Raw genomic sequence first — 41,034 nt, 5'->3', positions numbered from 1 at the left:
CAGCGAGGGCCGAACGTCAGGGCACAGACCTTTTGGTTACTTTTGGGGCGTTTGCCAAAAGTGACCCGCCGTAAGGGCGGAACCGTAATCAGCCATCACCCCAAAAACGGATATGCCCCAAAAAACCATCAAAACCCCAAACTAGCCTGCACAAAGAACGTACGCGGCGCCCCCACATACATCCCCGAATTGTTGTCGCTGGAGCGGGTGAAATACTGCTTGTCGAAGACATTCTTCACCCCGGCGCCCAGCTTCAGGTTCGACACTTGCGGCCCGAAATCATAACCGCCGCGCACGTTCCAGGTCACATAACCCGGAATATCACCGTACTGCCCATCCGCCGTGCCGTCAGTGATGTAGTTACCGTTAAAACTACCATCGGCGTTCACACCAGTACCCGGCGAACGCTGTTTCGACTGGGCAAAACCGTCGAGATTGTAGGTCCAGCGATTAACCTCATAGCGCAAACCAACCGTTGCCACCTGACGCGAATAGAACGGGAGATCACGCCCCTTGAACCCCGGAATCTCACCTTCATAAGTTGCACGGGTATACGTAAAACCGGCATTCGCGGACAGACCATCAAGGCGCGGATCCAGCGCCGCCATGTCGTAATGCACCGACGCTTCAATGCCCTGATGCTTGGTCGCGCCGAGGTTGGTCCAGCCGACATCGTTGCTGATGTATTGCAGTTCGTCGTCGAAGTCGATGTAGAACAGCGTCACTTCCCCGCCCCACACGTCATCGTTGTAGCGCGTGCCGATCTCGTAGGTCTTGGCCTTTTCCGGTTGCAAACCGTTGGCGGTGCTATCGCCCGAGCCGCCCTGACCGAGCTGGAAATATTGCAGGCTGCCAAACGAGGTTTCGTAGTTGGCGAACAGCTTCCACGCGTCTGACAGGTGATACATCACGCTCAGCGCCGGCAGCGGTTCGTTGCTTTCGATGCTGCGATTTTTCTCCGGCACCGGCCTGCCGGCAGTGTCGAGCACCGCGCGATCGTGCCAGTCAGTGCTGATGTGTTCGAAGCGAATGCCCGGGGTGATCGTCCAGTTGCCGACGTCGATTTTGTTGTCGACGTAAACCGAGTTGGCCTCGGTGCCGCCGGTGCGATCCTGGAACACGTGGCCATCGGAAGTCGGCGTGACGACAGGCTGGTTGTTGACCAGCGCCAGTCGGCTCGACTCCTCGTGCATTGCCTCTTTCAGGTAGCGATAACCGACGCTGACTTCCTGGGTGGTCGGGCCGACGTCGAACACCCGAGACACTCGCGGCTCGATGCCCAAGGTGTAATAAGAGCGCGGATATGAGCTGAGGGTTTTCTGGTCGCGAGCAGCGATGGTGCTACCCCGGAAACTGTCGGTGTAATAGGTCAGCACTTCAGCCTGAGTGCGCTCGTCGATCTGGCGAATCCACTTGAACGACACGTCCTTGCGCCGACCGCTGAAGCTGTCGTAATCGCGCACCGAGTCGTACGGATTGTTGTCGTATTGCTTCTGCGTGAGGCCACCGGGCATGTCGGCGCTGGCGTCGTAGTAATGAAAATTGAGGCTGAAATCATCCTGATCGGTCGGCGCCCAGTGCGTCTTGAGGATCACATCGTCAATATCGTTACCGTTATTGCGCTCGCGATAGCCGTGGCCGTTGACGCCCGAGTACAACAGCGCCACACCCATGCCGTTGTCGGCAGTACCGCCGAGGAACGCCGTGTCGATATGCTTCCAGCCACCGTACTGAGTGGTTTCCAGTGTGGTGCCGATTTCGCCGGTGGTTTTCTCCGGGATCGCGCGGGTGACGAAGTTGATCACGCCGCCGACGTTTTGCGGCCCATAGCGCACGGAACCCGCGCCACGTACCACATCGATGCTGTCGAGGTTGCCCGACGAGATCGGCGCCATCGACAGCTGCGGCTGACCGTACGGCGCGAATGCAGCCGGCACGCCGTCGATGAGCACGGTGGAGCGTGGCGACAGACGCGACGTCAGACCGCGCACGCCGACGTTCAGGGCAATGTCGCTGCCGCCGGTGCCGTTGGAGTCTTGCACCTGTACGCCGGGTACGCGCTTGAGCACGTCGCTGACGTTCATTGCGCCCTGCTCGACCATCGCTTCGCGGCGAATCACCGTGCGCGCGCCGGGGTGGTTTTGCACCACGGCCGCATTCGCGTCGCCGAGCCAGTCGCCGACCACTTTGATGTCGGTCACGCCCAGTTCCAGCGGGCCGTTGGTGGCAGCAGAGGTCGCGGCGGGCGACAGCGTCACCGAGCCTTCGTTGATCTGATAATCCAGACCGCTGCCTTGCAGCAATTGACGCAGCGCTTGCTCTGGCGAGATATCACCCTCGACTGCCGGGGCTTGTTTGCCGGCGACCAGGTCCGGGCTGAAAAACACCTGCAACGAGGTTTGCTGGCCCAGTTCACTCAAGGCCTGACCCAGCGGCTGCGCGCGAATATGAATGGCTTCGGCAGCGAATGCCAAAGGCACGGCAGCGTTGACCGCCAGCGCGAGGGCCAGTGGCAACCAAGGGGATTTTTTGTTATTGGCAGTGGTGGTTTTCACGTCGAACGTAGTCCTGTGGATCGCAAGAGTGTGCGGCTGTTAATGCAAACCAGTTGCAGTTGAACAGGAAGACGATGAACTCGAAAAAAACCTGAATGCTATTTTGAAATTATTTCCTGGCTGCCATCCGCGAGGGTGCGAATGGCCACCGGCAGAATGCTCGGCAAGGCCTTGAGCAAGGCGTCGGTGTTGTCAGATTTGAACACGCTGGTGAGGCGCAGATTGGCCACGCCGGGGTTGCTGACGGTCAGCGGCTTCTCGCGATAACGCGACACTTCGGCGGCCACTTCGGCGAGGCTGGCGTTGTTGAACACCAGTTTGCCGCCGCGCCACGCCGTCAGCTCCGCCGGATTGACCGCATAGGCTGCCGCCACTTTACCTTGCGCATCGACATGGGTGCCGAGGCCGGCGGTCAGGTTTATAAATTCGTTGTCCGGCGCATTGTGCCCCTGCACTTTCACTGTGCCCTGCTCCACCGCCACCCGTGTCTGCGTCACGTCGCGACGCACGTCGAAGCGCGTACCGGTGACCGTCACCTTGCCGCTGCCCGCCTCGACCAAAAACGGTCGTGAATTGTCGTGCTCGACGCTGAACATCGCCTCGCCTTCAATCAGCTCGATGAGTCGGTGATCCTTTTCATAGCGCACCTGCAAGCGGCTACGGCTGTTGAGGTCGATCACCGAGCCGTCCGGCAATGCCACATGTTTGCGCTCGCCGAGCACGGTGGAAAACTCGGCGCTGTAATCACCCGGATGATTGAGGCCGCTGAACAGCCCCAGTCCAAGCGCCACCGTCAGCACACTGGCCGCGACCGCATAACGCAGCAGCGGACGCCGTTCGCGGCGCGCCGGTGGGGTTTCAACAAGGGCTTTCAGGCGTGGCGCTGGCAGCAGGTCAGCCGCCGTCCACAGCCCTTGCAGCAACTGAAATTCATCACGGTGTTGCGGATGTTCATTCAGCCAGGCGTCAAAGCGCTGCTGCTCGTCGGCACTGACGGCCGGCTCCTGCAAACGCACAAACCAGCGAGCCGCATCATCGCGCACCGTCGTTTGCCCGCACGCGCAATCACGAGTATCCATCATGGAATGTCCTGTTTGGCCGGGGATGAAAAGTTGCTGCTCACGACTGCAACCCGTCCAGTCGATCACGCAGATGCCGCAGGGTGCGGATCATATACTTTTCGACCATGTTCTTGGACAGCCCCAGGCGTTCTGCGATTTCCGCCTGGGTCAGGCCTTCGATCTTCTGCCAGACAAAAATCTTCCGGCAATTGATCGGTAACTCCGCGAGCGCCCGTTCGATGGAGTCGGCCAACTGGATCGCGTGCATGTAATGCTCCGGGTCGCCGGATGACGACACACTGTGGTCGATTGCCTCCGACTCCATGGCGCCGCGCCGATCCTCCCGCCGATAGCCATCGACCGCGATATTGCGCGCGGTCTGGTGCAAATACGCCCGAGGTTGCTGCACCTGCGCCGAATCGGACTCAAGCACCCGCACAAAGGTGTCGTGCGCCAGATCCTCGGCCTGCGCGCGATTGCGCAGACGACGAGTCCAGGTGCCGATCAACTCTTCGTAATGCTCGAAAAAGCCGGGTCTGCGGGGACGCATGGGGGTATGGGTGGTGTGCTGAGGAAAGAGGCGCGAATAGTAATGCTTCCCATTAAACCCGGCAAATCATTCCGGTCTGGGTCAACTGAAGGGAAACCTGATCAGGAGGTATTCAACCTGCCTATTACAGACCGCGGACCTTGGTTTCATTCACCAAGCGGAGCTATACAGGTTCATCAATGCAGACATCAAGGATAAATACCATGGAAGACTTCACTGCTAGCAATCCTGACTTTGACAAACACGTCCAATTTGCCGTGCTCAGTATGCCGGCGGCAAAACTGCTGGGTTTCCATTACAACTACCTGAAACCAGGTCATTGTGAAATCGAACAACCCACGCGCAAAGAGCTCACTCAGCACAACGGCTACTTGCAGGGGGGCATCGTCGGTGCATTGGCTGACTTTGCCGCAGGTTCGGCCGCTGGCACTCTGTTGCCGCCAGGCTGGATCAACATGACCACGGATTTCACCGTCAAACTCATCGCCCCCGCTGAGGGTGAAAAGCTGCTGGCCAGAGGCAGAGTCATCAATGCCTCGCATAACACGACGGTCGCAGCCGCCGATTTGTACGCAGTGAAAGAAGGCAAGGAAACACTCTGCGCGACGGCATTGGTCACCATGCGAAATATTCCCCTGAAGGCATGAGCAAAAAGTGGGAGCGAGCTTGCTCGCGAATGCGCTGGTTCAGTCACCACTGAATTGACTGAAATGACGCCTTCGCGAGCAAGCTCGCTCCCACAGGGGATGGGGTGGATGCCGGTTCAAGTGCATCCACCCAAGAGTTGCTTAGCCTTTTTCGTCGATTCCGGCGTGCAGGGTTTGGGTATCGAGATGCCCGCTCAAGGTGACCGGGCCGACTTTCAGATCACCGTTCTCAAACGACACCTTCGGCGCGTTTTCCTCGGTTTTTTGTGGCAGATCCAGGCCGGCCTTGATGCCGTAATCGTGGTTGTTCAGGTCGCTGCTGCTGACCTTCGAACCACCCAGATCAACCTTGCCTTCACTCACTGAAATCCGCGCGCCGGTGAGTTGTGTTGCGCCACCAACATTCAGGTTTACACCTTGACTGGCGCTGATGCCGGACGCCTGCGCGACGCTGTCCTTGTGCGCGTATTCGCCCTGGGTTTTCAGCGTTGGCTTGTAGTCAGTGCCGGCGAGTTTTTCCTTGTCGCTCGGTGGATTCTTCTTGGCGGTCAGGCCTAGATCGACATCGACTTTGGCGTTGGTCTGCGAGTCCTGACGGCTTTCGACCGACAGATCCCCTGCGACATTCCCGCTTACAGTTTTCGCATCGACTCGCGCGCCAGCTAGCTGTGCATCACCGCCGCTGTTCAACACCACGCTGTCAGCCTTGATCTGGCTGTTCTGCTGCGTGGTGCCCTGCAGGTAATCCACGCCAACCTTGGCGCCGGCATTGAAGCCGTGATCGCTGCTGGCCTTCTCATCGGCGGCTGTCGGTTTTTTGCTGCTCAGATTACCGCCGGCATTCAGCGCGACGTTCCAGTTACTGCGGCTTTCAGTGGACTGTGCCGACTCCTGAACATAACCGCCCTTCTGCGCATCGACGCTCACATTCGGCGCGCTGACTTGCGTGCCTTGCAGATGAACAGCGTCACCGCTCAGGGCGATCCCGCTCTGGCTGGTGATTTGGCCACCGGTAAGCGTTTGCGAATGCTCGTTGACCCGACCAATGTTGAAATTGCCACTGAGATTGCCGCCCTGATCGCGGCTCTTCTCGCTGCTGGTTTTGCTGCCGCCGCCCTTCAAGCCGCCGCCGAGATTGCTGCCGGTGGCGGTGTGAGTGTCGGTGGCCGCTTGCAGATCGAGCTTGCCATCAGCGTGCAGGTCGATGGCGCCAGTGCTGTCGATCGTTGTGCCTTGCTGGATCTGATTGCCGCCACTGCTCAGTTGCACCGGACCGTTGCCGGTGATGCTCGCAACGTGGGCTTGGCTATCGTGGGTCTGCTTGCCGGTATGGTCGAGCTGAAACCCGGCGCCGAGATCGACGTTGGTGCCGTCGGTTCCTGGCAAGGTGCCGACCGTCAGCGAACCATTGCCGCGCAGACTGGCGTCACTGCTGTTCTGGCGATCGTTGGCCTGATTAAGCGCAAGATCGCCCCCGGTCTGGATGCTTACGCCGCCCTGCCCGCCGTCGAAACGGCTGCCTTCAAACTGCGCGTCGCCACCGACCTTGATGTTCACGCCCTGGCTGCCGGCATAAGCGCCGACCACCGCCGTGGAACTGTCTTTGGTGGACTGGCTGCTGCCACCCGCACCGCTGCCGGCGACATTCACGTCTTCGCCGGTTTTGGTGTAGACCCGCACGTCGACCTTGGCATCCACCGAACTGTCGGTGCTGGCGTGGGTATTGCTCGCGGCATCGGCGACCAGCTTATCGGCGCTGATGTTTACTTTGCCGTTGCTGGCGTTGTACTGCGTGCCTTGGTCGTGCAACGTTCCTGCGACGTTCGCGTCGACATTGCCGCCGTCAAAACGGCTGGCGATAGCGTTGCTGTTTTGCTCGGTTTTGTTGGCGCTGCCATGACCGACCGCGACTTCGATACCAACGTTCGGCTGGCCGAGATTTGAAAGCGCATCCTTGTCCGGCACCTTGGCGTTCAGCACATCCTTGACCGCACCAGCGATTGGCCGGGCGATGTCTTTGTACTCGACGTTGGCGCCGATGTCCGCTGACCAGTTGCTCTGCTGATGCGTGCTGCTTTCAGTGTTGCTGGCCGCGCGGTTGTCGACTTCGTTGGCCACGATGTTCAGACCGTTGCCGGCCTTCACTTGCGCGCCCTCGGTGGCGAGCTTGTCGGCGTTGATCGTCAGGCCACCGCTGCTCTGCACGCTGGTGGTTTGCGCAATGGTTTTGCTGCTGGTGTCTTGCGAGGTGCCATGGGCGAAATCGATGCCACTGCCGGCGCGGTCGAGGCCGCCGGTGTAATAGAAACCGCCGCCGGTGCTGGACGTGTCGGTGGTGGTTTTGTGGCTGTTCTGCTCGGCCAGCAACGACACGTTTTTACCGCTCAATGTCGTGTCGCCAGCGGTGGATTTCACCTCCGCGCCTTTGAGGGTCACGTCGCCGCCCGCCTTCACTTGCACGCTAGCGCCGCTGAGGCTGGAACCTTGCTGCGTGACGTCGTTGCGGGTCACGGTTTGTTGCTTGTCTTCGTAATGAATCCCGGCGCGATATTGCTCCGCTGTTTGCTCTTTGGCGTAGGCGTCGAAGCCACGGGTTTGCGTGGTGGAGCTGCTGTCGTGGCTGTTCTGCGCAGAATGCAAATTCACATCCCCCGCCGCGTCGGCCGTTAGCGCGCCGCCCGCCTTGACGGTCGAGCCGGCCACTTCGATGTCCTTGGCGCTTTTGAGCTTGAGGTTGCTGTCGGACACGAGCTCGCTGCGCACCGTGGTGCTGTCCTTGACGTTCTGGCGCGACTCGTCCTTGCTGATGCCGAAGAACTTGCTGTCCTTGTCGTAGTTGTTGCTGTGCGAGGTGTCCTGCACGCCGTCGACGACCAGCGAACCCTTGTCGCTGATCACGCTTGCCTCGATACCGCCACGCACCTGGCTGCCGCTGATGCGTACGTCGTCAGCCTTGACGATCAGTTTGCCCGCCGCATTGACCTTGCTGCCCTGATGCTGGGTCTGGCCCTTGTCGGCGTCACCGTTCTTGCCGAAGAAACCACCGCCAACCAGATCGCCGGAATAACGATTGTCGTTGCTGCGACTGGTCCGTGTTGCCGTGGTGATTTCCACCTGTTTGCCGGCCAGTTGCAGGTCGCCCGAACTGTTCAGTTCGGCGCCTTCGGAACGCAACAGCGCAGCGGTTTGCAGGGCGATATTGCCGGCCTTCAACTGGCTGGTGACGCTCCGCTGTTCTTCGCTGCTGGTGTTCCAGTTGGCTTTCCACAAGTGTTTGCGGTGGTTGCCCTGATTGGTCTGGGTGTGGCTTTCGGTGGCGGCGGTCAGACGCAGGTCACCGCCACTTTGCACGCTGAGATTGTTCGCCGCTTCGACTTTTGCAGCGTGCAGTTGAGTGTCTTTGCCGGAGGATAATGTCGCGTCGCGGCTGGCGATAATCTGGCTGCCGTGCTGACGCGACTCGCTGTCGGTCTGGGTACGGTCGTAGGTTTCCCACGTGATGCCGATGGTGCTGTTGCTCCAGTTTTCGCGCTTTTCCTGGAGCTTGCGGCTTTCGACCGTGCTCAGGGTCAGGTTGCGCTTGGCATCGACGTTAACGTCACGGCCACTGACATCGGTGGCGGCCAAGGTCAGGTCCTTGCCGCTGTGCAGACCGACATCGCCCTGGCTGCTGCGGATACCCGCGCGGGTCACGTCGAGGCTGTCGGCCACGGCTGCACCGCTGACACTGAGATCACCGGCAGAACGAATCTGCACGCCATCGCGCCCGGCCACTTGCACTGCGCCGACTCTCACACCAGCACCTTCAGCAGTGCTGACGATATTGATGCGTCCGGCCTGCATCGCGCCGAACAGGCTGGCGTCGATGCGTTGATCGGCGGTGTGGCCTGCCGGGTCCACGGTTTTCACCTGGCCACTGGCGTAATCAATCTGATTGCGGCCAACGGTAAGGTTGAGTTGATCGCGGGCATTGAGCGCGCCCTGGCTGTCGATACGCGGGGCGATCAGGTTGATCGAGCCCTCGCCGTTCCGCAGGCCGCCGCTCTGAATCTGTAACTGGCCACCGGCGTCACGAGTGCTCAAGGCTTGCAGCTTGCCGTCGTTGAGTTCAGGGCGACCGACCACCAGATTAGCGTTCGGCGTGTTGATGAAACTGCCGCCATTCACCGAGATGCCGTTGGGGTTGGCCAGCACATAATCGGCGGCGCGACCAAAGATTTCCTGTGCGCCGTTGATGGCTGACGGGTTGCGGCTGATCACTTCGTTGAGGATCACGCTCGCCGCTTGCCCTTGCAGTTGCGGGTTGGCTGCCAGTTGCCCGGCAAGCTGCGATTGCCCGGCCTGCAAGGCGTTGTTCAGCACCAAACCCTGACGGTCTACGTTGTAGTCGAGGAACTGGTTGTGCGACAGGCCCGAACCGTTGGGCGCGACGATGTTGACGATGGGCACACCGCCCTGGGTCTGCAATTGCGCGGTGCCGCCGGGGCCCGGCGCGACGACGACACCACCGGCCAGAGCGCTCGGCAAGTGCACGGCGAAGAACAGGCTGGCGATCGCCCAGCGCAATTTGCCCCGAGGGGAAAGATGAAATGCAAAAGTATGTGCTGGCATAAAAACGTCTCCATGTAAGTACGGCATCACGTCGCGCGTTTTGGTATTGGCCGTGGCTGTCGCGCTCAGGTCCGACGGCTGTTTGTTCAGTGCATTATTCGTATGGGTCATATCTGCACCCCGACCCGCATCAGCCAGGTCTCAGGCTCATGTCGCAGACCGTTGGGGGTGTTGAGGGCGCGTTGGTAATCGACGTCAACTTGCAGGTTTTTCCAGCCCAGATTGAGGCCGAGACTGGCGCCGCTCAGGCGTTGCCCTTGGGCGCCGTGATCGGCCTTGATCCAGCCGTGGTCGAGGCCGACACGCGGAGTGATCTGCACCGGCCATTCGCTGCGCAGCGGCAGGCGCAAGGTGTTGCGCCAGATTGCGCCGCTGGCACCGGAGGCACTGCTGACGCGATAACCGCGCACCGCCGAGTCGTCGGTGCCAAGCAGTTGTTCGATGGCCGGCAATGGGTCCGGGCTGTACTGCACATTAAGCTGGCTCTGCCACTGCCAGGCTTGCGCACCGAACTGGCCATTGCGCCATTGACTGAGGCCGGCGCGGTACTTGCGAAACTGCGCTTTCGGCAGGTTGTTGATCGACTGTCGGGAATCGTCATCGGCGCCGATCCAGCGCAGGCCTTGCGCGTAGTTGACGTCGAGGTTCCACACTGCGCGGTCGAGCCAGAACAGATTGAGCCCGGCTTCGGCCACGGTCAGGGTCGGGCTCTGAATGCCCAGGCGGACGTGTTCCAGATAGCTGTCGACGTCCTTGTGCGCCAGTTGCAGGTTGGCACTGAGCTGGCGGCTCTGGTCGCGCCACAACACGCGGTCGGCGCGCAGGCTGACCTGCTCGGTGATGCCGGTGCTGTGAAAAGTCGTGCTCGGCAATTTGAACGGCGCACGGTATTCGGCGTGGCTGGCGAATACGCTGTAAGTCCAGTAGCCATAGGGGATTGCGTAATAAAGGCTGGCGTTGCGACTGTAGCGGTCGCCCTGATTCAACGTGTCACTGGCGCTGAGGCTCAGCAGATCGTTGAGTTGCAGCGGGCTGTCGAGGCTCAGGCTGAGCGTATTGCGGTCGCGTCCGGTGCTGGCGCTGCCGAGGTTGTCGATCCCCGCGTTCAAGGCCCAGCGCGAGTGCCCGGAGGTGCGCGAACGCAGGATGATCCGCGAGGCGCCAGGCTGGCTGCCGGGGGCGATGTCAGCGGTCAGGTCAACCGAACGCAAGCGGTTCAGTTGATCCAGCCCCTGCTCCAGATCGCGCAGGTTCAACGGCTCTCCGAGCATGCCCGGAAAAGCACCGCCCAGCGAGATCAGCAGGCTTTGATCAGCCAGTTCGATGGACTCGATGTAGCCTTCGTCGACCCGGATATCCAGCGACTGCCCCGCCGCCGGAGCACTCACCAGATAGGGGCGACTGGCGATGTAGCCCTTCTCGACATAAATCGCGGTGATGGTCGCCAGCAGATGATTGATCTGGCCGACACCCATGCATGGCGCCAATAAGGGCTTGATCCGCGCGTTGAGTTTGTCGCTGTCGATCAACATCACGCCGCCGATGCGCGTGCCGCTCAACGGCCAGCAGCGCTCATCAGGGGTAACGGCTTGGGGAATTGCCGGAGTGGCTGGCGCCGGGCCGAACGCGCCGCGCTCCAGCTGGCGTTTTCTTTGCTCAAGTTGCAGCTGTTGCAGGTCGCGCTGTTGCTGTTGTTGCTGGCGCAGCACTTCCTGGCCCGGCGCGACAGGTTCAGCCGCTTCAAGCGAGGAGGCACACACGCTCAACACAACGACCGACAACAGCGGGCAACGCGTGGCATGACGAGGAAAAACAGCGCGAAGCAAATACGGCACGCAACATCCTTGCGATCATTGAATGGCGTAATGCCACATCATCAATAATCGTGATAGTCGGAGCCCTCCTACACAAATGCAAGACGCTTCCTACAGCGCTTACATTTCTTAAACAATTGCTTTTGTTGCTCTTATTGTCAGCAGCAACGCCACGGCACTGCACGCTATCAGGGTTTCCCCGAGTGCCTGAGACCACCCGGCGAGCATCATGCCCACGCCGATCAGCAGGTAATAAATCAGCCCCAACAACGCCCCGGCAGTGCCCAGTCGATCCGCATAATCGACCAGCGCCATGCCGAGAATATTGGGGATCGCCATGCCGAACGCCAGCACAATCAGCACCATCGGCAGCACAAACGCAGCACTGTCCTGCAGCCACCAGACGCCGATGCCACCGAGCAAACCGGTGATGGCGGCGAGCCGGATCAACTGCATCGCAGCGAACCCTGCCTGCAATAAACGCTTGTTGGACCATGCGCCAAAACCTGAGCCCAGCGCGAGGATCACACCGCTGTAGCCGAACCACGTTGCGCTCAGGCCCAGACGCTGAAAAATGAACGGCCCAAGGCTGTAATAACTGAACAGCGCCACATTGAACGAGGCAATCCACAGTGCCGAACGCCAGATGCTCAAGTCGCGCAGCATGCGTGCGAGGGTTTCCCACAGACAAACTTGGGGCGTTTGCTGCGGACGGGTTTCCGGCAAGGCATAGCAACTCCAGAGCCACAGCGTCACGGCGAATAAAACCAGCGCAACCAACACGCCGCGATAACCGAAGGCCTCGACCAGACTGGCGCCGCTGAACAAACCAATCGCGGGACTTGCCGCCAGCGCGATGCCCACCAAGGAAAATACCTGCGCCAGTTCTGCCCCTTTGAAGCGGTCGCGTAGCAAGGTTTGCGTGACCACCGAGCCCACCGCCGCGCCAAATGCCGCCAACCCCTGCGCCAGCAACAGACCGTTGAAACTGCTGACCCACAGGGCCATAACCGTGGCAACCGCGTAGATCGCCAGGCCCGCGAGCATGACCGGGCGCCGGCCGATGCGATCACACAATCGCCCCCACACCACCACGCCCACAGCAAAGGCGAAAAAGTAAACCGACAAGGTCTGCGCCGCCGCCTCGGGACTGACTTTAAACACCTGGGCGATATCCCCCAGCGCCGGGCTGTAAAGGGTCTGGGCGATTTGCGGAAACATCAGCAACGCAATCGCCAGCGGCAACAGATTTCTGTTGTTCATTGTTTATGACTCCTCGAATAAAACCGCCGAGAAGTTTAAGAACTGCTGACTGGCGTATTATCCGAACCCTGCCAATTTATCGCTGAAATCGGACAACCCATGGCCTGGATCAACGCCCACACACTTTTTGACGCCGACCAATACTCGGCGCCGGTGATTGGCATCGCAGCGACGCTGGGTGATCACGACTCCGGCCAGCATCAACACCAGCGCGGGCAACTGCTGTACACCCGGCAGGGCTGCACGCGCATCACCCTGGCGCAGCAATTGTGTCTGCTGCCACCGTCGCGGGCGGCGTGGATTCCGGCGGGTGTGAGCCATCGGGCGGTGATGCAGCAAAGCGTCGATTACCGCTCCATTTACCTCATCCCCAAACTGTGCCGAGAACTGCCGCAACAAGTCTGTGTCATCGAAGTGAGCCCGCTGCTGCGCGCCGTGCTGGAACCGATGGCCACGGCGGATTTCGACACTGATTGGCAACAGGGTAAATTCGCCCATCTACTTGGCCTGTGCCTGAGCGAGATTGTTGAAGCGGCACAACAACCGATGTTGCTGCCGTTGCCACAGGACAAGCGATTGCTGCCACTGCTCGCAACCCCGGAACGGCTGCCGCCGGAACTGCAAGTGCTGGAACGCCAGATCGGTGCCAGCAGCCGCACCATCGGCCGGATCTTCCAGCGTGAAACCGGCATGAGTTATCAGCAGTGGCGACAGCAATGGCGGTTGATGCGCGCCATGGAATTGCTCGCCACCGGGCGCAGCCTCGGTTATTGCAGCTTCGAACTGGGCTTCGCCAGCGACAGCGCGTTCATTGCGTTCTTCAAAGCCATGACCGGATGCACGCCCGGACAGTGGCTCAAATAAACATCGGACGACCGGCGACGCTCAAACCCAGGTCCGCGCCCCATTGATGCTCAGGACGTGCCGGGTGACATGACTGAAAATCAGGAGGTCCCTCAGTTGACCGCTCGTCACTCGGGCGGCACCAAGCGTTGGGCGCATAACACCAACATCAGGTAAATCCTCTTTTTGGAGACGTACCATGATGACGCGCAAGCTCACCTCGTTATTGCTCGCCGGCCTGCTAGCCACGGCCTCCGCCGCCAGCTTCGCGGCCAACGACGGCGCCGATGCAACAGGCACCAAATCGGGCTCCACCGGTGGTTCGACCATGCCACCGGACAACACGCCGGGCGCGCCGTCTGGCGGTAACAGCTCCGGCGGCGGTTCCGGCACTGGCACCAATGGCGGCGCCAGCGGCTCTGGTTCAGGGGCCGGTGGTGGCACAGGTTCGGCGGGGGGCGGTACTGGCGGTGCGGGCGGTGGCACGGGTGGCTGAACGAACAAGAGCCATCCGTGGTGAAAATCTCCCACAGCTTTTCTAAGCATTCACACAATTTGTGATCAGTGAAAATCCATGTGGGCTTGCCAGCGATGGCGCCACTACAGTCAGCATCTTCTTATGCTGAACGGCCGCTATCGCTGGCAAGCCAGCTCCCACAGTTTTTTGTGCCTGTCGTTGGTTCAGCGATCAGAGCGCATCAGATCTGCAATCCCACCATCCAGCGACATTACCGCCGCCCGATTACGCCCGGCATTTTTGGCTTGATACAACGCCGCATCCGCACGCTGGATAAACACTTCAAGGCTGTCATTGCCACTGGGAATAAATGAATAGCAGCCCAGACTGACCGTAAGATAACCAGTGGGCGAACCGCTATGGGTGATGCGCTTGTCGATCACGCTGCGGCGAATCTGCCCGGCAATCGCCAATACGCCGTTGATATCAGTGTCGGGCAATAAAACCGCGAACTCCTCGCCGCCGTAACGCACGACCAGATCGGACTTGCGCTGGCAGCAGCTTTTCACGACCTGGGCCACCTGTATCAGGCAATGATCACCGGCCACATGCCCGTAAGCGTCGTTGTAACGTTTGAAGAAATCGATATCGAGCATGATCAGTCCGACCGGACTGACCTGCCGCGCGCCACGGGCGAATTCAATCTCCAGCGACCGTTCGAACAAGCGCCGATTAGCCAGGCCAGTGAGGCTGTCGTGAGTAGCGATCTGCTCCAACGCCTGTTGCGCCTTGCGCAGGTTTTTCTCTATCCGCTCGCCATTGCGCACTTGATGGATAAACACCCAGCCGAACAAACCGACACCGAGGATCACCAACGCCACAATCACGCTTGACTGGAACGCGCGGTCGTACCATCCCCTGAGAATCGTGTCCCGCGAGGTCGCCGCCGCCACCACCAGCGGATAAGCCGCCAGTTGCCGATAGCCGTACAAACGAGTGACGCCATCGACCACCGAACTGATCATTGCCGTGCCGGCAGTGGCGTTGGGCAACAGCGTTTGATAGATCTCGCCCTTGGCCAGTGACGTGCCAATCAGTGATTCATCGAACGGCCGGCGAGCGAGCAAGGTGCCGTCAGTCAGGCCGATAAACATGATGCCGTTGTCGTCGAGGCTGAAGCTTTTGAAGAACTGCTCGAAGTACGACATCTTGATCCCGGCCAGCAACACTCCCTGGAAGTTGCCGGCACGGTCATTGATGCGTTTGGAGATCGGGATGATCCATTCGCCGTTCTCACGGCTGCGAATCGCCGGGCCGATGTGCGCTACCGACGAGACGTTCTGCTGATGGAACTTGAAATATTCGCGGTCAGCCACGCCGTTGCCACGGGGCAAATCGGGGAATGAAGTAATCACCCACTGACCCTGATCGTCGAACAGAAACATGCCGTGCAACTGCTCCAGCTGCTGCACCCGGCGGGAGAAGGTTTTTTGCAACCGGGGCCTTTGCGCCGCACCGTAACCGTCGTCCTGAATCCAGTCGACCAGGCTGCTCATCACCAGATCCGCCGCGAGGAACGTGTCCTCCGCCTGCTGCGCCATCGCCCGGGTCAGGTTGCTCGAGGCCATTTGCGCCACCGTCAGATCCTGACGCCGCGACTGCTCCAGTTGCAGGTACAGCAAACCAAACAGGCACAGGCTCACCGCAACGATAAACAGCACCGCCGCTTTGCGTAGCGGCAGACGCTTTAGCGTGCCGGGAGCTTGATGCGGATCGTGAGTGGGGATTGGCAAAAGCATGTCCTGGACAGGTACGACAGGGGCGCTAGCCCGAAACCCTTGTGTTTGTGAGCGTAGCCCACCGGGATGCAGTGGGCAAACGCCCCGCTCTCGCCCAGTTGTATCGGCGTAATGCGCGATTGGATGACTGCCGTGGGTCGAATTATTTTTGCTCAGGCGAATGAGCCGAGGGGTGCAGGGGGATTTGCCAGCCCCCCGGTTTTATGAACGAGGTTTGTTGATTTCCCGAAGCAAGTCCGCGACGGGAATGTGCATGGTGTTTGAATAATAGGGTTTATAGCCGTAGGCGGTGACGACGACTTTGCAGGGGATTTTTTGTTTGTTGAGGAGAAGTTGGTTAAGTTCTGCCGCTGACAAGTCTCGTTGCGAACTTTGATTGCTTGACGTTTCAACCAGAAATGCACTGGTAACATAAGAAAACGTCGTATTGACTTTCTTGTTTTTTTCAGACTCAATCAACCCAACTGCAGAAAACTGCATTGATTTGCCAACCGAAAAATCCTGATCATTAGCTAAGGCACACTGCAGCGTACCTGAGACCATCCCGTTTCTTTCTCCTCTGGCAAAAAGATCCAGAACATCAACATCTGCTTGGTACCTGATGTCGTACAAGAGGTTTCTCTCTCTTTCAACGGAAACAAAAAACAAGTTTGCAGGCGGTAATGTATGGTCTTTTGCACAGCCAGCACATACAGCAAAAAATGCACAGAGAAGCCACTTATACATTACGGAAAATCCTTCATGATCGATTCAAGCAACAGGTCACTTGCCGACTTGCTGCCGGCTATTGGGGTAGTAAATAACCCCAATGCGTCTGCATGACTAGTGTTCACATCAACGTTGATCGACGGCCCGCAAGAGATAAGCCACTTTTCCCCAAAATCAGCAACTCCATCTGATGAGTCTCTCTGGATCGGCATCGCTTTGATGTTGATCCATTCAGCCGCAGCGGGCTCGGGGCGCTTACGATAAATATCCGAACCCACCCAGACCAAAGCCCCCTCACCCACAGGGTCAAGAGTAATCAGCATTTGAATCCTGTAACCCCATTCCGACATCTGTTTTGACAGGTGTGCGCCATTCCACGCACCTAGGCTATGGCCAACGATATAGATCGGACAGCTCTTGTACGGAATAAGACTCAGAACATGTCGTTGGATATCCTGCTTCCCTCTGACTTCGTTGTAGCCCAACCATTCCGATTTATATTTACCTTCGTCTCTTAATGCTTCGGTGCGTTTATCAAAACCCAACCGCGCTAATTGTATATTTCTATACGGACCAGAAAAGTAATACCGTTCCTTATCTCCTGCGCCACCAATGAAAACAACAACCGCCTTCGTACTCTCCACTGGCACAGCTTTCACACTGACATCCTTCTTATCTGTCAGTGCATGCTCCTTGTGCAGCTTGTAATTATTACCCTTCGCACACGTAACTGTTTCTCCAGCCATGCCTTACTCCTCCAGAAACAGCTTGATGGTTTCAGGCAAGTGAGAACTGACTGTGTGAGTGAAACCGCTAGCGTCAGACACGCCATGTTCCATACGCCCGTCCGCACGCTGAATTGCGTAGGGATGATTCGGCATGGGCTCACCGGTCACGTCATTGACCAGTTGCAACTTGTCAGTGAAATGCACTGGCATCGGCAGCAACCCACTAAAAGGAGCTGCGGACACCGTGTCGCCAATGATGACGGTGCCGGAACCACCGATGACCACGTTGCCATGACCACCGGTGCTGTCCAAGGTCGCGGCATTCAAACCGTTGATGAAAACCGTCGAAGAAACGCCGCCGGTAATCGGGCTGCCACACGCCGATTTATCAGTCATCCGCGCAGCCGCCAGACCGTCGAAATTCACATTCGGCGAGCCGCTGGCTATCGGGTTGGTACCGTGCCCCGGGAGTGGGCAGTCGGTGGGATCGGTGACGCGGGCGGCGGGTTTTCCGCTCATGAGCAGCTCCTTGCAGTGTTACGTGATGATCCTTTTGGGTGGCAAGCATGCGTGAAATTGCCAGACGCTTCAAACCTTCAGGCCAAAAAACAGGCGCCCATTCTGGCGCCTGCATTTCATGAGCAAATGGCGATCACATCACCGCGCCGGAGGCACCCGAATATCCCCCGCCCGGCACTGGGTTTTCACACCCTTGCCGCACGCGCCAAACTGCAGATCCTTGCCCATGCATACACGCACTTCCGACAGCTCCGGGCCGCTGCAAATTACTGCGATGCCATCAGCTGGAATCCCCGGATTGGCCTTACGGAACAAATCGGAAATTTCCTGCGCCTCGAAGTAATAAGACGTACTGAACGGTTGCAGCTCTTGCGGAATTTTCACCGCACCAACCGCTTTATCCGAAATATCCAGATAGCCCATCGCACCGAGGCCGCTGCAAGTGCCGTGTTTGGACCATTCGTGGTCGAGCAATTTTTTGGTCGGGAACAGCGTCATGCCTTTGTTGCTTTCCGCGGCCGACAGCATGGTCAGCGGCGGGCAGGATTGCGGCCAGCCGCCCTTGGCGTATTGCGGCCACAAGCCGTGTAGGACAAAGCCATAACCTTTGCCGGAACACTGCACGTCGTCCTTGTGCGTCAAACAGAAGGTCGGCGACCAGGACAACGCCAGCAGGTAATAATCGAACACCCCTGCTACCGACTCCACTTGCGCCTTGCTCGATTGCGATTGACGCGCCGAACTCAGGCCGATGCTACCGGCCGTCAGCGCAATCACTGCCAAAATTGTAAACAGCTTTTTCATGTACCCGCTCCTTGGGACGCCTGCGTCCGTGGTTTTCGATCCTGACCAGACTGGTCAGCGCTGATTTGGACACGCTTGTGTTGCAAGCGCATGACGCACGGCAACGTTGTACCCCGTTGAAAGGTCTACGATTAATAAGCAGACACCACAAACAGGGAACCGAAATGAGTAAAGCAGACGAACTCGCCGCGAAGCTCAAGCAAACCCGGCACAGCCACGCGGACGACATCACCTGCGCCGAACTGGAGATCGATTGCTGGCCCGCTCAGGTGTACGACCTGTACCACCGCATCGAAACCTGGCTGCAACCGGTGACCGAAGTCGGACTGAAAATTCGGCGCAATCCTACGCACATCTGCGAAACCTCTCCGGATGGCGAATCCCACGATTACGCTATCGATCAGTTGGTGATCGAAGCAAATAACCAAAGCCTGACTTTTGATCCCATCGCACGATTTACCGAAGACGGCGCGGGGCGCGTGCAAATCACCCTGCCGGACAGAAACACCTATCTGCTGCGCACCGTCGATGAACATCACGAAAGCCACTGGTGGATGCAGACCGTTGAAACCGGGCAACAACTGGATGCCATCGCGCTGACTGAAAATAACCTGTTGTCGGTGGTACAGGAGGGATTGGGGCTGTAAGCGCACTCTGCCGATAGGGATCAGCGCCCAGAACGTGGTTAACTTCTGGCTCCGATCCCTTTGGAGCCCGACAGACATGATAAAAACCAAAATCTTGCTCGGTACCTTGCTGGCCCTGCCGCTGACCTTCAGCGCTCAGGCAGCGGAACAACCGTCACACCTCGACACCATCCAGCAACAAGGCCAACTGCGCGTCTGCACCACCGGCGACTACAAGCCCTACACCTTCAAACGCACCGACGGCGATTTCGAAGGCATCGACATCACCATGGCGCGCTCGCTGGCCGACAGCCTCGGGGTCAAGGTTGAATGGGTGCAGACCACTTGGAAAACCCTGATGCCAGACATGCAGGCCGGCAAATGCGACATCGGCATGGGCGGAATTTCGGTGACGCTGGAGCGGCAGAAAAAAGCCTTCTTCAGCAATACCCTCGACGTCGACGGCAAGATCCCGCTGGTGCGCTGCGCCGATCAATCCAAGTATCAGACGGTCGAGCAGATCAACCAGCCCAACGTGCGCCTGGTCGAACCGGCCGGCGGCACCAACGAAGCCTTCGTCCACGCCTTCCTGCCCAAAGCGCAACTGGCCCTGCACGATAACGTGACGATCTTCCAGCAACTGCTCGACAACAAGGCCGACGTGATGATCACCGACGCCTCGGAAGCGCTGTACCAGCAGAAACTCAAACCAGGGTTGTGCGCGGTCAACCCGCAGCAGTTCATGCAGTACGGGGAAAAGGCTTATATGCTGCCGCGCGATGACATTAGCTGGAAGCTGTATGTTGATCAGTGGCTGCACTTGAGCAAAGTGACCGGCAAATATCAGAAAGTACTGAGCGAATGGATCGCCGTGCCGCAATAAGCATTCAGGCCTGAAACTAAATCCCCAAAGCCCACATCAAGCTTGCAGCATGAGCATTCTGTAGCGAGGGGATTTATCCCCGATGGGTCGCGTAGCGGCCCCTCCTTCCAACCAAATAAAGCAACGTGCTCAATCCACAAAACTCACTACAAACGACTTCCCTGTGGCGAGGGGATTTATCCCCGTTGGACTGCGCAGCAGTCCCAGTTCTTCACTGAAAACGGGGCCGCTTCGCGCCCCAACGGGGATAAATCCCCTCGCCACAGGGCCCGCTTTCAATCCTCATGCAACATCCCTGAACTGTAGTGATTCAAACTACTGCCAACACTACTCCCGCCAAACTTCAAAGTAGTCGCATTACTGCGCCCCTCTGGCGACTGGCAGTCTGAGGAAAAGCAACTAGTCGTGGTCAACCCACCCGCCCCCGAACAAGCACTCAACACCGACACCGCAGCGGCAATCAACAGCACTTTGACGACACTCAGGCTCATGGCACGATTCCCCTAGGGATAAAAAGCGACGATCTTGTGCCAACATCCTAGGCGCGCGCCGAACACCGCAACATGAAACTTTCCTGATCGACAGCGCCGGTTCAGAATCGCCTCACCGCCAGACAAGGACATCCCATGCAATTCCTCCCCCTCACCGACGCCAGCCCCGCCATCCAGGCCCACGTCCGCACCCTGCGCAACCAGCAAGACGTGCGCAAATTCATGTACACCTCACATGAAATCACCGAACAGGAACACGCGAACTGGCTGGCCTCGTTGCAGGGGAACCCACGGCAGCAAGTGTTCGTGGTGATTAAGGATGAGCAGGCGGTTGGGGTTGTTTCGTTGAATGTGATCAACGTTTTACACAAGACCGCTGATTGGGCGTTTTATCTGGACGTCGGGTTGCAGGGCAAGGGGTTGGGCAGCTTGGTCGAGTTCTGGATGCTCGATTACGCGTTTGATGTGGCGGGGTTGGAGAAGCTGAATTGCGAAGTGCTAGCGATGAATGCGGCGGTGGTGAAAATGCATCAGAAGTTTGGATTTGAGGTTGAAGGTGTTCGGCGGCAGAACGTGGTTAAGGATGGGGTGCGGGTTGATGTGGTTTTGTTGGGCATCACTAAAGCAGAATGGCAGAACAAGCGCCCTGCCCTGGCGCCTGTAATCGAACGTCTTAATACCGTATAGCGCCTGGAGCCGAGTTTGAAACGTGAACTGAGTCCTGCCGAGCTTTACGAAATCAGAGCAACCTTGTCCTGGATCTTTGTCCACACCGGCGTGGACTTCCCCTACATCGCCAGCAAAGTCGAGGGCTACGACCCGGAACAGATCAAAGACATTTTGTACGCGGAAGTCGCCGTCATCTGCGCAGGGAATCTGGAATGCGTACTGCCGCCAAACTGGACAGGTTTCGACCCTGACGCGTTGAACCGGGATATCGAGCAGATGCTGCTTGCAAGCAAGAACAGCTGGATTCGGCGGCAACTTCACAAGATGCACACTGCCTGGCTGCGGTATAGCTATCGGGAAGTCTGGGTAGGCATCACCGCTCACTGCGAAGGCTGGCGTTGAGTCGACGCTACATGGGCCAGCGAAGGCCGTCACTTGAATGTGGACAGGGAGTCAAACATGGAAAATCCAGCCCGCACGACCACCACCCGCGCCAAGCGCGACTGGGCTTCAGCAACAGACAAAGAGCGCGCCGATGTCCACTGGTCGCTGTCTGACGCGTTTGTCGACAATGAGGTCAACTACGCATTCATCGCACGCCAAACCCAGGATTACGATCCGCAAGAGATCAGGCGAATCCTCTACGAAGAAGTCGCACCGGTGTGTCATACCAATCTTGAAACCGTCATTCCGATAATCTGGTCCGCGTTCAATCTGGAGCAATTACAGGCTGATATAGCAGAAACATTGAAAGTCCGAGAAAGTAGCCGCTTCAGACGTCAGCTAGACAAACTGCTGATTCGCTGGCTTGAATTTCGATACAAATACATATGGCAAGAAATCTCCAGGCACTACACAAAATGACCAGCCCCACCGAGGCGGCGGTCGAACCGCTCGCCACAGTGGGACAGGATTTACGCCTTCACCTCAACGTTATCCAACGCCTGATTCACCGCCAACTCAGCCAGCATCACCACCTGTGCAATACCTAGCGCAGTTTTGCGGCGCGGGTTATCAAGCGTCGCGGCAAAATTGTTGAGCATCTCGGATGCAGAGCCCAGGGTTTCACTGGCATTGGCCAGCAGAGATTCCGAGTCGTATTTCGGATTCGCGTGGTACATGCGTTCGCGCTCGTCGGCGCTGGTCATGGTCTGGTCGGCGGGATGCAGATAGTGGTCGAGCGCACGCTCGGCGGCTTCGTGGAGTTTTTTGGAATTGGGAGATTCGTACGGGGAAGCCGGATCGGTTTCTGGCGGATTGGGCGTTACCTTGAACATAGATGGAGCCTCTAGCGCGATTACTAAATGAAGCCATCACCCTCGCTACCAAACGAAGGGTGGCGGCCATACGCGGGTTGGTAGACCGGTCGCACTAGAACCCGGCGCCCACGAATGGGCCCCACGCATGACCACCATGAAATCCAAGCCCTGGGAAAGCGACTGAACAAGGTGACGCATGCATCTAGACACGAAGCGGGCTACCAAACCCGATCACTGGTTTCAGTGACTCAGGAACGATAGAACCTGCGGTCTAGACGTACAAGCCGGCGGATTCTGTCTTACGTGTAGGGGGTGGCGCAAGGAGTTGTAGGCATTGGACTGCACCATCTCGACTCATCTAAACAAGCTCAGCCTTTGCTGTTTAAATTCACGAAAATTCCGAGTTCCTCGCCATCAGGCACCGACCAAAGCAAGGTTCACACAGCCGGCACCCGTTAATTCGACCCTCATTCAGGCAGGGTTCGTAGTGTGCACTTTGAGTAGAAGTCGGCAGTATAAATCGGTGACCGACCGCGATAATCAGCCCACTGGTGTCGGCGCACGGGGCCAAATGAATCACAGAGGGTAAGGCTTCTCCCAATCCTGATAAACTTCCGCCACTTCGTCTCTCTGATCCAGATTCCCAATGACTCTACAACCCGCCCCACTCTCCCGCCGCTTCTCCGTCGCCCCAATGATGGATTGGAACCGCTAATTCTACAGGCCTTGTAATACACGCCTTGCAGCACGCTACAGAAAACCACGTACCACTTTCGTACCACTCACCGCCTGAAACAGCCTTCGTCTGACCAACAGAACCCTATCCGCATGGTTGATCTATGGTGCTTGTTGCCAGTGCCTGTCGCTCCAATCCCGCCCTCCCCTGCAAACGCCAACATCTGAAGCTGTGCGGTTGAGGTTGCGGGCGCGTGAAGGTAAAGGACTTGAGTACTGCGCGATCCAGCACACAGCTTCTAAAATGCCCCGCCCTAGGCATATTCAGTGTTTTCATGTTGACCCACGGGAAAGAGGTTAGGAAGGTTAGTTTTTTGCCTTCCGCCCTGAATGCCTTGATTGGCGTGGGTTTGCGACGACCCCGTAAGGTTAGGTTTTGGTTAACATAAGGTTATTTCCTAACCTTTATAGATGTTAAAAAACCAATAAATAAATTCCTTATAAATCAGTATCTTAAAATTTACTAACCTCCGACCTAACCATAACTAACCCTCTAAAGTTAGCCCTCAAGCCCAGTAAATTCGGGCCCTCCAGCGCCCCCAGCCGCGCCTTTTCAAAAACTAACCCTTTTCCCGAGCCACCTCCCAGATTCGCTGGTTGAGTGCCCGCTTACCTCATTCGCAGAAATACCGCCCCTCAGAACTCCGCAGCTTTCGGAATTCGGAACCCAGTACACAGCCTGCGCCACGACCTTTCAAATTTGCCTACCCTCGCAGGGATCCGCAGGCTTTTTCCGCACCACAATCTCCTACGCAGCCCACAGCCCGCCGTGCGTCCAGCAGGGTGCAGAAGTGCAGAAAAAACGACCCATTTAGCCCGCAGGCGTGGCGGGGGGACGACTGCGCGCGCCAGGTGCAGACCCGCCGCCGACCGCCATGCAGCGTTCGGAGCGTGGCAGTTGTGACCATGAAGCCATTGGTCACAATCACAGGGTTGGTTTGAGCTTCCCAGTTGGTCAAAATCACGGAACTACTTTGCGCGGCTGTTTCGGGGATCGAAACAATCGGCGTGTTGCAATGGACCGACGATCAATAAGGAAGAAGACATGAAGCATCAACTGATGCCCGTCCCGTTTTATGAGGACACCGTGGTCCTTATCGGCAAAAACAATGACCCGTTTGTAGCAATGAAACCCGTAGTGGAGAACCTCGGGCTGGCTTGGCAGTCACAACACGTCAAGCTGACGGAAAAGTTTGGTACAAATATCACGGAAATCGTGACGGTTGCCGAAGACGGTAAAACGAGAGGAATGGTGTGCCTGCCCCTTCGGAAGCTACCAGCATGGCTTTACTCAATAAGCCCGAACAAAGTGAAGCCCGAGTTGCACGACAAGATCGTCCGGTATCAGGAAGAGTGCGACGATGCACTTTGGGATTACTGGACTAAAAAAAGCGTCACTCGAAGTGGCGTACCGAACGTCACTCAACAGATCGCCCTTTCCCGCCATCGCATTGCTCTTCTTAAAGAATTGCAGCGCACCCGCAACCACGCTATACGCGCCACCATTCAGGAAGAGGTCATTCAGCTTTCAGTGCAACTGAGCCTCAGCGCTCCCAACATGGACGATATCGGCGTAGCTGAACCTCCACAGCCGGAGATCCTGGCCGATTTCTGGGCCGCGTTGCGGCACCTAGACGAGAAGGGAATCAAGTACAACCATGCGATTAAGTCGACCTTACTGGCGTTTCGCTTTGAAGATCTGGCCAATCTGTTTAAAAAACACGGCATTAACATCAAGTTAGATGACGTATTGATTAGAGCACTGAAGTCATCCACAGCTCCGCGATACATCAACCATAACTCTTCGCTCTACAGTGGCATTGAACGCACCACCATGAGGTGCTGGGTATTTGAAGCACTCCCCAGCATCTTTAATGGATGATGACCCGACGCGGCAGGCAGAAATATGCTCGCGGCAAGCGACTCCTAGGCAACACACTCAAATGCTCGACCAAGGGGGTTGAAAGCTCCTTGCGGGAACCGTGACTCCGGGGGCGGCTTCAGGGAGCACGATGGGCCACGGCTTGCGTAGACGTTGCAAAACGTGAACAAATGCATCACACTAATCCCATGATCAAGACATTCCAGCACAAAGGCCTTAAGGCCTACTTTGAAACCGGGACCACCAAAGGCATCCAGGCCGATCATACAAAACGCCTCAGTTTCATTCTGGCAGCGCTTGATATTGCAAGCGTACCGAGCGAACTGAACCTGCCGGGATATCGTTTGCACCCACTCAAAGGTCAGTTGGCCAGCTACTGGTCAATGACCGTAAGCGGTAACTGGCGCGTAATTTTCCGGTTTGTCGGTGCTGACGTCGAACTGGTTGATTACCTCGACTATCACTGAAAGGAGGAGCCCACATGGCTATGCATAACCCACCTCATCCAGGCGAGATGATTTACGACATGCTGCCGGAGCTGAATGTAAAAATCGCCGAGATGGCTCGACGCTTGCACTTTTCCCGTGAAATGCTTTCGCGCGTGATTCACGGACACGCCTCGATCAGCCCCGACCTCGCTGTGCGTCTGGAACGGTCCGGACTAAGCACTGCCCGCTTTTGGCTAGCGTTGCAAATGAACTATGACCTTTGGCAAGCAGAGCATCGCGAACAACCACAGGTAGATCGCTTGGTCGCGGCTTGATTAGAGTTACAACTGGTGGCGATCTCTGAGGAGCCCAGATGTTCGTCCAGTTTTACGATGACACTGCCGGCTTGGGTGGAAAGACACGCCGGACTCAACGTAAAGCGTGAAGTAATTTCCCGGAGTTCATCGCGCCCACAAAAAAGCCAGACTCATGCCTGGCTTTTTGGCTTACTTAAGGTCACCAGTTGAAATAGATCAACTCGTTGACCTGCTTACCGCCTCGACCGCCGACGGTGTGGTTCAGTGGCACCTCCTTCAAACGCAAACTGGCAAACACTTCGCGGATCTGCGGGTGATCCCCAATGGAAATCACCATCCGCCCCTTGATCGAGCGGGCCAGTGCTGCCATCGCTTCGTATTCGGAAAAAGCGAAATCGCCCACCTCATACCCGGCGGTCTGCCAATACGGGGGATCGAGATAGAACAAGGTGTGCTCGCGGTCATAACGCTGGATGCACGCCTTCCAGTCCAGGTGCTCGATGGTAGTGCGCGCCAACCGCAGGTGCGCCTCGCTCAGTTTCTCCTCAATGCGCAACAGATTCAGTTTCGGTGGCGAGGTGGTCGCGGTGCCGAAGGTCCGTCCCGTGGGTTTGCCGCCGAAGCACTGCTGCTGCAGGTAGAAAAACCGTGCCGCGCGTTGAATGTCGGTCAGCGTCTGCGGGATCTGCTGCTTGGTCCATTCGAACATCTTGCGGCTGACCAATGACCAGCGAAAGTGCCGGATCAGTTCCTCCAGGTGATGGGCCACCACCCGGTACAGATTCACCACCTCTCCGTCGAAGTCATTGATCACCTCGACCTTGCTAGGCTCCTTCATGAAAAACAACGCCGCGCCGCCGCAGAACGGCTCGACGTAGCACTCGTGTTCCGGGAACTCTGGAAGAATGTGTTTGGCAAGGCGGCGCTTGCCGCCCATCCATGGAATGATCGGTGTGCTCATAAGTGATCCTTGTTTCATTAAGTGGATTCGCTTAGGCTTCGCACCCCCTGCGCAGTGGGGCGAGGCCTTGGTTGGAGCACTCGGGTAATTCGAGTGTTTCAGCGTCGGGTCGGTGTTGACGCACCGGCTCGTCGCCTCGTTTACTGCGCGGGGGTTCTACTTCTCCCCTCCTCCAAGCTCAAACGGCTTGAAGCGCACAACTTCCTCGCCGACCCAGTCGTTCAACAGAGCCAGGCGGGTTTGAATCGGTTCCAGTTCCAGAGTGGCCCAGACACTGGCCGCTTCCTGCGGTGAACCAAAGCCCCCTGCGTTCTTCGGCACGATGCCCATCAGCTGTGGATAAACCCGCAGCGCAGCCAATACGTCCTCAAGGGTTTTGTCCTTGATCGAGTTGAATTCATCCTTGGCCGCGACTTCGCTGACCGGGATCAACTGGATGCCCTCCTTCTTGCCATTGGGCGCGTACACAAACAGGTTGCGAAAGTTTCCCGGCCCCTTGGCATTCTTCAATGCCGTGCGCAAATCGTTGATGTCCTCCTCGTTCTGCGCCGCGTCGGTCATGTACAAAATGAAACCAGCGTGGCTGCCGTTCTCGTAGTACTTGCGCCGAAACAAGGTCGCGGACTGATTCAGCAGCGCCGATTGCAAGGCGCAGATCCATTCGGGCAGGCCGTAGATCTCCTGGTGCAGATCCAGCTCACGCAGCTGAAAAATGCTTCCAGCGTCGAACTCGTGCTCCTGCTTCCAGCCTTGCACCTGAAAAAAACGGTCATCTTTGCCCACCCGCATGTACTTGGCCAACGTCGGCTTCAAGGCCAGAGTCGAGCCGAACAACGAGCGGCGTTTCTCCACATAGCCATTGCCTAGGCACAGGTAGTCCTGAGCGTATTGCTCAAAAGCTTGTCGAGAAAAAAGCTTGTGTGGAATGAAGGTGCGGCTCAGCTGGTTGCGCTTGAAGCGCAGGCCCGAGTCCAGGTGTACGCTGGCCTTGATCGAGCGGGCCAATCCGTCAATCGACAGCGGTGGCTCGAACCAGCGGCCGTTGTACCAGCACTCCAAGTAATCAAAAATTTCGTTGGCCGACAGCACCGACTCGGGCGCGCCGAAAGTAAACGCCATCGCGCCCTTCTGCGTGCCCGTCTCCTGCACTTCGGTCGCTTCGGTTAATTCTTGCTCTGTGGTCATCTAAAAAATCTCCATCCGACCGGTGTTGGCAATGGTCTGCCCTTCCAGCGGCTCGTTTTGCAATGCATGAAAAAGTGCCCACGCCAGATCCGCGTGACCGGTGGAATCATTGCGGCCGGCCGTGTAGGTGAACTGACGACCGCCGGCGGTGATGGTCTTGCGGATCGCCATCAGTGCCTGGGCAAAGTCGGTCCAGCCGGCGTCGAACTCCAGACGGCCCTTGTGGATAACGTCGTACGCTTTCAGGACCAGCCGAGTTTTCACTTCGGGCGAGTAGCTGAAGGTGGTGATGTTGGGGAAGAACTGCTTCACCAGCTGGGCCACGCCAGAGCCCATGCCCGTGACATCGATGCCGATGTAGGTCACCCAGTAGCGCTGGGTGATCTGGCGAATCGCCTCGGCCTGTGCGGCAAAATCCATCCCGCGAAACTGGTGACGCTCGAGCACGCGGAACTTGCCACCCGGGACCAGCGGCGGCGCCACGACCACCAGCCCCGAGCTGTCGCCGGTTTCGGCGGGGTCATAACCCACCCACACCTGTCGGTCTGCAAACGGCCGCGCGGCGAAGGGCTTGTAGTCCTCGGCCCACTCCACCCAGCTATCGATCATGCAGGGCTGCAACACTGCCAGCGGAAAGATGCTCGCGCCGTCATCGACGAACTGGCACATCAGCAGGTTTTGGAACGCGGCCGCGTCGTACTCCAGGCGCAGCTCTTCCAGGTCGAACAGGTCGCAGCCGCGCTCCTCAGCATCGAGGATGGTGACGATCTGTCGCCACAGTCGGTCCTCACACAATCGGCCCTGCTGCAGCGCCCCGTGGGACACGTCCAGGTTGATGCGATTGGCCGCCGGTTTGCCCTTGTTGAAACGCTCACCGGTCCAGAACGTATAGGCCTCGTGGGCCATGCTCGACGGCGTGGAGAAATAGGTGCGCCGGTATTGCTTCTGCATCGCCATGCCACTGGCGACTTTGTTCAGCTCGTTGAACTTGAAGGTCCAGAAGAATTCGTCGAAGTAAAAATTGCCGTGGTAGCCCTGCGCGGTGCGCGCGTTGGTGCCCAGAAAATGCAGCTCGGCGCCGTTGGCCAGAATGATCGGATCGCCTGTAACCTCAATGCCGACCACTTCCCGGGCAAAGGCCTGGATGTACGCTTTGAAGATGTGCGCCTGATTCTTTGAAGCTGACAGGAAAATCTGGTTGCGCCCGGTGGTCAGCGCATCGATCAGCGCTTCGCGGGCAAAGTAGAAGGTGGCACCGATCTGCCGACTTTTCAGGATCGCGCGGGTGCGTTGATTGCCGGCCCGGTACCAGTCCAACTGATACCCAAAACAGCCGTCGACAAAGGCCTCGGTCAGCAGCTCGATATGGTCTTCGCTGAACTCGTTACGCTTGGCTTTCTTTTTCGGGCCGGCGTTGCGTGCGCCCAGTTTCGGGTTGAGTTCGGCGTCGGTGCCACCGTCTTTGTAACGCTCAATGCGCGCCTGTCGTTCCAACTGGCGGTGCAGCAGGTCAATTTCCTTGAAGTCGCCACCGGTCTTGTTGTCCTTGAGGATCAGTTGCACCAACCGCGCTTCCAACGCCCCGCCGATGCGCTCGACGTTGTCCGCACGGTCCCACTCGTCGCGGGCCTTCCAGCTGTGGACGGTCTTTTCCCGCTCCTTCAGGTATTGGGCAATTTCGGTGACACGCCAGCCCGTCCAGTACAAAAACTTGGCCTGGCGGCGGTTATCACGGATGGGAAGTTCAACGATGGCATTCATGGCGCAGATGCTGCCCTTCACGCGCGCGATAAACCCGCCGTGCACGTTGTAGAACGCCGCTCTACAAGTGCGACTCGTTGCCCGCGCGCGTCCAGCTCCCGACCATGGCCCCATCGCAACGACGTTCACCGTCACAGCTCTGAGGACACCCAATGGCCAGCCCCACCGTAAAAAAATTTCGCTCCCAATGGACCCGGATCGCCGTCGAAGGCGCGACCACCGATGGCCGTAACATTGAACGCAGCTGGATCGAGGACATGGCGGCGCAATACAGCCCCAACACCTACGGCGCGCGAATCAATTGCGAGCACATCAAAGGGTACTGGCCGGGTGGCGAGTTTGGTGCCTACGGTGACGTGATCGCGCTCAAGGCTGAAGAAGTCGAGATTGCCGGCGCGAAAAAACTGGCCCTGTTCGCCCAGCTGGAGCCCAACGAAGCCCTGCTCGCCTTGAACAAAAAACGCCAGAAGATCTACACCTCGGCCGAGATTCAGCCCTTGTTTGCCGACAGCGGCAAAGCCTATCTGGTGGGTCTTGCGGTCACCGACACCCCGGCCAGTCTGGGCACGGAGGCGCTGTCGTTCAGCGCCCAGCACGGCACCCTCGCCAGTCGTAAAGTCCACGCCGACAACCTGTTCACGGCTGCTGAAGAAGTAGCCCTGGTATTCGAGGAAGTCGCGGATACCGAGAGCAAGGTCAAAGTTCTGCTCAACCGCGTCACCGAGATGCTGGGCAAGACCAAGGACAAATCAAGTAAGGACGACGCGCAGTTTTCCGAGTTGGGTGAGGTCGTGGAAGCGCTGGCCAGCCATGCCGCCGAGCAGGCCAAAGCCCTCACTACCGGCCAGACCGAGTTCACGGCGTTAAAGGGAAAGCACGACAAGCTCAGCGCTGATTTTGCCGACCTGGTCGCCCGTCTCGACAAGACCGCTGACCACAACCAGCTTTCGCGTCCGATCGTCACCGGTGGCGACGGCGCTGTACTGGCTACCTACTGATTACCGCCCCCTTTCGGAGAACTCCATGCGTAACGATACCCGCCTTGTCTTCAATGCTTACCTCAAGCAGGTCGCCCTGCTCAATACCATTACCGCCGCGACCGAGAAATTTAACGTCACACCGTCAATCCAGCAAAAACTGGAAGCGGCAATCAAGGAGTCGAGCGACTTCCTAAAGCGCATCAACGTGATCGGGGTTGATGAACAGGAAGGCGAAGCCATCGGCTTGGGCGTGCTCAGTACCATCGCGGGTCGCACCAACACCGCCAGTAATCCACGTACACCGCGCGATGTCAGTAACCTGACCAAAGACAGCTACAGCTGCAAGAAGACCGACTTTGACACCGCGATCCCGTACAAGCTGCTTGATGCCTGGGCCAAGTTCCCGGAATTCCAGGCGATGCTGTCCGCCGCGATCACCCAAGCTCAGGCACTGGACCGGATCATGATTGGCTTCAACGGTACTTCCGTGGCAGCCAACACGGATCGCGACGCCAATCCTCTGCTGGAAGACGTCAACATCGGCTGGCTGCAAAAGTACCGCTTGAATGCACCGGAACGCGTGATGTCGTCCGGTTCGGCACCCGGCAAAATCACCATCGGTGCCACGGGTGACTACAAGACGCTGGACGGCCTGGTCTACGACGCCATCCAACTGCTCGATCCGTGGCACCGCCGACGCCCTGACTTGGTGGTGCTGGTCGACCGCGACCTGTTGCACGCCAAGTTCCTGGCAAACATCGAAGGCGCTTCGGACAACGAAAACGAACTGGCGGCCGCACGCATTATCGCCAACGCCACCCTCGGCGGGCGCCCCATCGTTGACGCGCCGTTTTTCATCGAACGCGGGATCATGATCACCGCGCTGAGCAACCTGTCGATCTATTGGCAGACCGGTGCTCGTCGCAGGCACATCAAGGACCAACCAGAATGGGATCGCATTGCTGACTTCCAGTCGTCCAATGAGTCTTACGTCATCGAGGACTACGGTCTCGGCGCGCTGATCGAGAACATTGAAGAAGCGGACCCAAGCGCGCCAGTGGATTCGGCGGGGGCCAAAAGCTGATGGCCCTGTCCCTCGCTCAACGTCACCAACGCCGCGCTCTCGCCGCCAAGCAAGCCGCGATTGCATCGCCGCTGACCAGCATGCAAGGCGCAACGGCATACGAACTTCAGCTCGCTCAACTGCTGCAGGACCGCCTGCGCCTCAAGCAGGTGCAGTCCACGCAAGGTAAGGCTGAACTGAAAGCCCAGTTGCTGCCGGCTTACCTGCCCTATGTCCAAGGCGTGCTGCAAGCGGGCCAAGGCGCACAGGATGAAGTGCTGACCACCATCATGGTTTGGCGTATCGATGCCGGCGATTTTGCCGGGGCGCTGGACATTGCGGCCTATGTGTTGCAGCACAAAATGCTCATGCCTGACCGCTTTGAACGCACCACGGGTTGCCTGATTGCTGAAGAGATCGCCGAAGCGGCGCTGAAGGCCCAAAAGGCCGGAGGCACGTTCAATATCGATGTGCTGCTGTACACCGAGCAGGTAACCGCCAAGGAAGACATGCCCGACCAAGCCCGCGCCAAGCTGCACCTGGCAATCGGCAAGGCGTACGCCGCAAAGGTATCGGACGAAAACCCCGCAGGCATGGACATTGGCTGGCTTGAAGGTGCCAAAGCGCACCTGACTAAAGCCATTGACCTGCACAGCAACTGCGGCGGCAAAAAGGATTTGGAGCGCGTCGAACGCCTCCTGAAAAAATACACTGCCCCCGGCAGTTAACCGAGCGTTCCCACGCTACCCGCCGGCTCGGGGCGGATCGATCAGGACAGCATTCCTGAACGTGAAACCCCGACCACCGGCGATCCACGGAGCCTAGATGAACACTGACTTCGCTCGATCTTATTTGGGTGACTTCACCCTGCCAGAATCCGAAACACGTCTGCAGGCGCTGGCTGAGGACTACTGCCGAGAGACTGAAGCCTACGACCTTACCGTTTGCAGTGGCCCTCTTGGACGTGATGGAATTCTTCCCGACAATCATCAGGAACTGGCGTTGATCAATCGTCATGCCCAACAAGTCTTCGACCGCCTTTGCGATATACATGCCGGGACGTTCACACGCGAACAAACCCGTCACGCCATCGCCCGTTTTGAGTGCATCGGGGGCGTGCGATGAGTGGGTTTGTTGCCGGCGGCTCAGCGCCCAGCGGTGAAATCCGCTCCGATTCGTTTTGGCCCACGATTGACCTGGACCGCCTGCGCGCCACGCTGCGTATTGACTCCAGCGTCAGCACGCCGCGCCTTGAAACCGCAGCCATCGCCGCCGTCATAAACGTCAACCGCGAACTGGCCGAATGGCGGGCAACCCAACAAGCCGCCGGTTATGCCAAGTTGGCCGATGTACCCGGTGACACCGTCAACGACGTCTCGACCTTGGTCCACCTGTACCACCGCGCCGTCGAAGCCTCGACCGGCGCCGAAGTGTGCGAGCGCTATCGCTCCTATGACACTACCAGTGCCGGCAGCCAGAACGCCGAAGAACTGACACCGAGCGTCGACGAATACCGCCGCGATCAACGCTGGGCGATCCGCGACTTTCTCGGTCGCCCGCGCAGCACCGTGGAGCTGATCTGATGGGCGTCATATTGATCGCGCAACAAAACGACACCGTCGATGCCCTGTGTTGGCGGCATTACGGGCGGACCACCGGGGTGACCGAGGACGTCCTCGCCGCTAATCCCGGGCTGGCCGACCACGGCCCAAACTTGCCGCAAGGGTTGGCCGTGAACATGCCAATCATTCAGGTCGCGGCCCCGCAACGGCAAATGGTGAACCTATGGGACTGATCATCACACGCGGAGGCATGCCGCATGGCTGATCCCACCTCCAGTACCGTCACCGGCCTGTTGATGGGGCTTGGCGTGGCCACGGCCATGCCGATCATAGATGGTGAGGCTCTGTTCGGCGCGATCCTCGGTGCCTGGCTGGTCACCAGTACCAAGAAAGACCTCAAGGTCTGGCAGCGCCTTGGTTCGCTCGTGCTGTCGGCCAGCGTCGGCTACCTGTTCGCGCCGATGACCGTGCAGATCCTGCCACTGGTGACCAGTGGCGGCGCGGCCTTTGGCAGCGCGCTCTTGATCATTCCGATCAGCATCAAAGCTATGCTTTGGATTGAGAAAGCCGACTTGTGGGACATCCTCAAACGCATCAAAGGAGGCTGACATGCCCGACATGGAATGGGTGGTGCAACTGATCACCGCCCTCGCCTACCTGGTCAGCGCCGTGCGTCTGGCCAGCTATCACCGAGGCGGCGCGCACTTTCGGCGCGCGATCTCGCTGTTGGCCAGTCTGCTGGGGGCGTCGTTGTGCCTCAGCGCGCTGGAAATCCTGCTCTATTGGACGCCGGTCAGCCTCTGGCATGCGACCACGGCCGTGCTGCTGTGTGTGCTGATTATCCGTTCTCGCGGCAACGTCGCCGCCCTGCTGAGACCCAACCCATGAATATCACCCTGCGTTACGGTGACCGCGGCCAAACGGTGCGCTGCCTGCAGCAGCTCCTCAACCGCCACGGTGCTACGTTAGTGCTCGACGGCCATTACAGCGATGTCACCAAACACGCCGTTAAGGTGTTCCAGTTGCACGTAGGGTTGGTCGCCGACAGCATCGCCGGCCCCAAAACCCACACAGCCTTGACCGGGGGCAATTGCCAGCGCTTCCTGAAACACGTCGACCTGTCGCATGCAGCACAACGGCTGGGGGTGCCGCTGGCCAGCATCTACGCGCTCAATGAAGTCCTGTCACGGGGGATGGGCTTTCTCGACAATGGCAAGCCACTGATCCTGTTTGAACGCCATCTGATGTATTGCCAATTGACCATCCCACAGTTGCCCGATGACGATGCGGCGTCCCTGCAGCAGCACGCTGATCACCTTGTCGCCCTCCACCCGGCCCTAGTCAATCCGCAGCCCGGGGCGTATGCCGGAGGCACCGCTGAACATCAACGCCTCTGCATGGCCCGCCTGCTCGATGAAAGCGCCGCACTGCAAGCCACCGCGTGGGGGGCGTTCCAGATCCTGGGCTTTCATTGGCAGCGCCTGGGTTATGCCAGTGTGCAGGCCTTTGCCAACGCCATGACCGACTGCGAGGCGCAACAATTTGAAGCGTTCGTTCGGTTCATTCAAACCGATCCGGCCCTTCACAAAGCCTTGAAAGCGCGCAAGTGGGCAGAATTCACGAAAAGCTATATCGGTCCTGATTTCCATCGACAACTGACCGACATCAAGCTGCAGCGCGCTTACGAACGGTACGCCGCCTGCCATCTTGCCAAGGGAGAACCGCATGATTGATCTCGACGCAGTACGAAAGTTAAAGGTGCAGGACGGCGACCTGCTGGTGGTACCGGAAAACACCGAGACAGAAAGCATGCGAGAGTTGTTCGAGGCGCTGCGTTACCTGATGCCCGACAGCAAAATAATTCTCGTCCGTGGTCCGGTCGAGCAACTCGACGTCAAGGCAATGAATCAATTGGGTTGGCACCGCGCATGAACAAACCCGACAGCCTGCGTGCACACCTGCTCGGCACCGTGGCGGAACTTAAACACAACCCCGACCGGCTGATGATCTTTATCGACAACGGCAAGATCCGCTGCACGGCGGCAGCCAGCCTGTCGTTTGAGTACAGCTTTGACCTGCAGGTCATCCTTACCGATTTTGCCGGCCATCCCGACGCCGTCATGTTGCCCCTGCTCGGCTGGATCAGCGTCAACCAATCGGAGCTGCTGGAGAACCTCAACAAATCCGCCGATGGCATCAAGTTCGAAGCCGACATCCTGGACAACAGCAAGGTCGATCTCAGCCTGACGTTATCGCTGACCGAACGGGTGGTGGTCGGTGTCGATGCCGAAGGCAACACCACCGTCACCCACGTCGGCGAACCGCAACGCGTGGCCAACTACCTGGACCCAGCGTGGAAGCCTGGCACGCAAGGCAGCAGCAGCGAATGGTTTGTCCCCGATGGCCGATGACCTGTTGGCATTGGAAGACTGGGCCAGCGGTCTGCTGGACCAGATGGAACCCGGCGCGCGCAGCAAGCTGGCACGGGAGCTGGGGATGCTCTTACGTCGTAGCCAGCAGCAACGCATCGGCGCACAGCGCAACCCAGACGGCACGCCCTATACCCCGCGCAAACCGCGCGAGCTTCGCGGCAAGCAGGGCCGGATCCGGCGCAAGGCGCAGATGTTCAAGAAGCTGCGCACCGCGCGCTATCTGAAAGCCCGGGGCGACGCCAATGCGATGACCGTTGGTTTTGCCGGACGCGTGGCGCGAATTGCCCGGGTGCATCAATACGGCTTGAAAGACCGCGCCGAACGCAACGCACCCGAGGTGCAATACGAGCAACGTCAATTACTGGGGTTCTCCGACGCGGATCGCGACATGATCCGCGACGCCCTGCTGACACATTTGACGGCATGACGATTTGATCAGCCGATCAGAGGCTATTTAAGACGCACGGCACGTCATCGGTCCGACGCCAAGGACTGTTCCAGGTAAGCCGCTACACTTCAAAGACGGTGTGGCCCCTGATGGTATTCACTTCGGAGAATTCTCATGCCTCTCATGCAGCCCGTCATTGATCCGCAATACACTGCCGAAGTAGCAGATAGTTTAAACATCTGGCTGGCGTGCCCTTACACGCGCAATGCACTGCTGGAATGGGTGGAAGCGTCGTTGGTGCTATGGAATCTCACGCGTCAGATCCGACCGGACGTCAGCCCCGAACTGGAACTGAAAATGTTGCGCGAGCAATACCGTGACTGGGTGGAAGCCGAGGACGATATCCGCCAAGCAACATTGTGAGCGTATAGCTCTGCAGCATTGACCTTGCACTGATGTAGCATTTACACCGGACTCAACGCTTCTCACACGTAGCCTTGTAAAACCACGTTTTACAAGGCAAGCCGGCTGCATCCCTCGCGCGCGGGCGTCACCATCGACGCCATGAACGATCTCGCAACCCTCGCCCGCCTGATAGAAAACCTGATCCGCCTTGGCACCGTTGCCGAGGTGCAGCTGTCGCCGCCGCGTGTGCGGGTAAACACCGGCGCCTTGACCACCACTTGGCTGCCTTGGATCGCGTTGCGCGCTGGAGCCGACAAGGACTGGAACCCGCCCACCGTAGACGAACAAGTCCTGCTGTTTAGCCCGTCCGGACAACTGGGCAATGGCATCGTGCTGGCGGGCATTTTCAGCGATCAGAATCCAGCCAACGGCAACCGCCTAGGGCTGCACCGACGCACCTACCCCGACGGCACCGTCATCGAATACGACAGTGCCGCGCATCATCTGCAGGCCGTGCTGGTCGACGGTGCTACCAGTTCGCTGGTCAGTACCGGTGGCATTCGTTTTGTCGGGCCGATCATCCATGAGGGCGATTACACCCAACAGGGCAACTACACCCAAACCGGTGATCAATCTGTCACCGGCAAGATCAATGCTTCCGCCGACGTGGTCGCTGCCGGCATCAGCCTGGTGAACCATCTGCACGGCGGCGTCACCCCGGGTGACGGCCAGACTGGAGCCCCGCAATGAACCGCGAAACCGGCGGTGCCATCGACAGCCTGGCGCACATCGAGCAGTCGATGAGTGACATCCTCACCACCCGCATTGGTACCCGGGTTATGCGCCGTGAATATGGCAGCTTGCTGCCCGAGCTGGTCGACGCTCCCTTTAACGACTTCACTATCCTGCGAGCCTACTCGGCCACGACCATGGCGCTGATGCGCTGGGAACCGCGGATTATATTGAGCCGTGTGCAACTGGTCGGTGCCACCCTCGCCGGCGGCTGTGAACTGGATCTGGAAGGCAGCCTGGTCGACAGCAACAAGCCGCTGAACCTGAGACTGCCGCTCGCGCTGGGGGGCAGCGTATGAGCACCTTTGCTGCCATCGATCTTAAGCAACTGCCCATTCCGCAGATCGTCGAGCAGATCGACTATGAGCAGATCCTCGCCGAGCGCAAGGCGTACACCGTGAGTCTGTGGCCAATGGAGGAACAGGCGGAAATCGCCGCGCGCCTCGATCTGGAATCAGAACCGCTGACCAAGCTGGTCGAGGAAAACGCCTACCGCGAAACCCTCTGGCGCCAACGGGTCAACGAAGCCAGCCTAGCCAACATGCTGGCCTTCGCTGAAGGCACCGATCTGGAAAACCTCGCCGCCAATTTTAACGTCGAACGTCTGGAGATTCAGGCGGGGGATCCCTCGACCTCTCCGCCGATCCCGCGCGTGATGGAAAGCGACGACAGCTTGCGCGAGCGTGCTCAAATGGCCTGGGAAGGACTGAGTACCGCCGGCCCACGTAACAGCTACATCTTCCACGCCCGGGGCGCCGACGGACGCGTGGCCGATGCCACCGTGGACAGTCCGACTCCAGCCGAAGTGGTGATGATCGTCCAATCGGCGCTCGGCACCGGCACCGCCTCGCCCGATTTGATCGCCACCGTGGCAAGCTACCTGAACGATGAAGACCGCCGGCCGGTGGCAGACCGCCTGACCGTCCTCGGCGCAGAGATCATCGACTACGAAGTGAGCGCCACCCTATTTCTGTTATCTCAAGGCCCGGAATCCGAACCCATTCTCGCCGCCGCCGAGGCCAGCCTACGCGCGTACGTTCACCGCCGGCGACGACTGGGCATGGAAGTGTCCGAGTCTGCCCTGCACGCGGTTCTGCACGTCGAGGGCGTGCGCAAGGTCGTGTTAAATGATTGGAGCGACATTCTTGCCACGCCCTATCAGGCGCCCTACTGCACGGGTGTGACGCTTACCTTGGGCGACGCGCGATGAACGATCTGTCGCTGCTCCCGCGTAATGCCTCGGAACTGGAGCACCTGGCCGCGCGAGCGATGGCCCAGATCCAGCGCGTGCCGATTCCGCTGCGCCAGCTTTATGACCCGGACAAGTGTCCGCTCGACTTACTGCCATACCTAGCTTGGACGTTCTCGGTCGACCGTTGGGACAGCCAGTGGTCAGAAGCCGCCAAGCGCGCGGCCGTGCGTTCGGCGCACTACATCCATTCGCACAAGGGCACCATCGGTGCGTTGCGCCGGGTGGTCGAGCCACTGGGCTACCTGATCGAGGTCGTGGAGTGGTTCAAAACAGTCCCCGAAGGCGTGCCCGGCACCTTTGCGTTGGAGGTCGGGCTCAACGACGCCGGGATCACCGAAGAGGTGTACGACGAACTGACCTGGTTGATTGATGACGCCCGGCCAGTCAGTCGGCACCTGACCAACTTGATCATTAGCCAGCAGACCCTGGGCGTGCTCGACATTTCCGCCTGTGTGTACGAGGGCGAAGAAATCGATGTGTACCCACCGACTCCGGGTGACATCGAGGTGACCGGGACGTTTGGTCCTGCGCTCGGTGTTGATGAAAACGAAACTATGGATGTGTACCCCCTATGATTGACCAGAACAGTCTGTTTTTTGCCATCCTGACGGCGGTGGGTGAAGCCAAACATGCCAACGCCATTGCCCTGGGGCTGGATTGGAGGTTCACCCACATGGGCATTGGCGATGCCAACGGCACCAACCCAATTCCTGATCGCCTGCAAACGCAGCTGATCAATGAGTGGCGGCGCGCACCGATCAACCAGATTCGGGTCGATTCCACTCAGCCTAACGTGGTAATCACCGAGCAGGTCATCCCGACGGACGTCGGCGGCAAATGGATCAGGGAAATCGGTCTGTACGACGTCGATGGTGACCTGGTCGCGGTGGCCAACTGTGCGCCGAGTTATAAACCGTTACTGTCACAAGGCACCGGCAAGACGCAAGTGGTGCGGATGAACTTCATCGTTAGCAGCTCGGCGAACATCGAGCTGAAGATCGATCCGTCGGTAGTGCTGGCCACCCGTGAATACGTCGACTGGAAGATTCAGGAGGAGTTGGCCAAACTCGATCACAAACACTCAGTACAGTACGCCACCACCGGGGCGATTGCCCTGACTGGGCTGGAGGTGCAGGCGGGCGGTGACTGGGCCGCCACCTTGCCGGCCGGCGCGCGGGTGCTGGTCAAGGACCAAGCCGCGGGCCAGGACAACGGCTTGTACAGCGCGGCCGCCGGCACGTGGACGCGCACCTCTGATGCCGACAGAAATGCCGAGGTGACCTCCGGGCTGCTGGTGTTGGTGGAACAGGGCACGACGCTGGCCGACACCGTTTGGCAGTTGATGACCGATAGCCCTATCACCCTCAACACGACCAACCTGCAGTTCGAGATGATCGCCGGACACGACATCGTTGTTGATGCGCTGTCCGCCAGCCAAAACCTGGCGGATGTGGATGATGTCGCCGCGTCGCGCAGCAACCTCGGCTTGGGCTCCGCAGCGATCCATACCGTGGGTATCGAAGAGAATCAGATCCCGGACATGGTGAGCCGCTTGGGTTTGGGAGGGTGGGGCTATGGCGAACAGGCGCCTTTGGTACAAACGATAGATTTCGACACCTTCGCAGCCCGACATGGGGAAATGGTGCATGTCAGTTCGGCTTGCACCAACGGGCCTCCTAATCTGCTAGGTAACACGACGGCCACCGCTGAGTTTTTTAACGGTGCGACGGGCTGTGTCCATCAGCGTGTGACATTCACCGACGATGCCGGGGTTGGCTATGAAGGGCAAGTGTGGCAGCGCGTTCGCTCACACCCGAGTCAGCCCTGGGGAGCATGGGCCGAGATCACGGTGGCACAAGCCACGGAGACGGTCTTGGGCACGATTCGGATTGCATCTGATGCGGAAGTGGATGTCGGGACCAGTGACTTGACGGTGGTGACGCCGCTCAATCTGGGGCGAAAATTGGCGTCCAAGCTGACGACCACCTTGCATCTGGGGGATACCATCAATCTCAATACGCTGGGTGCGTATGGGCAAGAGGGGGTCTATTACCAAAGCAGTGATGCGCTCGCGGTTCCCGATCGAGGTTATCCGGTCGGTAAATCCGGGACCTTGCTGGTCACCCCCAGCGCCTATGGCCTTCAGCAGGAATACACCACGTACGCCGGCGAAAAGTTCTGCCGTGGGTTGACGGCAACCTTTGACGGTACGGGGCCTTGGGGGCCTTGGATCGAAGTCACGGTGTCGCCAGCGACGGAGGCGGCCCCGGGCACGATCCGGATTGCATCTGATGCGCAAGTGGATGCAGGTGCCAGTGACGCTTCGGCAATTACGCCGCTCAAGTTAAAAAATAAAACCCAGGCCTCCTTGCTTGATGCGACGGCTGGCCGGCTCATGCAAGTGGGCGCATTTGGAATGGGGGCTTCGTCGGCGCTTATTTCCAACACAGATCTAAATGACCAGGACACGACCGGTTTCTATTTCGGTGAACAACTGGTCGGCGCGCCAGATGTCGGTTGGCATCACGTCATTAGCTTGATTCATAACGATAGCTATCGCTTGCAGATCCTGTCTCCTTTTCACGGGACGGGACTGTATTACCG

At 58.5% G+C, this 41,034-nt stretch carries 44 protein-coding genes; 29 read left to right on the top strand and 15 right to left on the bottom strand.

All coding sequences use genetic code 11. The features are described 5' to 3' along the window. Positions 1-128 precede the first annotated feature (128 nt). From ACIQVE_RS23370 to ACIQVE_RS23360, 3 genes are all read right to left on the bottom strand, one after another. A complete protein-coding gene (locus tag ACIQVE_RS23370; protein WP_402812785.1) occupies positions 129-2,555 on the bottom strand; it encodes a TonB-dependent siderophore receptor in 2,427 nt (808 codons plus the stop codon). Between the two features lie 98 nt (positions 2,556-2,653). Continuing rightward, the gene (locus tag ACIQVE_RS23365; RefSeq protein ID WP_402812783.1) at positions 2,654-3,637 is read right to left on the bottom strand and encodes a FecR family protein; all 984 of its coding nucleotides are present in this window, start codon (positions 3,635-3,637) and stop codon (positions 2,654-2,656) included. A 37-nt stretch (positions 3,638-3,674) separates the two neighbouring features. Then, entirely contained in the window at positions 3,675-4,166 is a 492-nt protein-coding gene (locus ACIQVE_RS23360) for a sigma-70 family RNA polymerase sigma factor (protein ID WP_402812780.1), read from the bottom strand. A gap of 203 nt (positions 4,167-4,369) precedes the next feature. Here ACIQVE_RS23360 and ACIQVE_RS23355 point away from each other — a divergent pair, with 203 nt between their 5' ends. Then, positions 4,370-4,813, top strand: a complete 444-nt coding sequence (locus ACIQVE_RS23355; RefSeq protein WP_402812777.1) for a PaaI family thioesterase — start codon at positions 4,370-4,372, stop codon at positions 4,811-4,813. 141 nt (positions 4,814-4,954) lie between these two features. Here the strand turns inward: ACIQVE_RS23355 and ACIQVE_RS23350 are convergent, their stop codons facing one another. The 3 genes from ACIQVE_RS23350 to ACIQVE_RS23340 form a co-directional block, all read right to left on the bottom strand. Next, positions 4,955-9,424, bottom strand: coding sequence for a hemagglutinin repeat-containing protein (locus ACIQVE_RS23350; RefSeq protein ID WP_402812774.1), 4,470 nt, complete (start codon positions 9,422-9,424; stop codon positions 4,955-4,957). A gap of 107 nt (positions 9,425-9,531) precedes the next feature. After that, entirely contained in the window at positions 9,532-11,259 is a 1,728-nt protein-coding gene (locus ACIQVE_RS23345) for a ShlB/FhaC/HecB family hemolysin secretion/activation protein (protein ID WP_402812771.1), read from the bottom strand. Between the two features lie 108 nt (positions 11,260-11,367). Next, positions 11,368-12,501 carry a multidrug effflux MFS transporter gene (locus ACIQVE_RS23340; RefSeq protein ID WP_402812769.1) on the bottom strand — a complete coding sequence of 378 codons (1,134 nt, stop codon included), beginning with the start codon at positions 12,499-12,501 and terminating at the stop codon, positions 11,368-11,370. Positions 12,502-12,600: 99 nt separating this feature from the next. Between ACIQVE_RS23340 and ACIQVE_RS23335 the strand changes: the two genes are divergently transcribed. Continuing rightward, entirely contained in the window at positions 12,601-13,365 is a 765-nt protein-coding gene (locus ACIQVE_RS23335; RefSeq protein WP_402812766.1) for an AraC family transcriptional regulator, read from the top strand. A 178-nt stretch (positions 13,366-13,543) separates the two neighbouring features. Next, positions 13,544-13,840 (top strand): hypothetical protein, encoded by a 297-nt coding sequence (locus ACIQVE_RS23330; RefSeq protein WP_402812764.1) that lies wholly within the window; start codon positions 13,544-13,546, stop codon positions 13,838-13,840. A gap of 185 nt (positions 13,841-14,025) precedes the next feature. Here the strand turns inward: ACIQVE_RS23330 and ACIQVE_RS23325 are convergent, their stop codons facing one another. The 5 genes from ACIQVE_RS23325 to ACIQVE_RS23305 all read right to left on the bottom strand — a co-directional run bounded on the left by ACIQVE_RS23325 (position 14,026) and on the right by ACIQVE_RS23305 (position 18,359). Then, the gene (locus ACIQVE_RS23325) at positions 14,026-15,594 is read right to left on the bottom strand and encodes a diguanylate cyclase (RefSeq protein WP_402812762.1); all 1,569 of its coding nucleotides are present in this window, start codon (positions 15,592-15,594) and stop codon (positions 14,026-14,028) included. Between the two features lie 207 nt (positions 15,595-15,801). Continuing rightward, positions 15,802-16,326 (bottom strand): hypothetical protein, encoded by a 525-nt coding sequence (locus ACIQVE_RS23320; RefSeq protein WP_402812759.1) that lies wholly within the window; start codon positions 16,324-16,326, stop codon positions 15,802-15,804. Next, a complete protein-coding gene (locus ACIQVE_RS23315) occupies positions 16,326-17,054 on the bottom strand; it encodes an alpha/beta hydrolase (protein ID WP_402812756.1) in 729 nt (242 codons plus the stop codon). Before ACIQVE_RS23315 ends, ACIQVE_RS23320 begins: the two co-directional genes overlap by 1 nt. Before the next feature lie 3 nt (positions 17,055-17,057). Then, on the bottom strand, positions 17,058-17,555 hold the full coding sequence (locus ACIQVE_RS23310) for a PAAR domain-containing protein (protein ID WP_402812753.1): 498 nt from the start codon (positions 17,553-17,555) through the stop codon (positions 17,058-17,060). A gap of 138 nt (positions 17,556-17,693) precedes the next feature. Continuing rightward, complete coding sequence (locus ACIQVE_RS23305) at positions 17,694-18,359, bottom strand: ribonuclease T2 (protein WP_402812750.1); 666 nt, start codon at positions 18,357-18,359, stop codon at positions 17,694-17,696. A 164-nt stretch (positions 18,360-18,523) separates the two neighbouring features. Between ACIQVE_RS23305 and ACIQVE_RS23300 the strand changes: the two genes are divergently transcribed. From ACIQVE_RS23300 to ACIQVE_RS23280, 5 genes are all read left to right on the top strand, one after another. Further along, the gene (locus tag ACIQVE_RS23300) at positions 18,524-19,006 is read left to right on the top strand and encodes a hypothetical protein (RefSeq protein ID WP_402812748.1); all 483 of its coding nucleotides are present in this window, start codon (positions 18,524-18,526) and stop codon (positions 19,004-19,006) included. A 76-nt stretch (positions 19,007-19,082) separates the two neighbouring features. After that, complete coding sequence (locus ACIQVE_RS23295; RefSeq protein WP_402812746.1) at positions 19,083-19,868, top strand: transporter substrate-binding domain-containing protein; 786 nt, start codon at positions 19,083-19,085, stop codon at positions 19,866-19,868. A gap of 626 nt (positions 19,869-20,494) precedes the next feature. Further along, positions 20,495-21,046 (top strand): UDP-4-amino-4,6-dideoxy-N-acetyl-beta-L-altrosamine N-acetyltransferase, encoded by a 552-nt coding sequence (gene pseH / locus ACIQVE_RS23290; protein ID WP_402812744.1) that lies wholly within the window; start codon positions 20,495-20,497, stop codon positions 21,044-21,046. A gap of 15 nt (positions 21,047-21,061) precedes the next feature. Further along, complete coding sequence (locus tag ACIQVE_RS23285; RefSeq protein ID WP_402812742.1) at positions 21,062-21,430, top strand: hypothetical protein; 369 nt, start codon at positions 21,062-21,064, stop codon at positions 21,428-21,430. Positions 21,431-21,487: 57 nt separating this feature from the next. Beyond that, positions 21,488-21,892, top strand: coding sequence for a hypothetical protein (locus ACIQVE_RS23280; protein ID WP_402812739.1), 405 nt, complete (start codon positions 21,488-21,490; stop codon positions 21,890-21,892). Between the two features lie 50 nt (positions 21,893-21,942). On the opposite strand, the gene ACIQVE_RS23275 is transcribed toward ACIQVE_RS23280, so the two are convergent. After that, the gene (locus tag ACIQVE_RS23275; RefSeq protein ID WP_402812736.1) at positions 21,943-22,305 is read right to left on the bottom strand and encodes a DUF6124 family protein; all 363 of its coding nucleotides are present in this window, start codon (positions 22,303-22,305) and stop codon (positions 21,943-21,945) included. A gap of 1,762 nt (positions 22,306-24,067) precedes the next feature. Between ACIQVE_RS23275 and ACIQVE_RS23270 the strand changes: the two genes are divergently transcribed. The 3 genes from ACIQVE_RS23270 to ACIQVE_RS23260 all read left to right on the top strand — a co-directional run bounded on the left by ACIQVE_RS23270 (position 24,068) and on the right by ACIQVE_RS23260 (position 25,667). After that, complete coding sequence (locus tag ACIQVE_RS23270; RefSeq protein WP_402812733.1) at positions 24,068-24,904, top strand: phage antirepressor N-terminal domain-containing protein; 837 nt, start codon at positions 24,068-24,070, stop codon at positions 24,902-24,904. A gap of 188 nt (positions 24,905-25,092) precedes the next feature. Next, positions 25,093-25,371: a type II toxin-antitoxin system RelE/ParE family toxin gene (locus ACIQVE_RS23265; protein WP_402812787.1), complete on the top strand. Its 279-nt coding sequence runs from the start codon at positions 25,093-25,095 to the stop codon at positions 25,369-25,371. 14 nt (positions 25,372-25,385) lie between these two features. Beyond that, entirely contained in the window at positions 25,386-25,667 is a 282-nt protein-coding gene (locus tag ACIQVE_RS23260) for a HigA family addiction module antitoxin (RefSeq protein WP_402812730.1), read from the top strand. Positions 25,668-25,848: 181 nt separating this feature from the next. Here the strand turns inward: ACIQVE_RS23260 and ACIQVE_RS23255 are convergent, their stop codons facing one another. From ACIQVE_RS23255 to ACIQVE_RS23245, 3 genes are all read right to left on the bottom strand, one after another. Then, on the bottom strand, positions 25,849-26,610 hold the full coding sequence (locus ACIQVE_RS23255; RefSeq protein ID WP_402812728.1) for a DNA adenine methylase: 762 nt from the start codon (positions 26,608-26,610) through the stop codon (positions 25,849-25,851). 156 nt (positions 26,611-26,766) lie between these two features. Next, a complete protein-coding gene (locus ACIQVE_RS23250) occupies positions 26,767-27,795 on the bottom strand; it encodes a phage portal protein (RefSeq protein WP_402812727.1) in 1,029 nt (342 codons plus the stop codon). Then, a complete protein-coding gene (locus ACIQVE_RS23245) occupies positions 27,796-29,556 on the bottom strand; it encodes a terminase ATPase subunit family protein (RefSeq protein ID WP_402812724.1) in 1,761 nt (586 codons plus the stop codon). A 152-nt stretch (positions 29,557-29,708) separates the two neighbouring features. On the opposite strand from ACIQVE_RS23245, the gene ACIQVE_RS23240 reads away from it, so the two are divergent. The 18 genes from ACIQVE_RS23240 to ACIQVE_RS23155 all read left to right on the top strand — a co-directional run. Further along, on the top strand, positions 29,709-30,554 hold the full coding sequence (locus ACIQVE_RS23240) for a GPO family capsid scaffolding protein (RefSeq protein WP_402812721.1): 846 nt from the start codon (positions 29,709-29,711) through the stop codon (positions 30,552-30,554). A 25-nt stretch (positions 30,555-30,579) separates the two neighbouring features. Beyond that, entirely contained in the window at positions 30,580-31,620 is a 1,041-nt protein-coding gene (locus tag ACIQVE_RS23235) for a phage major capsid protein, P2 family (RefSeq protein ID WP_402812719.1), read from the top strand. Further along, a complete protein-coding gene (gene gpM / locus ACIQVE_RS23230) occupies positions 31,620-32,327 on the top strand; it encodes a phage terminase small subunit (protein ID WP_402812716.1) in 708 nt (235 codons plus the stop codon). The genes ACIQVE_RS23235 and gpM overlap by 1 nt, the downstream gene beginning before the upstream one ends. 97 nt (positions 32,328-32,424) lie before the next feature. Further along, a complete protein-coding gene (locus tag ACIQVE_RS23225; protein ID WP_402812713.1) occupies positions 32,425-32,724 on the top strand; it encodes a hypothetical protein in 300 nt (99 codons plus the stop codon). Then, complete coding sequence (locus ACIQVE_RS23220; RefSeq protein WP_402812711.1) at positions 32,721-33,182, top strand: head completion/stabilization protein; 462 nt, start codon at positions 32,721-32,723, stop codon at positions 33,180-33,182. The genes ACIQVE_RS23225 and ACIQVE_RS23220 overlap by 4 nt, the downstream gene beginning before the upstream one ends. Beyond that, a complete protein-coding gene (locus ACIQVE_RS23215) occupies positions 33,182-33,394 on the top strand; it encodes a tail protein X (RefSeq protein ID WP_402812709.1) in 213 nt (70 codons plus the stop codon). The genes ACIQVE_RS23220 and ACIQVE_RS23215 overlap by 1 nt, the downstream gene beginning before the upstream one ends. 24 nt (positions 33,395-33,418) lie before the next feature. Beyond that, positions 33,419-33,769, top strand: coding sequence for a putative holin (locus ACIQVE_RS23210; RefSeq protein ID WP_402812706.1), 351 nt, complete (start codon positions 33,419-33,421; stop codon positions 33,767-33,769). 1 nt (position 33,770) lies between these two features. Further along, positions 33,771-34,049: a phage holin family protein gene (locus ACIQVE_RS23205; RefSeq protein ID WP_402812704.1), complete on the top strand. Its 279-nt coding sequence runs from the start codon at positions 33,771-33,773 to the stop codon at positions 34,047-34,049. Continuing rightward, on the top strand, positions 34,046-34,894 hold the full coding sequence (locus ACIQVE_RS23200; RefSeq protein ID WP_402812701.1) for an N-acetylmuramidase domain-containing protein: 849 nt from the start codon (positions 34,046-34,048) through the stop codon (positions 34,892-34,894). The genes ACIQVE_RS23205 and ACIQVE_RS23200 overlap by 4 nt, the downstream gene beginning before the upstream one ends. Beyond that, positions 34,887-35,093 (top strand): hypothetical protein, encoded by a 207-nt coding sequence (locus tag ACIQVE_RS23195; RefSeq protein ID WP_402812698.1) that lies wholly within the window; start codon positions 34,887-34,889, stop codon positions 35,091-35,093. Before ACIQVE_RS23200 ends, ACIQVE_RS23195 begins: the two co-directional genes overlap by 8 nt. Continuing rightward, entirely contained in the window at positions 35,090-35,572 is a 483-nt protein-coding gene (locus ACIQVE_RS23190) for a phage tail protein (protein WP_402812696.1), read from the top strand. Before ACIQVE_RS23195 ends, ACIQVE_RS23190 begins: the two co-directional genes overlap by 4 nt. Next, entirely contained in the window at positions 35,562-36,020 is a 459-nt protein-coding gene (locus ACIQVE_RS23185; protein ID WP_402812693.1) for a phage virion morphogenesis protein, read from the top strand. Before ACIQVE_RS23190 ends, ACIQVE_RS23185 begins: the two co-directional genes overlap by 11 nt. A 135-nt stretch (positions 36,021-36,155) precedes the next feature. Continuing rightward, a complete protein-coding gene (locus ACIQVE_RS23180; protein ID WP_402812691.1) occupies positions 36,156-36,404 on the top strand; it encodes a hypothetical protein in 249 nt (82 codons plus the stop codon). Positions 36,405-36,545: 141 nt separating this feature from the next. Then, positions 36,546-37,136 carry a phage baseplate assembly protein V gene (locus ACIQVE_RS23175; RefSeq protein ID WP_402812689.1) on the top strand — a complete coding sequence of 197 codons (591 nt, stop codon included), beginning with the start codon at positions 36,546-36,548 and terminating at the stop codon, positions 37,134-37,136. Continuing rightward, positions 37,133-37,477 (top strand): GPW/gp25 family protein, encoded by a 345-nt coding sequence (locus ACIQVE_RS23170; RefSeq protein WP_402812686.1) that lies wholly within the window; start codon positions 37,133-37,135, stop codon positions 37,475-37,477. The genes ACIQVE_RS23175 and ACIQVE_RS23170 overlap by 4 nt, the downstream gene beginning before the upstream one ends. Further along, the gene (locus tag ACIQVE_RS23165) at positions 37,474-38,388 is read left to right on the top strand and encodes a baseplate assembly protein (protein WP_402812684.1); all 915 of its coding nucleotides are present in this window, start codon (positions 37,474-37,476) and stop codon (positions 38,386-38,388) included. Before ACIQVE_RS23170 ends, ACIQVE_RS23165 begins: the two co-directional genes overlap by 4 nt. Beyond that, a complete protein-coding gene (locus tag ACIQVE_RS23160) occupies positions 38,385-39,005 on the top strand; it encodes a phage tail protein I (RefSeq protein ID WP_402812682.1) in 621 nt (206 codons plus the stop codon). Before ACIQVE_RS23165 ends, ACIQVE_RS23160 begins: the two co-directional genes overlap by 4 nt. After that, a partial coding sequence (locus ACIQVE_RS23155) for a phage tail protein (RefSeq protein ID WP_402812680.1) occupies positions 39,002-41,034 on the top strand: 2,033 nt, incomplete at its 3' end. The genes ACIQVE_RS23160 and ACIQVE_RS23155, both read left to right, overlap by 4 nt.

The sequence above is a fragment of the Pseudomonas sp. NPDC098747 genome, from assembly GCF_044760045.1.
Lineage (GTDB): Bacteria > Pseudomonadota > Gammaproteobacteria > Pseudomonadales > Pseudomonadaceae > Aquipseudomonas.
The sequence above is the reverse complement of the archived record's forward strand: the minus strand, read 5'-3'. Positions and strand labels throughout refer to the sequence as shown.

Bases quoted from the DNA above. Each gene is read 5' to 3' on its own strand.
- ACIQVE_RS23365 (WP_402812783.1), bottom strand. From the start codon at position 3,637: ATGATGGATACTCGTGATTGCGCGTGCGGGCAAACGACGGTGCGCGAT.
- ACIQVE_RS23360 (WP_402812780.1), bottom strand. From the start codon at position 4,166: ATGCGTCCCCGCAGACCCGGCTTTTTCGAGCATTACGAAGAGTTGATC.
- ACIQVE_RS23355 (WP_402812777.1), top strand. From the start codon at position 4,370: ATGGAAGACTTCACTGCTAGCAATCCTGACTTTGACAAACACGTCCAA.
- ACIQVE_RS23350 (WP_402812774.1), bottom strand. From the start codon at position 9,424: ATGCCAGCACATACTTTTGCATTTCATCTTTCCCCTCGGGGCAAATTG.
- ACIQVE_RS23340 (WP_402812769.1), bottom strand. From the start codon at position 12,501: ATGAACAACAGAAATCTGTTGCCGCTGGCGATTGCGTTGCTGATGTTT.
- ACIQVE_RS23335 (WP_402812766.1), top strand. From the start codon at position 12,601: ATGGCCTGGATCAACGCCCACACACTTTTTGACGCCGACCAATACTCG.
- ACIQVE_RS23330 (WP_402812764.1), top strand. From the start codon at position 13,544: ATGATGACGCGCAAGCTCACCTCGTTATTGCTCGCCGGCCTGCTAGCC.
- ACIQVE_RS23320 (WP_402812759.1), bottom strand. From the start codon at position 16,326: ATGTATAAGTGGCTTCTCTGTGCATTTTTTGCTGTATGTGCTGGCTGT.
- ACIQVE_RS23315 (WP_402812756.1), bottom strand. From the start codon at position 17,054: ATGGCTGGAGAAACAGTTACGTGTGCGAAGGGTAATAATTACAAGCTG.
- ACIQVE_RS23310 (WP_402812753.1), bottom strand. From the start codon at position 17,555: ATGAGCGGAAAACCCGCCGCCCGCGTCACCGATCCCACCGACTGCCCA.
- ACIQVE_RS23305 (WP_402812750.1), bottom strand. From the start codon at position 18,359: ATGAAAAAGCTGTTTACAATTTTGGCAGTGATTGCGCTGACGGCCGGT.
- ACIQVE_RS23300 (WP_402812748.1), top strand. From the start codon at position 18,524: ATGAGTAAAGCAGACGAACTCGCCGCGAAGCTCAAGCAAACCCGGCAC.
- ACIQVE_RS23295 (WP_402812746.1), top strand. From the start codon at position 19,083: ATGATAAAAACCAAAATCTTGCTCGGTACCTTGCTGGCCCTGCCGCTG.
- pseH (WP_402812744.1), top strand. From the start codon at position 20,495: ATGCAATTCCTCCCCCTCACCGACGCCAGCCCCGCCATCCAGGCCCAC.
- ACIQVE_RS23280 (WP_402812739.1), top strand. From the start codon at position 21,488: ATGGAAAATCCAGCCCGCACGACCACCACCCGCGCCAAGCGCGACTGG.
- ACIQVE_RS23275 (WP_402812736.1), bottom strand. From the start codon at position 22,305: ATGTTCAAGGTAACGCCCAATCCGCCAGAAACCGATCCGGCTTCCCCG.
- ACIQVE_RS23270 (WP_402812733.1), top strand. From the start codon at position 24,068: ATGAAGCATCAACTGATGCCCGTCCCGTTTTATGAGGACACCGTGGTC.
- ACIQVE_RS23265 (WP_402812787.1), top strand. From the start codon at position 25,093: ATGATCAAGACATTCCAGCACAAAGGCCTTAAGGCCTACTTTGAAACC.
- ACIQVE_RS23260 (WP_402812730.1), top strand. From the start codon at position 25,386: ATGGCTATGCATAACCCACCTCATCCAGGCGAGATGATTTACGACATG.
- ACIQVE_RS23255 (WP_402812728.1), bottom strand. From the start codon at position 26,610: ATGAGCACACCGATCATTCCATGGATGGGCGGCAAGCGCCGCCTTGCC.
- ACIQVE_RS23250 (WP_402812727.1), bottom strand. From the start codon at position 27,795: ATGACCACAGAGCAAGAATTAACCGAAGCGACCGAAGTGCAGGAGACG.
- ACIQVE_RS23245 (WP_402812724.1), bottom strand. From the start codon at position 29,556: ATGAATGCCATCGTTGAACTTCCCATCCGTGATAACCGCCGCCAGGCC.
- ACIQVE_RS23240 (WP_402812721.1), top strand. From the start codon at position 29,709: ATGGCCAGCCCCACCGTAAAAAAATTTCGCTCCCAATGGACCCGGATC.
- ACIQVE_RS23235 (WP_402812719.1), top strand. From the start codon at position 30,580: ATGCGTAACGATACCCGCCTTGTCTTCAATGCTTACCTCAAGCAGGTC.
- gpM (WP_402812716.1), top strand. From the start codon at position 31,620: ATGGCCCTGTCCCTCGCTCAACGTCACCAACGCCGCGCTCTCGCCGCC.
- ACIQVE_RS23225 (WP_402812713.1), top strand. From the start codon at position 32,425: ATGAACACTGACTTCGCTCGATCTTATTTGGGTGACTTCACCCTGCCA.
- ACIQVE_RS23220 (WP_402812711.1), top strand. From the start codon at position 32,721: ATGAGTGGGTTTGTTGCCGGCGGCTCAGCGCCCAGCGGTGAAATCCGC.
- ACIQVE_RS23215 (WP_402812709.1), top strand. From the start codon at position 33,182: ATGGGCGTCATATTGATCGCGCAACAAAACGACACCGTCGATGCCCTG.
- ACIQVE_RS23210 (WP_402812706.1), top strand. From the start codon at position 33,419: ATGGCTGATCCCACCTCCAGTACCGTCACCGGCCTGTTGATGGGGCTT.
- ACIQVE_RS23205 (WP_402812704.1), top strand. From the start codon at position 33,771: ATGCCCGACATGGAATGGGTGGTGCAACTGATCACCGCCCTCGCCTAC.
- ACIQVE_RS23200 (WP_402812701.1), top strand. From the start codon at position 34,046: ATGAATATCACCCTGCGTTACGGTGACCGCGGCCAAACGGTGCGCTGC.
- ACIQVE_RS23195 (WP_402812698.1), top strand. From the start codon at position 34,887: ATGATTGATCTCGACGCAGTACGAAAGTTAAAGGTGCAGGACGGCGAC.
- ACIQVE_RS23190 (WP_402812696.1), top strand. From the start codon at position 35,090: ATGAACAAACCCGACAGCCTGCGTGCACACCTGCTCGGCACCGTGGCG.
- ACIQVE_RS23185 (WP_402812693.1), top strand. From the start codon at position 35,562: ATGGCCGATGACCTGTTGGCATTGGAAGACTGGGCCAGCGGTCTGCTG.
- ACIQVE_RS23180 (WP_402812691.1), top strand. From the start codon at position 36,156: ATGCCTCTCATGCAGCCCGTCATTGATCCGCAATACACTGCCGAAGTA.
- ACIQVE_RS23175 (WP_402812689.1), top strand. From the start codon at position 36,546: ATGAACGATCTCGCAACCCTCGCCCGCCTGATAGAAAACCTGATCCGC.
- ACIQVE_RS23170 (WP_402812686.1), top strand. From the start codon at position 37,133: ATGAACCGCGAAACCGGCGGTGCCATCGACAGCCTGGCGCACATCGAG.
- ACIQVE_RS23165 (WP_402812684.1), top strand. From the start codon at position 37,474: ATGAGCACCTTTGCTGCCATCGATCTTAAGCAACTGCCCATTCCGCAG.
- ACIQVE_RS23160 (WP_402812682.1), top strand. From the start codon at position 38,385: ATGAACGATCTGTCGCTGCTCCCGCGTAATGCCTCGGAACTGGAGCAC.